This is a genomic window from Streptomyces albicerus, from assembly GCF_008905045.1.
GTDB classification, from domain to species: Bacteria; Actinomycetota; Actinomycetes; order Streptomycetales; family Streptomycetaceae; genus Streptomyces; species Streptomyces albicerus.
Map to the genome: position 1 here is coordinate 1 of NZ_VWMY01000040.1, position 57,318 is coordinate 57,318.

General features: G+C 70.8%; 49 protein-coding genes and 1 pseudogene (1 of these 50 only partly in view). 30 read left to right on the forward strand and 20 right to left on the reverse strand.

The genetic code is table 11. From position 1 onward, the window contains the following. Positions 1-182: 182 nt before the first annotated feature. Positions 183-2,444, forward strand: coding sequence for a molybdopterin oxidoreductase family protein (locus tag GAS53_RS32575; RefSeq protein ID WP_151481311.1), 2,262 nt, complete (start codon positions 183-185; stop codon positions 2,442-2,444). 92 nt (positions 2,445-2,536) lie between these two features. Here the strand turns inward: GAS53_RS32575 and GAS53_RS32580 are convergent, their stop codons facing one another. Continuing rightward, entirely contained in the window at positions 2,537-5,008 is a 2,472-nt protein-coding gene (locus GAS53_RS32580; RefSeq protein ID WP_151481420.1) for a CBM35 domain-containing protein, read from the reverse strand. 231 nt (positions 5,009-5,239) lie between these two features. On the opposite strand from GAS53_RS32580, the gene GAS53_RS32585 reads away from it, so the two are divergent. Continuing rightward, positions 5,240-6,274 (forward strand): LacI family DNA-binding transcriptional regulator, encoded by a 1,035-nt coding sequence (locus tag GAS53_RS32585; protein ID WP_225859231.1) that lies wholly within the window; start codon positions 5,240-5,242, stop codon positions 6,272-6,274. Then, entirely contained in the window at positions 6,271-8,388 is a 2,118-nt protein-coding gene (locus GAS53_RS32590) for a glycoside hydrolase family 36 protein (protein ID WP_151481312.1), read from the forward strand. Before GAS53_RS32585 ends, GAS53_RS32590 begins: the two co-directional genes overlap by 4 nt. 153 nt (positions 8,389-8,541) lie before the next feature. Here the strand turns inward: GAS53_RS32590 and GAS53_RS32595 are convergent, their stop codons facing one another. Both GAS53_RS32595 and cutA read right to left on the reverse strand, forming a co-directional pair. Continuing rightward, positions 8,542-8,949: a gamma-glutamylcyclotransferase family protein gene (locus GAS53_RS32595; protein ID WP_151481422.1), complete on the reverse strand. Its 408-nt coding sequence runs from the start codon at positions 8,947-8,949 to the stop codon at positions 8,542-8,544. Beyond that, positions 8,949-9,275 carry a divalent-cation tolerance protein CutA gene (gene cutA, locus GAS53_RS32600; RefSeq protein ID WP_151481313.1) on the reverse strand — a complete coding sequence of 109 codons (327 nt, stop codon included), beginning with the start codon at positions 9,273-9,275 and terminating at the stop codon, positions 8,949-8,951. Before cutA ends, GAS53_RS32595 begins: the two co-directional genes overlap by 1 nt. A 231-nt stretch (positions 9,276-9,506) precedes the next feature. On the opposite strand from cutA, the gene GAS53_RS32605 reads away from it, so the two are divergent. The 4 genes from GAS53_RS32605 (at position 9,507) to GAS53_RS32610 (ending at position 12,421) form a co-directional block, all read left to right on the forward strand. Then, positions 9,507-11,153, forward strand: a complete 1,647-nt coding sequence (locus tag GAS53_RS32605) for a M4 family metallopeptidase (RefSeq protein WP_151481314.1) — start codon at positions 9,507-9,509, stop codon at positions 11,151-11,153. A 119-nt stretch (positions 11,154-11,272) separates the two neighbouring features. Beyond that, the gene (locus tag GAS53_RS57720; RefSeq protein WP_263974182.1) at positions 11,273-11,401 is read left to right on the forward strand and encodes a hypothetical protein; all 129 of its coding nucleotides are present in this window, start codon (positions 11,273-11,275) and stop codon (positions 11,399-11,401) included. A 101-nt stretch (positions 11,402-11,502) separates the two neighbouring features. Next, positions 11,503-11,871 carry a phosphotransferase gene (locus GAS53_RS58090; protein WP_318723285.1) on the forward strand — a complete coding sequence of 123 codons (369 nt, stop codon included), beginning with the start codon at positions 11,503-11,505 and terminating at the stop codon, positions 11,869-11,871. Continuing rightward, positions 11,813-12,421 (forward strand): phosphotransferase, encoded by a 609-nt coding sequence (locus GAS53_RS32610; RefSeq protein ID WP_318723286.1) that lies wholly within the window; start codon positions 11,813-11,815, stop codon positions 12,419-12,421. Before GAS53_RS58090 ends, GAS53_RS32610 begins: the two co-directional genes overlap by 59 nt. A 149-nt stretch (positions 12,422-12,570) precedes the next feature. Here the strand turns inward: GAS53_RS32610 and GAS53_RS32615 are convergent, their stop codons facing one another. Next, positions 12,571-13,197, reverse strand: coding sequence for an NADPH-dependent FMN reductase (locus GAS53_RS32615; RefSeq protein WP_151481315.1), 627 nt, complete (start codon positions 13,195-13,197; stop codon positions 12,571-12,573). Positions 13,198-13,506: 309 nt separating this feature from the next. Here GAS53_RS32615 and GAS53_RS32620 point away from each other — a divergent pair, with 309 nt between their 5' ends. Beyond that, positions 13,507-14,064, forward strand: a complete 558-nt coding sequence (locus GAS53_RS32620; RefSeq protein ID WP_151481316.1) for a hypothetical protein — start codon at positions 13,507-13,509, stop codon at positions 14,062-14,064. 184 nt (positions 14,065-14,248) lie between these two features. Continuing rightward, positions 14,249-14,869: a class F sortase gene (locus GAS53_RS32625; RefSeq protein WP_151481317.1), complete on the forward strand. Its 621-nt coding sequence runs from the start codon at positions 14,249-14,251 to the stop codon at positions 14,867-14,869. 8 nt (positions 14,870-14,877) lie between these two features. Here GAS53_RS32625 and GAS53_RS32630 read toward each other — a convergent pair whose 3' ends face one another. The 4 genes from GAS53_RS32630 to GAS53_RS32645 form a co-directional block, all read right to left on the reverse strand. Then, positions 14,878-15,660, reverse strand: coding sequence for a sulfite exporter TauE/SafE family protein (locus GAS53_RS32630; protein ID WP_151481318.1), 783 nt, complete (start codon positions 15,658-15,660; stop codon positions 14,878-14,880). A gap of 120 nt (positions 15,661-15,780) precedes the next feature. Next, positions 15,781-16,431: a response regulator gene (locus GAS53_RS32635; RefSeq protein ID WP_151481319.1), complete on the reverse strand. Its 651-nt coding sequence runs from the start codon at positions 16,429-16,431 to the stop codon at positions 15,781-15,783. A 70-nt stretch (positions 16,432-16,501) separates the two neighbouring features. After that, positions 16,502-17,785, reverse strand: coding sequence for a sensor histidine kinase (locus GAS53_RS32640; RefSeq protein ID WP_151481320.1), 1,284 nt, complete (start codon positions 17,783-17,785; stop codon positions 16,502-16,504). A 9-nt stretch (positions 17,786-17,794) separates the two neighbouring features. After that, positions 17,795-18,292, reverse strand: a complete 498-nt coding sequence (locus GAS53_RS32645) for a hypothetical protein (RefSeq protein ID WP_151481321.1) — start codon at positions 18,290-18,292, stop codon at positions 17,795-17,797. Positions 18,293-18,603: 311 nt separating this feature from the next. On the opposite strand from GAS53_RS32645, the gene GAS53_RS32650 reads away from it, so the two are divergent. From GAS53_RS32650 to GAS53_RS32675, 6 genes are all read left to right on the forward strand, one after another. Further along, positions 18,604-19,854 (forward strand): NAD(P)/FAD-dependent oxidoreductase, encoded by a 1,251-nt coding sequence (locus GAS53_RS32650; RefSeq protein WP_151481322.1) that lies wholly within the window; start codon positions 18,604-18,606, stop codon positions 19,852-19,854. Beyond that, a complete protein-coding gene (gene nirB, locus GAS53_RS32655; RefSeq protein ID WP_151481323.1) occupies positions 19,854-22,448 on the forward strand; it encodes a nitrite reductase large subunit NirB in 2,595 nt (864 codons plus the stop codon). Before GAS53_RS32650 ends, nirB begins: the two co-directional genes overlap by 1 nt. Beyond that, the gene (nirD, locus tag GAS53_RS32660) at positions 22,445-22,795 is read left to right on the forward strand and encodes a nitrite reductase small subunit NirD (protein ID WP_151481324.1); all 351 of its coding nucleotides are present in this window, start codon (positions 22,445-22,447) and stop codon (positions 22,793-22,795) included. The genes nirB and nirD overlap by 4 nt, the downstream gene beginning before the upstream one ends. A 45-nt stretch (positions 22,796-22,840) precedes the next feature. Continuing rightward, entirely contained in the window at positions 22,841-23,425 is a 585-nt protein-coding gene (locus tag GAS53_RS32665) for a TetR/AcrR family transcriptional regulator (protein WP_151481325.1), read from the forward strand. Positions 23,426-23,552: 127 nt separating this feature from the next. Further along, positions 23,553-24,935, forward strand: coding sequence for an MFS transporter (locus GAS53_RS32670; RefSeq protein ID WP_151481326.1), 1,383 nt, complete (start codon positions 23,553-23,555; stop codon positions 24,933-24,935). Between the two features lie 74 nt (positions 24,936-25,009). After that, on the forward strand, positions 25,010-25,777 hold the full coding sequence (locus GAS53_RS32675) for an SDR family NAD(P)-dependent oxidoreductase (protein ID WP_151481328.1): 768 nt from the start codon (positions 25,010-25,012) through the stop codon (positions 25,775-25,777). Positions 25,778-25,855: 78 nt separating this feature from the next. Here the strand turns inward: GAS53_RS32675 and GAS53_RS32680 are convergent, their stop codons facing one another. The 3 genes and pseudogenes from GAS53_RS32680 to GAS53_RS56765 form a co-directional block, all read right to left on the reverse strand. After that, complete coding sequence (locus GAS53_RS32680; RefSeq protein ID WP_151481330.1) at positions 25,856-27,316, reverse strand: sensor histidine kinase; 1,461 nt, start codon at positions 27,314-27,316, stop codon at positions 25,856-25,858. Continuing rightward, positions 27,313-28,245 carry a winged helix-turn-helix domain-containing protein gene (locus GAS53_RS58505; RefSeq protein WP_404829361.1) on the reverse strand — a complete coding sequence of 311 codons (933 nt, stop codon included), beginning with the start codon at positions 28,243-28,245 and terminating at the stop codon, positions 27,313-27,315. The genes GAS53_RS32680 and GAS53_RS58505 overlap by 4 nt, the downstream gene beginning before the upstream one ends. 173 nt (positions 28,246-28,418) lie before the next feature. Beyond that, positions 28,419-28,776, reverse strand: a pseudogene (locus tag GAS53_RS56765) (response regulator transcription factor); the annotation flags it as partial. A gap of 285 nt (positions 28,777-29,061) precedes the next feature. Here GAS53_RS56765 and GAS53_RS32690 point away from each other — a divergent pair. The 5 genes from GAS53_RS32690 to GAS53_RS32710 all read left to right on the forward strand — a co-directional run bounded on the left by GAS53_RS32690 (position 29,062) and on the right by GAS53_RS32710 (position 34,644). Continuing rightward, positions 29,062-29,667 carry a carbonic anhydrase gene (locus GAS53_RS32690; protein WP_151481331.1) on the forward strand — a complete coding sequence of 202 codons (606 nt, stop codon included), beginning with the start codon at positions 29,062-29,064 and terminating at the stop codon, positions 29,665-29,667. Next, complete coding sequence (locus GAS53_RS32695) at positions 29,664-31,556, forward strand: SulP family inorganic anion transporter (RefSeq protein ID WP_225859233.1); 1,893 nt, start codon at positions 29,664-29,666, stop codon at positions 31,554-31,556. The genes GAS53_RS32690 and GAS53_RS32695 overlap by 4 nt, the downstream gene beginning before the upstream one ends. A gap of 180 nt (positions 31,557-31,736) precedes the next feature. Further along, on the forward strand, positions 31,737-32,669 hold the full coding sequence (locus tag GAS53_RS32700; protein ID WP_151481333.1) for an oxidoreductase: 933 nt from the start codon (positions 31,737-31,739) through the stop codon (positions 32,667-32,669). A gap of 199 nt (positions 32,670-32,868) precedes the next feature. Beyond that, entirely contained in the window at positions 32,869-34,029 is a 1,161-nt protein-coding gene (locus GAS53_RS32705; RefSeq protein ID WP_151481334.1) for an alkaline phosphatase PhoX, read from the forward strand. 183 nt (positions 34,030-34,212) lie between these two features. Further along, a complete protein-coding gene (locus GAS53_RS32710; RefSeq protein WP_151481335.1) occupies positions 34,213-34,644 on the forward strand; it encodes an LAETG motif-containing sortase-dependent surface protein in 432 nt (143 codons plus the stop codon). Positions 34,645-34,789: 145 nt separating this feature from the next. On the opposite strand, the gene ppdK is transcribed toward GAS53_RS32710, so the two are convergent. After that, on the reverse strand, positions 34,790-37,540 hold the full coding sequence (gene ppdK, locus GAS53_RS32715; RefSeq protein ID WP_151481337.1) for a pyruvate, phosphate dikinase: 2,751 nt from the start codon (positions 37,538-37,540) through the stop codon (positions 34,790-34,792). A gap of 406 nt (positions 37,541-37,946) precedes the next feature. Then, a complete protein-coding gene (locus GAS53_RS32720; protein WP_192583381.1) occupies positions 37,947-39,164 on the reverse strand; it encodes an ROK family protein in 1,218 nt (405 codons plus the stop codon). Between the two features lie 145 nt (positions 39,165-39,309). On the opposite strand from GAS53_RS32720, the gene GAS53_RS32725 reads away from it, so the two are divergent. Then, entirely contained in the window at positions 39,310-40,863 is a 1,554-nt protein-coding gene (locus GAS53_RS32725) for an MGH1-like glycoside hydrolase domain-containing protein (protein ID WP_404829357.1), read from the forward strand. After that, positions 40,860-42,794, forward strand: a complete 1,935-nt coding sequence (locus GAS53_RS32730) for an amylo-alpha-1,6-glucosidase (RefSeq protein ID WP_151481340.1) — start codon at positions 40,860-40,862, stop codon at positions 42,792-42,794. The genes GAS53_RS32725 and GAS53_RS32730 overlap by 4 nt, the downstream gene beginning before the upstream one ends. 176 nt (positions 42,795-42,970) lie before the next feature. On the opposite strand, the gene dusB is transcribed toward GAS53_RS32730, so the two are convergent. Beyond that, entirely contained in the window at positions 42,971-44,176 is a 1,206-nt protein-coding gene (dusB, locus tag GAS53_RS32735) for a tRNA dihydrouridine synthase DusB (protein ID WP_404829362.1), read from the reverse strand. 115 nt (positions 44,177-44,291) lie between these two features. Between dusB and GAS53_RS32740 the strand changes: the two genes are divergently transcribed. Then, on the forward strand, positions 44,292-45,734 hold the full coding sequence (locus GAS53_RS32740; RefSeq protein ID WP_151481341.1) for an MFS transporter: 1,443 nt from the start codon (positions 44,292-44,294) through the stop codon (positions 45,732-45,734). Between the two features lie 153 nt (positions 45,735-45,887). Here the strand turns inward: GAS53_RS32740 and GAS53_RS32745 are convergent, their stop codons facing one another. Continuing rightward, entirely contained in the window at positions 45,888-46,853 is a 966-nt protein-coding gene (locus tag GAS53_RS32745; protein ID WP_151481342.1) for a helix-turn-helix transcriptional regulator, read from the reverse strand. Between the two features lie 101 nt (positions 46,854-46,954). On the opposite strand from GAS53_RS32745, the gene GAS53_RS32750 reads away from it, so the two are divergent. Next, on the forward strand, positions 46,955-48,382 hold the full coding sequence (locus tag GAS53_RS32750) for an MFS transporter (RefSeq protein WP_151481343.1): 1,428 nt from the start codon (positions 46,955-46,957) through the stop codon (positions 48,380-48,382). 7 nt (positions 48,383-48,389) lie between these two features. Here GAS53_RS32750 and GAS53_RS32755 read toward each other — a convergent pair whose 3' ends face one another. Further along, positions 48,390-49,208 (reverse strand): hypothetical protein, encoded by an 819-nt coding sequence (locus GAS53_RS32755; RefSeq protein WP_151481345.1) that lies wholly within the window; start codon positions 49,206-49,208, stop codon positions 48,390-48,392. Positions 49,209-49,398: 190 nt separating this feature from the next. Here GAS53_RS32755 and GAS53_RS32760 point away from each other — a divergent pair, with 190 nt between their 5' ends. After that, entirely contained in the window at positions 49,399-49,614 is a 216-nt protein-coding gene (locus tag GAS53_RS32760; RefSeq protein WP_151481346.1) for a hypothetical protein, read from the forward strand. Between the two features lie 6 nt (positions 49,615-49,620). Here the strand turns inward: GAS53_RS32760 and GAS53_RS32765 are convergent, their stop codons facing one another. Together GAS53_RS32765 and GAS53_RS32770 are read right to left on the reverse strand one after the other, a co-directional pair. After that, entirely contained in the window at positions 49,621-50,217 is a 597-nt protein-coding gene (locus GAS53_RS32765; RefSeq protein WP_151481347.1) for a TetR family transcriptional regulator, read from the reverse strand. A gap of 26 nt (positions 50,218-50,243) precedes the next feature. Beyond that, positions 50,244-51,254, reverse strand: a complete 1,011-nt coding sequence (locus tag GAS53_RS32770; RefSeq protein ID WP_151481349.1) for an aldo/keto reductase — start codon at positions 51,252-51,254, stop codon at positions 50,244-50,246. A gap of 59 nt (positions 51,255-51,313) precedes the next feature. Between GAS53_RS32770 and GAS53_RS57725 the strand changes: the two genes are divergently transcribed. Beyond that, positions 51,314-51,445 carry a hypothetical protein gene (locus GAS53_RS57725; protein WP_263974183.1) on the forward strand — a complete coding sequence of 44 codons (132 nt, stop codon included), beginning with the start codon at positions 51,314-51,316 and terminating at the stop codon, positions 51,443-51,445. A gap of 49 nt (positions 51,446-51,494) precedes the next feature. After that, the gene (locus GAS53_RS32775; RefSeq protein ID WP_151481350.1) at positions 51,495-51,857 is read left to right on the forward strand and encodes an SH3 domain-containing protein; all 363 of its coding nucleotides are present in this window, start codon (positions 51,495-51,497) and stop codon (positions 51,855-51,857) included. 104 nt (positions 51,858-51,961) lie between these two features. Here GAS53_RS32775 and GAS53_RS32780 read toward each other — a convergent pair whose 3' ends face one another. Next, on the reverse strand, positions 51,962-52,882 hold the full coding sequence (locus GAS53_RS32780) for a DUF4394 domain-containing protein (protein ID WP_151481351.1): 921 nt from the start codon (positions 52,880-52,882) through the stop codon (positions 51,962-51,964). 279 nt (positions 52,883-53,161) lie between these two features. Next, on the reverse strand, positions 53,162-54,544 hold the full coding sequence (locus GAS53_RS32785) for a glycine--tRNA ligase (protein WP_151481353.1): 1,383 nt from the start codon (positions 54,542-54,544) through the stop codon (positions 53,162-53,164). 219 nt (positions 54,545-54,763) lie between these two features. Here GAS53_RS32785 and GAS53_RS32790 point away from each other — a divergent pair, with 219 nt between their 5' ends. The 3 genes in view from GAS53_RS32790 to GAS53_RS32800 are tightly spaced (at most 49 nt apart) and all read left to right on the forward strand, a layout consistent with a single transcriptional unit that may run on beyond the window. Next, the gene (locus GAS53_RS32790) at positions 54,764-55,741 is read left to right on the forward strand and encodes a metal ABC transporter substrate-binding protein (protein WP_151481354.1); all 978 of its coding nucleotides are present in this window, start codon (positions 54,764-54,766) and stop codon (positions 55,739-55,741) included. Between the two features lie 49 nt (positions 55,742-55,790). After that, on the forward strand, positions 55,791-56,573 hold the full coding sequence (locus GAS53_RS32795; protein ID WP_151481356.1) for a metal ABC transporter ATP-binding protein: 783 nt from the start codon (positions 55,791-55,793) through the stop codon (positions 56,571-56,573). Positions 56,574-56,584: 11 nt separating this feature from the next. Next, positions 56,585-57,318 carry the 5' portion of a metal ABC transporter permease gene (locus tag GAS53_RS32800; RefSeq protein WP_151481426.1) on the forward strand. It continues 175 nt past the right edge of the window, so the window shows 734 of its 909 coding nt (coding positions 1-734); it begins with the start codon at positions 56,585-56,587; its stop codon lies off the right edge, out of view.

The following is a 57,318-nucleotide window of genomic DNA, read 5'->3' on the forward strand; positions in this document are numbered from 1 at the left end:
AGCGGGGGTTCGGGGGCTGGCCCCCGACGGGGTCTGGGGCGGAGCCCCAGGGGATGGGACGGGTAGGGGCGGCGGGGGCGAAAAACCCTCACGCCCGCCCGGTCACCGCCGGGAGGCATCCGTGCCTGCCGCGTAACGGGGAGCGTTCCGGCGCGTAACACGGCCGACGCACGCTGAGTGGTATGCAGACCTCCGTGACGCCCACCCACTGCCCGTACTGCGCGCTGCAGTGCGGCATGAACCTGACGCCCGCATCGGACGGCAGCGGCAGTGTCGTCGACGTGACGGAGCGCTCGGACTTCCCGGTGAACCGGGGCGCGCTCTGCGGCAAGGGCCGCACCGCGCCGGCACTGCTCTCGTCCCAGGTACGGCTGACCTCCCCGCTCATCCGGTCGGACGGCGTCCTGCGCCCGGCCACCTGGGACGAGGCGCTCGACCGGATCGCCGAGGAGCTGTCCCGCACGCGTACGGAGCATGGCCCGGACGCGTGCGGGGTGTTCGGCGGAGGCGGGCTGACCAACGAGAAGGCGTACACGCTCGGGAAGTTCGCCCGGGTCGTGCTCGGCACCTCGCAGATCGATTACAACGGACGCTTCTGCATGTCGTCCGCGGCGGCCGGCGGAATCAAGGCCTTCGGCCTGGACCGGGGCCTGCCCTTCCCGCTGGAGGACATCCCGAAGACGGGCTGCGTGATCCTCGTCGGCTCGAACCTCGCCGAGACCATGCCCCCCGCTCTCCGCTACTTCACCGAACTCAAGGAGAACGGCGGCAAGTTGGTCGTCATCGACCCGCGCCGCACCCGCACCGCCGAACAGGCGGACCTGCACCTCGCACCCCGCCCCGGTACCGATCTCGCCCTGGCCCTCGGCCTGTTGCACCTGGTGGTGGCGGAGGGGCATACGGACGAGGCGTACATCCAGGAGCGTACGAGCGGCTGGGAGGAGGCGCGGGCCGCGGCGATGGCGCACTGGCCGGAGTACGTGGAGCGGATCACCGGTGTCTCCGTTCCTCAACTCCGCGAGACGGTACGGCTGTTCTGCGAGCCCGAGTCCGCGATGGTGCTCACCGCGCGCGGGCCCGAGCAGCACTCCAAGGGCACGGACACGGTCGGCGCGTGGATCAACCTCTGTCTGGCGACGGGGCGTCCGGGGCGGCCCTTCTCCGGGTACGGGTGTCTCACCGGGCAGGGCAACGGGCAGGGCGGACGTGAACACGGCCAGAAAGCCGACCAGTTGCCCGGTTACCGCAAGCTCGACGACCCGGCGGCCCGGCGTCACGTGGCCGAGGTCTGGGGCGTCGACCCCGACTCGCTGCCGGGGCCCGGCCGCAGCGCGTACGAGCTGCTGGACGCCATGGGTACGGACATCCGCGCGCTGCTGCTGATGGCCTCGAACCCGGTGGTGTCCGCGCCCCGGGCCGCCCACATCGAGGAGCGTCTGAAGTCGCTGGACTTCCTCGCCGTCGCCGACGTGGTGCTGTCCGAGACCGCCGAGCTCGCGGACGTCGTCCTCCCGGTCACCCAGTGGGCCGAGGAGAGCGGCACGACTACCAACCTCGAGGGCCGTGTGCTGCTGCGCAAGCAGGCGATCACTCCCCCGGAGGGCATCCGCAGCGACCTGCACGTCATGCATGAACTGGCCGCCCGCCTGGGCGTGGAGAAGGGCTTCCCCACGGACCCGGAGGAGGTCTTCGAGGAGCTGCGCCGGGCCAGCGCGGGCGGACCGGCCGACTACTCGGGCATCACGTACCGCCGCCTGGCGGAGGAGAACGGGGTGTTCTGGCCGTGCCCGGCGGACGACTCCGCGGACGGCTCCGCGGGCGGCTCCGCGGGCGGCTCCGCGGAGGACTGTGAGGACGCCACGTTCGACGGCCTCCCTGACGACCCGGCGGGCGACGCGGCAGACGACGTGGTCGCCGCGACGCCCGCCGGGCCCAGCCCCGCTCGTAACTCCGCTCCGGGTGGGGTTCAGGAGCCCGGAGCCCATCCCGGCACCCCGCGCCTCTTCCTCGACCGGTTCCACACTCCCGACGGCCGTGCCCGCTTCGTCGCCGTGAGCCATCGGCCGCTGGCGGAGGAGCCGGACGACGAGTATCCGGTGCTGCTGACCACCGGGCGGGTGGTCTCCCAGTACCAGTCCGGTGCGCAGACCCGTCGGGTGGACGAGTTGAACGCCGCCGCGCCCAGCTCCTTCGTGGAGCTGCACCCCCGGCTTGCCGAGCGGCTCGGGGCCGTCGAGGGGGAGCCCCTCGCCGTTGTGTCCCGGCGCGGGCGCGCGGTGGCGCCCGCGCGGATCACCACCTCCATTCGGCCCGACACCGTGTTCATGCCGTTCCACTGGCCGGGTGAGGGGCGGGCCAACACGTTGACCAATCCGGCCCTCGACCCGACCTCGCGGATGCCGGAGTTCAAGGCCTGTGCGGTTCGCTTGGAGCGGGTCGATTAGGTCGTGTTGAGGCCGCGGGCCGGTGGGGGCTGGTCGCGCCCACGCGGCGGAGCCGCAAATCGACACAGCCCCGCGCCCCTAGAGGGGCGCCCTCAGCCCTGCACCTTGGCCAGTTCGACCTTGTCTATGTTCGGCGCCCAGGCCGACGCATTGGCGAAGGTGATCGTGTTGGAGCCCCTTGCCAGCTCCACCGGCACTCCCAGCGTCCAGTAGTCGTCCCAGCTCCACGTGTTCTTGAAGGTCACCGTCTGGGACTCGGAGCCCACTGTGACCGTCGCCGTGCGGGACACGATGTCCGTGTTGTAGGCGTGGCCGTTGTCGCGGCGGTCGTTGTTGGCGTACGAGACGACGAGGACGTAACGGCCCGCCTTGGGGGCGTCGACCTTGAACTGGGCCGTGCTGGACGCCGAGTTGCCCAGCCATCCGATGTACGAGCCCGCCGACGCGTAGGGCGAGTCGACGAGTCGTGCTCCCCCGGCCAGTGTCGCCGCCGCGCCCTCGTACGGGAGCGTGCCGCGTGTCGAGCCGGAGCCGGTCACGTCGAGCGAGCGGAGTGAGACGCCCGCCGGGCCGCCCGAACCGGTTGCCGTCACACGGTTGTTGCCCGCCACGAGGTACAGCCGCAGTGGCTTGCCGGGGTGTGCGGTCACCGTCTCGCCGTGCAGCGACAGCCGGACGGGGGCCGACGCGCGCGGGGTCACCGTGAAGTACCCGTCGCGGGGCGCGTACACGTCGAAGACCGCCTTGTCGCCGGAGCCGAGCCGCAGCGCGCCCGTACCGGTGCCGGACGCGTCGCGGTAGTCGTACGCCGGGCTGCCGGAGATGTCCGCGAGCGTCGCCTCGTAGGAGGCCGACGGGGTGGTGTGCGCGGTCAGGTCGATGCGGTCGAGTGTCGCCTCGCCCGTGTCTCCCTTGGCGAGGGTCAGGGTGTGGCTGCCCGCCGTGAGGGAGACGGGGACCGTCTTACGCCCGCGGTAGGTCCAGTTCTCCGTCGAGGGGTACGCCACCGGCGTGGCCGCCGCGCCGTCCACGGACAGCAGTTGGGTGGACGGGGTACCGCTCTGGTTGCCGTACAGGATCGACAGATCGTACGTGCCCGTGCGCGGCACCGAGACGGCGAACTCCACCTTGCTGGTGGGCGAGTTGAGCGAGCCGACGTCCTTCGTGCCGGACGTGGCGTAGCCGTTGGCGTTCGAGACCGTGCCCTGGGTGTAGACGCGGCCGTCGGTGATCGTGGCGCTCTCGGCCTCGTACGACGCCGACCAGGGGACGTGGGCGGCCGCGGGGGTGCCGGAGCCGGCCGGGGTGAGGGCGACTCGGTAGGCCGACATCTGCCGCAGGCCGGTCAGCGGCACGGTCACGGTGCCGTCCGCCGCCACTCGCAGCTTCACGCGCTTCAGCACCTGCGGAGCAGCGTGCGCGCCCTCGTACCCGGACCAGGCCGCCTCCGCCACGGTCGCGGTGACCGAGCGGCCGAAGACCTTCCGGTCGACGTGCTGGACCACCACGTCCGTGTCGCCCGCGGCGCCGCCGAGCAGTACCTGTGCCTGCCTGCGCGACGTGTCGTAGGAGGCGAGGCCCTGGAGTGTGTCGACGGTGTTCGGCGACGGCGGGGTCACCTTCACCGTGTCGCCGGTCAGTCCCGCGTACCAACGGAAGAACCACCAGCCGCCGTTGGGGATGTTGGTGCGGACGACGTTGCCGGAGAGGTTGCCCGCGGCGTCCCAGTAGGCCTGGTTCGCGTAGACCTTGTTGCGTTCGAACATCGAGACCCACTGGGCGAGTTGGCCGGGTACGGAGAGGTCGCGGCGGTTGGCGTACTCGTCGATGTTGACCGGGAGCGGCTCGATGCCGAGGGACTTCTCGATCGAGCGGTAGTCGTCGTAGTGACCCTGGAAGTCGCGCAGGGAGTTCGGGCCGAGTTCGTGCCAGGTGGTGATCTGCGGCAGGACGTTCTCGCGCTTCGCGAAGGTGAGGAAGTCCGTCAACAGCCGTGTGTGGTAGCCCGATTCGTTCGGGCCGGCGATCCTGGCGTCCGGGTCGATCGCGCGGATGCGCTCGTAGACGGTCTTCCAGTCCTTGAGGAAGCGGTCGCGGTTCTTCTCGTACGTGGCCTGGTCGGAGACGCCGAGGTTGTACCAGATCTGGTCGGGTTCGTTGAACGGCACGTAGACGAAGCGCTCGCTGTGCGGGGCCCCGGCCAGATTCTTGGCGATCGCGTCGACCTTGGTGAGGTAGTCCTCGATACCGAGATCCTCGTACGGCCACTTCTGGTACATGTCCTGCATGAGCACGAGCACGTCGCCGCCGCCGTTGCGGAGGAACGACTTGGACACGGTGACGGCGTCGCCGTTCGGGTGCTGGAGGCCGCCCTCCGGCTTCTGGGAGACGCTCGTCACTTTGAGGGGGGCGAGGGCGGCGTCACTGGGGACTCCGTCGTCGCTCAGGCCGTACAGCGCGCCGTTCGCGCCCCGCATGACGGGGCCCTCCGACGCGGCGAGGTCGACGGTCAGGCGGGCGGCGGCGGCCGCCCGGTCCGTCCGCGCCTCGGCGGTCACGGACATCACTCCTCCCGAGAGCGCGAGGGTGAGCAGTGCTGCGGTCCATCGGGTGGTCCATCGTCTGGTGCGCGTTCGTCGAGTCATGTCGCGGCTCCTGGACTCCTGGGTGAACGACTCTTGTGTGAACGGTCACATTCAGCGCATGATTCTCCCGCCGACACCAGCCATGTCAACACCTGTCACACCCTCAACTCAGGCATATCCTCGGCTGCTCGGGGTACCAGGGAGGTTTGCGTGAGCGGTCACACAATTCGGGACGTCGCTCGCGCGGCCGGTGTCTCCTACCAGACCGTCTCGCGCGTCATCAACGGCAACGAACGCGTCGCCGACGCCACGCGTGAGCGGGTGATGACGGCGATCGGCGAGCTCGGCTACCGGCCCAACCAGGCCGCGCGCGAACTCGCGGGCAAGGCCGTGCGCTCGCTCACCGTGCTCACCTCCGACACCTCCCTGTACGGCAACGCGTCGGCGCTGCGCGGTATCGAGGAGGCGGCGCGCACGGCCGGGTTCGCGGTCTCGATCAGCGTGCTCGCACGGAACGCGGCACCGGACGCCGACGAGCTGCGGGCGCGGCTCGTACGGCCGGGCGAGCCGGTGATCGTGATCGCCTTCGACGCGGCGGGCGTACGGGCGCTGGAGCTGCTGCCTCCCGAGGTGCCGGTGGCGGCGGTGGTCGAGCGGCCGCCTGGCGTGGACCCCGGGCCCCGGCATGTGTGGCTCGACGACCGGCTCGCGGCCGCCCGCGCCACCCGCCATCTGCTGGGCCTCGGCCATCGGACCGTCCACCACCTCGCCCTCCCCTCGTCGACCGCGCGGACCGCGCAGCGCACCGAGGGCTGGCGGGACGCCCTGCGGGAGGCCGGTGTCGCGGAGCCGGAGCCGGTGGAGGGCGGGTGGACGCCCCGCTCGGGCCATCTGGCGGCGCGCTCGCTGCTGGAGCGCGCGGACGTCACCGCCGTGCTGTGCGGGAACGACGATGTGGCGCTCGGCGTGCTGCGCGCGGCACGGGAGACGGGGCGGGCCGTGCCCCGGGATCTGAGCGTCGTGGGCTTCGACGACATGCCGGCGTCGGCGTATCTGGCTCCGGCGCTGACGACCGTGCGGCTGGACTTCGAGGGACTCGGGCGTACGGCGTTCGGGCTGCTGCGGCGGCTGCTTGATCCGTCGGCCCCGGCACAGGAGCCTTGTGCGGAACCGGAGTTGATCGTACGAGAGAGCTCGGGACCGTGGCCTGGATCGGGCCCCGGACCGGCTGGGGGGACTTCATGACACGGGACCTGACGCGGCACTCGGCGCGGGACTATGGCTACCGCTGGGGCCATTCCGGGCTCACCGTCGACTTCGACTTCGGTTTCGACGGGGACACGCCCCGGCTGGTGCGCGTGACGAGGCCCGGCGACCCCGAGGCGGAGCGGGCCGCGGACGCCGCGCTGCCACTCGTCGAACTGACCCTGTTCGGCGAAGGCAGCGGCTGGTCGGGGCCGCGCTTCACGGGCACGGCGCTCGGTCAGCGCCTGAGGTACCGCGCGCATCACGCGACGTACGGCGAAGGGTGGCACCACCTGGTGGTCGAACTCCTGGACCCGGCACGCGGGTTGACCGTCTGCGCCGAGTACGCCTCCCCGGACGGCGTGCCCGTGCTGCGCTCCCGGGTCCGGCTGCGCAACGACGGCGGCGCACCGGTCACCGTGCGCTCGGTCGGCAGTCTGCTGCTCGGCGGGCTGCCCTCGCCCGACGAACTGCGCGTGTTCCGGGCGCGCAACGACTGGCTCGCCGAATGCCGCTGGTACGACGAGCCGTTGCGCGCCGCCGTCCCCGACATCGGCCGGGAGCTGCACGAGCACGACAGCGGGGCCGTGGTGCGGCTCGCCGGGCGCGGCAGCTGGCCCACCGACGGGCATCTGGCGATGGGCGCGTTCACGCACCGGACGGACGGACGCGGCTGGCTGTGGCAGATCGAGTCGGCGGCGAGCTGGCAGTGGCGGGCGGGCGAGGCGGGCCGGCACACGTACCTCGCGCTGAGCGGACCGGACGCCGACGAGCATCAGTGGCGCCAAGTGCTCGGTCCCGGTGAGGAGTTCACCGGCGAGTGGGCGGCGCTGGCGCTGGGCGCGGGCTTCGACGGGGCGCTGGCCGCGCTGACGTCGTACCGCCGGCTCGTCCGCCGCCCGCACCCGGACCACGAGCGGTTGCCCGTCGTCTTCAACGACTACATGAACACGCTGATGGGCGACCCGACCGCCGAGAAGCTGCTGCCGCTGATCGACGCGGCGGCGGAGGCGGGCGCGGAGTACTTCTGCGTCGACGCCGGCTGGTACGACGACGAGGCCGGCGACGAGGCCGGCGGCTGGTGGGACAGTGTCGGCGCGTGGCAGCCGTCCGAGCGGCGCTTCCCCGACGGCGGCCTCCGCGCGGTGCTCGACCACGTTCGCTCGCGCGGGATGGTGCCGGGGCTGTGGCTGGAGCCGGAGGTCGTCGGCGTCCGCAGTCCCGTGGCGCACGAGCTGCCCGACGAGGCGTTCCTGCGCCACGAGGGCGGTATCCGGGTCACCGAACAGGGCCGCCACCAGCTGGACCTGACCCATCCGGCGGCCCGCGCCCACCTCGACAAGACGGTCGACCGGCTGATCGGCGAGTTGGGCGTGGGGTATCTCAAGCTCGACTACAACATCACCACGTCCGCGCCGGGGCTGCTGGAGCACTCCCGGGCGTGGCTGGCCTGGCTGGCGTCCGTCCTGGACCGTCATCCCACGCTCGTGATCGAGAACTGCGCGTCCGGCGGCATGCGCATGGACGGAGCCTCCCTGGCCCTCGCCCAGCTGCAGTCCACCTCCGACCAGCAGGACCCACTGCGCTACCCGCCCATCGCGGCCGCCGCACCGACCGCCGTACCGCCGGAGCAGGGCGCCGTCTGGGCGTACCCTCAACCGGCCTTCTCCGACGCCGAGATCAACTTCACGCTCGGCTCGGCGCTGCTCGGGCGAGTCCATCTCTCCGGCCATCTCGACAAGATGACGGAGAGTCAGCTGGGGTTGGTGCGGGACGCGTTGACGACGTACAAGGCCATCCGCGGCGACCTGCGGACCGCGGTGCCGTTCTGGCCGCTCGGGCTGCCGGGGTGGTCGGACGAGTGGGTCGCGCTGGGGTTGCGGGCGCCGGTCGCGGGGCCCACGTATCTCTCGGTCTGGCGGCGAGGGGGCGACTCCGAACGGGTGCTGCCCGTACCGCACTTGGCCGGGCAGGGGGACGTACGGGTGGAGATCCTGCATCCGGCGCCGTCGCCGTCGCCGGCGGGGTTGGTGGAGTGGGACGGGGCGGGGTTGCGGGTGGAGCCGGCGGAGGCTCCTGGGGTGCTGTTGGTGCGGCTGACCTGCGAGGAGTGAATCGCGGGCTCGGCCCAGCCGATCGCACCGGTAGCGCTGGGGGCTCCTGCGGCAGGTGGGGGCCGTCCGGTGGCGAAGGAGCCGGGCCGCCCGGCGGCGAAGGGGCCCGGGCCGGACCCGCCGCGGGCCTCGGCCGCCGCCCCGCGCGCTCTCTCACCGCGCCCGCCAGTCGCCCCCTTCGATGAGCTTCCCCCGCGCCCGCAGATCCGCCGCGACGGCGGGCGCGGCCACGTACACCCAGGCCCGGACGCTCGTCCCGTCCTCGCGGGTCACGTCTCTGGCGAGGCGCTCGTACACGTTGCCGGGGTCGCCCGGTGCGTAGTCCTCCAACCGGTCGAGAGCGCCGAGGAGCCGGCCGTACTGGTCGGGGTCGGCGGTGACCAGTTCCCCGCACACCACGCCGCCGGGTTCCTCGACGGCGTACGGATAGCCGGGCCCGTCGTACAGCACGGCGCCGGTGAGCCGTCCCGGCACCTCGGAGACCGTACGGCCGCGCAGGAAGAGGTCGTGGTTGTGCTCGCCGGGGAGCAGCGTCCCGTAGACGAAGAAGGGCAGCCGCATCACCCCGCCGTCTCCCGTTCCAGCCATTTCAGGTACTCGGCGCTCCCCCGCACCACCGGCGTCGCGATGATCTCCGGGGTGTCGTAGTCGTGCGCCTCGCGCAGATACCCCTCCAGTTCCGCGTACCGCAGGTCCGTCGTCTTGAAGAGCACCTGCCACTCCCGAGCGGTCTCGATCTCGCCCTTCCAGCGGTGGACGGACGTGACCGGCCCGGCGATCTGCGCGCAGGCGGCGACGCGGGCCTCGACCGCGCCGCGGGCGAGCGTCTCCGCCTTCTCCTGGGCATCGGTCGTGGTCAGGACGGTGAGCCAGTCAGTCGCAGCCATAATCATCCTCTCATTCAGGCCTCGCCAGACCTTTGCAGAAACGATTCTCACCCCTCACACAACCCCCAGTCATCCGCTATGGACATGACACGGCCTGGCCACCTAGAACTGTGCGGACATCCGCGTCCCCCACTCCCCTCTCCGCCCCCCCCTTCCATCCCCTCCACCCCTCACGCCCCTTCCCCACTCCCCCCACCACCACGCCTTTCGCGTGTCTCCCCGAGGAGTTCGATGAGTCGTCGTAATCGGCACATCCGAGGTTCACGCCTCGCCACCGTCGGCATATCCGCGGCGGCCACCGCCCTGCTGGCGGGCGCACTGACCCCGCGCGCGGGGGCGGCAGACGGACCGACCCGGGACACCGTTCTGGGCAACGCGGCGGCGGTGATCGCCGACCAGGCGGCGCGGCTGGGTCTCACCTCCGCGCAGGGTGCCAAGGTCCGCGATGTGATCGTCGACGCGGACGGCATGCAGCACGTGCGCTACGACCGGACGTACCGCCAACTTCCCGTGCTGGGCGGCGACTTCGTGGTCCACATGACGTCCGCGGGTGACTACCGAAGCGCCGACCGGGCGACCACGCGCCCGCTCTCCCTCACGAGCGTCGAGCCGTCGGTGTCGGGCCCGAAGGCCGCCGACCTGGCCGCCGCGGCGCTGCGCCTCGCGAACGTCGGCGAGACGCTCCGCAAGGTGACCGCCAAGCCTCAGCTGGTGGTTGACGCCCTGCACGGCGCGCCCAAGCTGGCCTGGCGTACCGAGGCCGCGGGCAAGGACTCGCTCGGCAACCCGGTCGCCCGGGTCGTCCTCACCGACGCCGTGACGGGCAAGCAGATCGACGCCTGGGACAGCATCGAGACGGCGACCGGCGACGGCCGGTCGCTCTACAGCGGCACGGTCCCGCTGGAGACGACACAGTCCGGATCGACGTACCAGCTCACCGACCCCACTCGCGGCAACACATACACCGGCGACACCAAGAACAAGACAGACTCCTGCCTCCTCATCATCTGCTACGGGCGCGCCGCCGCGCCCGTCTTCACGGACGCCGACAACCACTGGGGAAGCGGGGCGACTTCGGACCGCGCCTCGGCGGCGGTCGACGCGCAGTACGGCACCAACACGACCTGGGACTACTACAAGAAGGTCCACGGGCGCAGCGGTATCGCGGGCGACGGCAAGGGTTCGTACAACCGTGTGCACTACGGAAGCGCCTACAACAACGCCTTCTGGGACGACAGTTGCTTCTGCATGACGTACGGGGACGGTGACGGAACGACCTTCGGACCGCTCGTCTCGCTGGACGTGGCGGGCCACGAGATGTCACACGGCGTGACATCGAAGACGGCGGCCCTGACGTACTCGGGCGAGCCCGGCGGCCTGAACGAGGCGACGTCGGACATCTTCGGCACCCTCGTCGAGTTCTACGCGAACAACCCCTCGGATCCCGGGGACTGGCTCATCGGCGAGAAGATCGTGAAGTCCAGCTTCGGCCGCTCCGCCCTCCGCTACATGGACCAGCCCTCCAAGGACGGCAACTCCGCCGACTGCTGGACCCCCACGGTCGGCAACCTCGACGTCCACTACTCCTCGGGCGTCGCCAACCACTTCGCGTACCTCCTCGCGGAGGGCAGCGGCCCGAAGACCATCGGCGGCGCCGCCCACAACGGCACGACCTGCAACGACGCGACGGTGACAGGCATCGGCAAGGCCAAGCTGGGCGCGATCTGGTACCGGGCGCTGACGGTCTACATGACGTCGTCGACGAAGTACGCGGGCGCTCGGACGGCCACACTGAACGCGGCGAAGGATCTGTACGGGGCGGACAGTGCGGAGTACCGGGCGGTGGGGGCGGCCTGGTCGGCGGTGTCGGTGAACTGACCGGCTGGTCTTGTGAGTTGACCTGACACGCGGCTGAGCGGCCGCCCGGGCGTTGAGACCTGGGCGGCCGCTCACGCGTCAGGTTCTCGCGGACGACCAGAACGAGCGTCGCCGCGAGTGTGCGGGAAGCACGGCGGCGGTACGCGGCCTATCTGGACGACGGGTTGGACAGCTACCTGCGCGGCTACCTGTTCTGGCTGATCGAGAAGCGGGAGCCGCGCACGGGTGAACCGCTTCCGACGCTCTGACCACGGGTGGTCGAAGTCGACAGACCGAAAAGTCGTGGCGATGAAGCAGCCCGCCTGGATACGCTCCGCCGTCCGACTCGTCCAACGATCTACGGAGGGCCATGACCGGCGCGAAGATGCACCCCGACGAACTCGACATCGACGCGGCGCTCGTCAGCCGACTGGTCGCGGAGCAGTTCCCCGAGTGGGCCGGGCTCCCAGTGAAGGAGGTCGTCTCCGCCGGGACCGACAACGCCATGTACCGGCTGGGCGACGACATGGTCGTACGGCTGCCTCGGCTGCCCGGCGGGGCCAAGACGGCGGACAGGGAGCAGCGGTATCTGCCGCGGCTCGCGCCGCATCTGCCACTGGACGTGCCGGTGCCGCTCGCCAAGGGGGCGCCCGGGCAGGGCTACGCGCTGCCGTGGGGGGGTGTTCCGCTGGCTGGACGGCGACAACATCTACGACGCACCTCTCACCGACCCCGCTGAACTCGCGCACGCAGCAGTCAAGTTGGGCCGTTTCGTCGCCGCGCTGCGGAAGGTCGACGCCAGCGGCGGGCCGCCGTCCTGGCGCGGCGGGCCGCTCACCGACGACGACGAAGAAGACGACGTCCGCGCCGCGATCCGTGACCTTGGCGCGGACGGCACGCTGGACGGGGACGTCGCGACCGCCGCCTGGGAGGAGGCCCTGCGCCTCCCCCAGTGGGACGGCGATCCCGTCTGGCTCCACGGCGACCTCCTGCCGGGCAACCTGCTGGCCCGGGGAGGCCGGCTCACCGCGGTCATCGACTTCGGCGGCCTCGGCATCGGCGACCCGGCAGCCGACGTACTCGCTGCCTGGGCCGTGTTCACCCCCGAGACCCGCACCCTGTTCCGCGAGGCAGCCGACGTCGACGACGCGACCTGGGCCCGGGGACGGGGCTGGGCCCTGTGCTTCGGGCTGGTGGCCGAGCACTACTACCGGGTCACGAATCCCGTACTCGCCGCCGTGGCGCATCGGACGGTGGCTGAGGCCTTGGCCGAGCACGGAGCCGGGTAACTCAAGTCGCCGTGCCGTGTCAGCCGCGGTGGGATCGGAAGATCTGGGACACGAATGATCCCGGCAAGGCCTGGTCATGGGGTGCCCGAGCCGTCCCAAATCTTCCAATCACTTCCCGGACCCGGCCTCGGCCGTCCGTATCGCGCGGGCTAACCCCCGTACGGCCGCGCCGACTTCGCCTCCCTCAGCGCCAGCGCCCACCACGCCAGCTGGTCGAGCATCGTCTTCGCCGCCGCGTCCGCCGCCGACGGGTCCTTGTGCCTGCCCTTGTCGTCGAAGGACGCGCCCGCGTTGTGGAAGGACACCGTGTCGCGGACCGTCACGGCGTGGAGTTCGGCGAAGACCTGGCGGAGCTGTTCGACGGCGCGCAGGCCGCCCGAGAGGCCGCCGTAGGAGACGAAGGCGACGGGCTTGGCGCGCCACTCGTGGAAGTGCCAGTCGATGAGGGTCTTGAGGGAGGCGGGGAAGGAGTGGTTGTACTCGGGGGTGAGGACGATGAAGGCATCGGCGTCGGCCAGCATCGGAGTGACCTTGCCGAGCTCGGCCCTCACCTCCTCGGAGGGTGAGTAGGACAGGGCCGTCGGCAGCCGTACGTCGGCGGTGTCGACGACGTTCACGGCGAGGTCGTCGCGCTCGCGGAGCCGGCCCAGGAGCCAGTCCGCGACCACCGGACCGAAGCGGCCCTCCCGGTTGCTGCCGACGATGACGGCGACCTTGAGGGGAGCGGGGAGGGAGACAGGGATGTCTTTGGTGGAGTTCATGGCGCCCAGCCTCATACCTGAACCAAACTTGAGGTCAAGTCGTCGCCGAAGGGAGCCGGTCAGAGCCGGTCACCCGTTCACACGCGCCGCCCGCTCCCTTCGCGTTCTTTTTGCCGACACGCCCGAGAGGTGCCGGTGACCTGCTGAAACCCGGCCGCCCCCGCCGCCCGCCACCCTCACCTGACACCCATTCACCTCACTTCTGACGCCCCATCAGGAGGCGTACACCCCCGACTGCCACTTACCTCGTTAAGGCAGGGGCATGATCGACGCAGCGGCACATGGGGGTGCCGCGGGTCGTGCCCTCTCGGAGGAGCAAGCACGATGCGCACAGCCCGTCTGCTGACCGGTACCGCGCTCGCCGTCGCCGCGGCCGGGCTCGCCGCGGCCCCCGCGTACGGGGCGGCCTCGGGGTACAGCTCGGCCTCGGCGTCTCCGGACCCGGGGTCCCTGGAGGTGTACCCCGCCACCGTCGCCCCCGGCGCCGAGGTCATCGTGAACACGGCGGCGTGCGGTGTGGAGGACACGGTGTCGGGTGACGCCGGTGCCGTCGGTGCGGGAGCGTTCACGTTGGTGCCCAGCGCGCACGAGGGCAACGCGGTCGGGCAGTTCAGGGTGCCGCCGTCCGCGCAACCGGGCACGTACGAGATCGTCGCGCGCTGCTCGAGCGGTACGCGGATGGCGGGCGACCTGGTGATCACGCTCACCTCCACCCGGGAGGGCAGGCAGCAGGTCCACCCGAGAGGAAGTGTGAAGACGGGGGTCGGCGGCGCACTCGGCCCCGACCCCGTGCAGACCGCGGCGGGAGTGGCGGCCCTGGCCGTCGCCGCCGCGGGCGGTACCTGGCTCCTGCATCGCCGGGCGAGAGGCGACGGGATCTGACGGACACCCTCCGCTGTCCACCGGTACCGCTTTCCCCTCCCCCTCCGGGCCCGACGCCCCTCGCGGCCCGGAGGGGGACGCGGGACCACAGCGTCATCCGAAGTCGCCGAACTCGCCGAAGTGCCGAGGCCGCCGAAGTCAGGGCCCCACGTCCGTCAACCGAAGAGCCGGAGAGGAGGCTTGCGTGCGCCGGTTCAGCAACATCTCCATAGCCGCCGTCACCGCCGTCGCCCTCCTCGGCGGCGCCTGGCTCCTGCGCAGCGGCGCCGAGACGCACGCCCCACCCCAGCCGTCGGCCGCGCAGGCCCGCGCGGGCGCCCATGTGGACCGACCCGCCGCCGCCCCGCTCCCGCCCTCCCCGCCCGACCGCGTCCGTATCCCCTCCATCCGGGTGGACGCCCCCCTCACCGGCCTCGGCCTCACCCCGCAGGGCAGCCTCGACGTGCCGCCGGCCGCGAGGAACAACCTCGCCGGCTGGTACGAGGCCGGCACCACGCCCGGCGAGAAGGGCACCGCGATCGTCGCCGGGCATGTCGACAACGCCGAAGGACCCGCCGTCTTCTACCGCCTCGGCGCCCTGAAGAAGGGCAGCACCATCGAGATCGAGCGCCTCGACGGCACGGTCGCCCTCTTCTCGGTCGACGCGATCGAGGTGTACGACGCCCGGGACTTCCCGGACGAGAAGGTGTACGGGGCCGCTCGGCGCCCGGAGCTGCGCGTGATCACCTGCGGAGGCGGCTACTCGGCGGCGACGGGCTACCAGGGCAACGTGGTCGTCTTCGCCCACCTCACGGGAAGTCGTTGAAACCGGGGTCAGAGCCAGAAGTCGTACGCCAGCTTCGCCACCAGCGCGAACACCACCGTCAGCAGAACGCCCCGTACGAACTCGCTGCCCTTCTTGAGCGCGGTGCGTGCCCCGACCGTCCCGCCGACGAGGTTGAAGACGGCCATCAGGGCGGCCAGCTGCCAGAACACCGTGCCCTTCCAGGCGAATGCGGCTAGGGCACCCGCGTTCGTGCAGCAATTGACGATCTTCGCAGTGGCCGAGGCGGTCACCAGGTCGAGATGCAGGAGCGCGGTGAGGGCGAGCACGAGGAACGTACCCGTGCCGGGGCCGATGAGCCCGTCGTAGAAGCCGATGCCGAGGCCCGCGAGCCCGATCGCGGCCAGGACGCGACGCGGGGAGACCGGGGCGGTCGAGGGCGCCGTACCGAAGGCCGGCCGCATGATCACGAAGGTGCCTACGCCGAGCAGCACGACCATGACCACCGGCTTCAGCACCTCGGTGCTCATCCCGGCGGCGACGAACGCCCCGCCCGTGGAACCGGCGAGCGCCGCGAGACCGATCCGTACGGCCGTGCCGACGTCCACGGGCGCCTTGCGCGCGTACGTCACCGCCGCGCCCGTCGTCCCGACGATCGCCACGGCCTTGTTGGTGCCGAGCGCGTACTGGGCCGCCGATCCCGAGTTCGGCAGCCCGAGCAGCAGCACGGGGAGCAGCAGGAGCCCGCCGCCGCCCACCACGGCGTCGATCCAGCCGGCCGCGAGAGCGGCGAGGCACAGGACAACGACCATGGTCAGCGATATGTCGGGCATGATCGCGACCCTATGGACGGGATAGATGTGCCGTCCATGAATCCTGTGAACCTTGAGGATCTTCTGAGGTTCAGGAGGAGGTCAGGAGAGCCACGGCAGAAAAGCGACGGAAGAAGGGCGTCAGCTCGCCGTTTCCAGGTAGCGCAGCACCGCCAGTACCCGCCGGTTCCCCGTGTCGGACGGGGGCAGGTCGAGCTTGGTGAAGATGTTGGCGATGTGCTTCTCGACGGCCCGCTCCGAGACGGTGAAGGACGCGGCGATCGCGTGGTTCGTACGGCCCTCCGCCATCAGCGCGAGCACCTCGCGTTCGCGGGGCGTGAGGGCGTCCAGGGCGGTGGCGCGGCGGCTCGCGCCGAAGAGCTGGGCGACGACCTCGGGGTCGAGGGCGGTGCCGCCCGCGGCGACCCGCTCCAGCGCGTCGACGAACTCGGCGATGTCGACGACCCGTTCCTTGAGGAGGTAGCCGACCCCGCCCGGGTTGGTGCCCAGGAGCTGCGCGGCGTACTTCGTCTCGACGTACTGGGAGAAGATCAGCACGCCCGTGCCGGGGTGGTCCGCGCGCAGCCGTACGGCCGCCCGGAGCCCCTCGTCGGTCTGGGTCGGCGGCAGCCGGATGTCGACGACGGCGGCGTCCGGATGGTGCTCGGCCACGGCTGCCAGCAGCGCTTCGGCGTCCCCGACGGCGGCCGCGACCTCCACACCCCGCAGCTGGAGGAGCTGGACCAGCCCGTCGCGCAGGAGGGCGGAGTCCTCGGCGATGACAACGCGCATATGCCCCTCGTGATCAGTAGGCCGGCTCGGCAAAGCACCTCGGCAAAGCACCTCAGTACGGCAGCTCAGCTCAGTACGGCAGCTCGACGGTGACCACCGTAGGGCCTCCCGGCGGGCTGTCGCAGGTGAGGGTGCCGTCGACGGTCCGTACGCGGGTCAGCAGACCGGTGAGTCCCGAGCCCGCGCCGATCGCCGCGCCCCCGCGTCCGTCGTCGCGGACGTCGAGCCGCAGCAGCCCGTCGTGGGCGGTCACCCGCACCGTGGCGCCGGACGCCCCGCTGTGTTTCGCCGCGTTGGCGAGGAGTTCCGCCGTGCAGAAGTAGGCGATGGACTCGACGGCGGGCGTGGGGCGGGCTCCGATGTCCGTGACGACCTCGACGGGCAGGGCGCTGTCCGCCGCGAGGGTGGCGAGGGCCGTGTCCAGGCCCTGGTCCAGTACGGGCGGGTGGATGCCCTTGACGAGGTGGCGCAGGTCGGCGATGGCCTGCTTGGCGTTGCCCTGCGCGGTGTCGACGACGGCGAGGAGGCGTTCGCGGTCGGCGTCCGCGCCGATCAGTTCGCGGATCATGGTGAGATGCATCGCGAGTCCGACGAGGCGGGCCTGCGTGCCGTCGTGCAGGTCGCGCTCGATACGGCGGAGGGTGGCCACCGCCTCGTCCACGGCCTGTGCGCGCGTCTCCTCCAGGGTGCGGATGCGGCGGTCCTCCTCGCTCGGTCCGAGCGTGGCGGTGAGCAGCATGCGGTGCGGGGCGAGGGCATGGCGCAGCAGCCAGGAGGCGGTGGCCAGCAGCAGGAGGCCCGCGCATACGGGGATCAACCAGCGCGGCCAGGAGTCGAGTTGAACGCCGAAGACCTCGAGCGACACACGGCGTACGGAGCCGTCGCCGTCGCCGTCGGAGACCGTGGTGTAGTTCACCTGCTTGAGCAGCGGGTGGAGGGCGGTCTGCAGGCCATAGACGTAGCCCACGGCGACGGCGGCGAACGCGAGGGCGGCGGTGAAGGGCGTGGTCAGCGCGCAGGCGACGGCCCGCCACCCGCCGGGGTCGCTCAGCAGAACGCGCCGCCAGCCCAGGATCCCGGCGCCCGCCCGATGCTCCGGCTCCTCGATCTCCAGACCCAACAGGCGCCGTGCGAGCCCGCGTTGGAGCCTGCCGAGACCGAGCGCTCCCCGTACGGTGACCGCGATCAGCCACAGCCCCAGCGTCGTCACCGACAGGGCGCCGCCGAGCAGCAGCCCCACGAGGGTCAGGACGCACCCCACCAGGGCCAGGGGGAGGGCGATCACCGCATAGAGGAGCGTCGCGAGGGCCCTGGGGCCGAAGGGGAAGGCCACGAGTGCGCGAAGCCGGTGCATGTCATCAACCTAGGAGAGCAGTGCCGTCGCGAGACGGACCTGGAGCGCGGCGAGGGCGCGGCCGAGCCACGGCATGAGCAGCAGGAAGCCCAGACCGCCCACCGCGGCGTGGAACGCCCACGCTCCGGCGAAGGTCGGCCCGCCCCAGGCCGTGGCCGGGTCGCCGCCGCGCAGCGGCCAGCCGAGGTTCATCGGGACGACCGACCAGCCGAACAGCGTGACGACCGCCACAGCGAGGTTCAGGGGCAGGGCGAGCAGCGCGTGGGCCACGCCTCGCGAGGAGCCGGGCAGCTCCACCCCCAGGAAGCGCCGGACGAGGCCCCGCTGCCAGCGCCCTGCCGGGCGGCCGCCGAGCAGCCCCACGGGCAGGCTGACCAGCGCGACCGGCACGGCCAGCAGCGCGTACGCGACCCGCCGCCAGGTCCGCGCGGTGAACGGTTCGCGTACGAGCTGCCAGGCCCGTACGGCGGCGGCGTCCCGGACGTACGGCTTCTGGACGGCGGCCATGCTTCACTCCCCTGTGTACGTGTGTATGCGCGTACGCGTGCATGCGTGGGCACGCGCTGTATGCGCAGGTGACCCGACACCTCAAGGTTTCCGGGACGAGGGCCCGTGATCGATGGTGCTCGCACGGAACCCGGGGGTTCGGGAAACCCCACCTCTCCCCGGGACCGCTTCGACCCGGCCCACCTCACCGCGCCCCTGCCCCGCCCGCCGAAAACCCTCACATCCCCGTCCCGGCTCCGCTGAGGGCAGCGTTCCCCGCGGGAAACAGTCGTGATGCGGCCGGGTAACACCGGCACCGCACGCTGCGATACATGACCTCGAATACGCGTGTGGTGGTGATCGGCGCCGGCCTCGCGGGCGTACGGCTCGCCCGCCGGCTCGGAGAGCTCGGCGTGCCCGCCGTGCTCGTCGGTGACGAGGAGCACACCCCGTACAACCGGGTCCTGCTCGCGGAGGTCCTGGCCGGGCGCTATGCGCCCGAGGTCATCGCACTCCCGACGCCCGAGCGGCTGACCCGCGGCCGCGCGGTGCACATCGACCGCGCGGAGCGGCAGGTCCACTTCGCCGACGGCTCGGTGATCGCATACGACACGCTGGTCCTGGCCACCGGTTCGAACCCGGTCCTTCCGCCCCTGCGGGGTCTGTTCACTCCGGACCGGCACGAACTGCCCGAAGGCGTCCACGCGTTCCGCACGATGGACGACTGCCTCGGCCTGTCCAAGGCCGTACGGCAGGACACCCGGGCCGTCGTCATCGGCGGCGGTCTGCTCGGCGTCTCGGCCGCCCGGGCGCTCGCCGAGCGCGGCGCGCAGGTGGTGCTCGCCCAGCAGTCCGAACGGCTGATGGAACGTCAACTCGACCCGTCCGCATCCAAGTTGGTGCTCCGGCACCTCAAGGACCTGGGCGTCGAGGTGCACACCGAGTGCCGGGTGCGCGGTGTGCGCTGCGCCGGCGGCGCGGTCCGCTCGGTCGAGATGGCCGACGGGTATGCGCTCGACGCCGACCTGGTGGTGCTGGCCTGTGGCGTGCACCCGCGGGTGGGCCTGGCCCAGGACGCGGGCCTCGCCGTGCACAAGGGCGTCATCGTCGACGACGAGCTGCGCACCTCCGACCCGCACATCCGGGCGATCGGCGACTGCGCGCAACACGACGGCAATGTCTACGGTCTCGCCGCGCCGGCGCTCGAACAGGCCGATGTCCTGGCCGAGTTGCTCGCGGGAACGGGATCGGGAGCGGGAGCGGAAACGGGAGAGGGCGCCACCGGGTACACCGGCACCCGTGCCCTGACCCGGCTGACCCTCGCCGCCTCCGGCACCCCCCTCGACCTCGCCGCCTTCGGGGAGCCCACCCCGCGCCCCGGCGACGACGTCATCCAGCTGGCCGACGCGACCCGCGGCACCTACCGCAAGGTCGTCGTCCGCGACGACCGCCTGGTGGGCGGGGTCCTCGTCGGCGAGCTCGGCACCGTCGGCGCGCTCGCCCGCGCCTGGGAGGGAGCAGAGCCGCTCCCCACGGACGGCGCACCGCTGCTCCACCTGCTTACCAACGATGGAGGCTCCTGATGACCGCCACCCTGGGGGCCACCCCCACGATCGTGCTCGTCGGCCATGGGATGGTCGGCCAGCGCTTCCTCGAAGCGCTCGCCGAGCGCGGCATGACCGCCACGCACCGCGTGGTCGTGCTGTGTGAGGAGCCGCGTCCCGCGTACGACCGCGTGGCGCTCACCTCGTACTTCTCGGGCAAGACGCCCGAGGACCTCTCGATGACCGACATGGCGTTCATCGAGGAGCACGGCATCGAGCTGTACGTCGGAGACCCGGCGGAGACGGTCGACCGCGAGGCGAAGAAGGTCACGGCCAGGTCCGGCCAGGTCTTCGAGTACGACACCCTCGTCCTCGCCACCGGCTCGTACCCCTTCGTGCCGCCGGTCCCGAACAAGGACGCCGAGGGCTGCTTCGTCTACCGCACGATCGAGGACCTCCTCGCCATCGAGGAGTACGCGAAGACCCGCACGACCGGCGCCGTGGTCGGCGGCGGCCTGCTCGGCCTGGAGGCCGCGGGCGCGCTGAAGGGCCTCGGGCTCACCAGCCACATCGTGGAGTTCGCGCCGCGCCTGATGCCGGTGCAGGTCGACGAGGGCGGCGGCGCCGCGCTCCTGCGGACCATCGAGGACATGGGCCTGTCCGTCCACACGGGTGTGGGCACGCAGGAGATCGTGGTCGACGAGGCCGGCGCCGTCACCGGCATGAAGCTGTCCGACGGATCCGAACTCGCCACCGACCTGGTGGTGTTCAGCGCCGGTGTCCGCCCCCGCGACCAGCTGGCCCGCGACTGCGGTCTGACGGTCGGCGAGCGCGGCGGCATCGCGGTCGACGAGCAGTGCCGCACGGTCTCCGACCCGCACGTGTTCGCCATCGGCGAGTGCGCGCTGGCGGCGGACGGCCGGGTGTACGGCCTGGTGGCCCCCGGTTACGAGCAGGCCGAGGCCGCGGCCGCGACGATCGCCCAGGACGAAGCGGAGTTCACCGGCGCCGACCTCTCCACCAAGCTCAAGCTGCTCGGCGTGGACGTGGCGTCCTTCGGCGACGCGCACGGCGCCGCCGAGGACTGCCTCGACGTCGTCTACTCCGACTCCCGCGCGGGCCTGTACAAGAAGCTGGTCATCGGCCGCGACGGCACGCTGCTCGGCGGCATCCTGGTCGGCGACGCGGAGGCGTACGGCACGCTGCGCGCCTTCACCGGCTCGGTCCCGCCGGTCTCACCCGAGTCGCTGGTCCTCCCCGCCGGCTCCGGCGCCCCGGTCCAGCTCGGCCCGACCGCGCTGCCGGACGACGCGATCATCTGCTCCTGCAACAACGTCACCAAGGGCACGATCCGCGGCGCGGTCACCGACCACCAGTGCACGACCGTGCCCGAGGTGAAGAAGTGCACCAAGGCCGGTACGACGTGCGGCAGTTGCGTCAAGGTCCTCGGCCAGCTGGTCACCGCCGAGCTGGAGGCGAGCGGCGTCCAGGTCGACAAGGGCCTGTGCGGCTGCTTCTCGCAGACCCGCGAGGAGCTGTACGAGATCGTCCTCGCCCTGCGCATCAACACCTACCAGGACCTCCTCGACCGCTACGGCCGCGAGAGCGCGCGCGGCGGCGACGGCTGCGAGGTCTGCAAGCCCACGGTCGGCTCGATCATCGCCTCGCTGGCGCCCACGATCGGCGCGGACGGCTATGTCCTGGACGGCGAGCAGGCCTCGCTCCAGGACACCAACGACCACTTCCTCGCCAACATGCAGAAGAACGGCTCGTACTCGATCGTGCCGCGCATCCCCGGCGGCGAGATCACCCCCGAGAAGCTCATCGTGATCGGCGAGGTGGCAAGGGACTTCGGCCTCTACACGAAGATCACGGGCGGTCAGCGGATCGACATGTTCGGCGCGCGCGTCGAGCAACTCCCCTTGATCTGGGCCCGGTTGGTGGACGCGGGCTTCGAGTCGGGCCACGCGTACGGAAAGGCGCTGCGGACGGTCAAGTCGTGCGTCGGGCAGACCTGGTGCCGTTACGGCGTCCAGGACTCGGTCCGCATGGCGATCGACCTGGAGCTGCGCTACCGCGGACTCAGGTCTCCCCACAAGCTCAAGTCGGCGGTCTCCGGGTGCGCCCGCGAGTGCGCCGAGGCCCAGTCGAAGGACTTCGGCGTGATCGCCACGGCCAACGGCTGGAACCTGTACGTGGCCGGCAACGGCGGCGCGACCCCGCGCCACGCGGACCTGCTCGCCCAGGACCTGTCCGACGCCGAACTGATCCGCCTGATCGACCGTTTCCTGATGTTCTACATCCGTACGGCCGACCGGCTCGAGCGCACCTCCACCTGGCTGGAGCGGATCGACGGCGGCCTGGACCACGTGCGCGACGTCGTCGTGAACGACTCGCTGGGCATCTGCGAGGAGCTGGAGTCCCTGATGACCGCGCACGTCGCGAACTACCGCGACGAGTGGTCCGAGACCATCAACGACCCGGAGAAGCTGTCCCGCTTCGTCTCCTTCGTGAACGCGCCGGACACCCCCGACCCGGTCGTCGGCTTCGTCCCCGAGCGCGACCAGATCAAGCCCGACCTGCCGCTGCTGACCATCGGCACGCGCCCCCTGGAAGGAAGCGCCCAGCGATGACGCTCGCACCCGAGACGACGACGATGACGGTCCAACTCCAGCTGGACGACGGCTGGTTCACCGTCTGCGACCTGTCCGTGCTGATGCCCGGCCGTGGCGTGGCCGCCCTGCTGCCGGACGGCCGTCAGGTGGCCCTCTTCCTGGACCGCGCGGGCCGGATGTACGCGATCGACAACCGCGACCCGTTCTCCGGCGCCGCCGTCCTCTCCCGCGGTCTGACCGGCACCCACCAGGGTCGGCCGTTCGTCGCCTCGCCGCTCCTGAAGCAGCGCTTCGACCTGGAGTCGGGGAAGTGCCTGGACGACGAGACGGTGACGGTGGCGACGTACGAGGTGCGGACGCACTGAAGTCCTGCTTGACCGATCGTTCCAGTAACACCTAGGCTGCTCTACGTGGCCAGGACCAAGGAGTTCGATCCGGACGCCGCGCTCCAGTCAGCTCTCGAGCTGTTCTGGCGGCGCGGCTACGAGGCGACGTCGATGGCGGATCTCGTCGAGCATCTCGGCGTCGGGCGCGCGAGCATCTACGCGACCTTCGGCAACAAGCACCAGCTGTATCTGAAGGCGCTGGACCGGTACGGGGAGTCGCGCGATCCGCAGATCCTGCGCGAGCTGTCGCAGCCGGGGCCCGCACTGCCGGCCGTGCGCGACCTTGTGCGGCGGTTCGCCGCGGAGGCCGCGGACGAGGCCGGCCGGTTGGCCGGCTGTTTCGTCACCAACACCGCGGCTGAGCTCGGGCCTCACGATGTGCCTGCGGCGCGTCGGGTTGAGCACAGCTGGGAGTATCTCGAGACGTTGTTGCACTCTGCGCTGGTGCGCGCACAGGCGCAGGGTGAGTTGTCCGAGGATCGTGATCCTCGGGCTCTGGCTCGTATGTTGCTGGTGTTGATGCAGGGGCTCCGCGTGGTGGGCAAGGCGTCCAGCGACCCTGCGCGGGTGCGGGATGCCGCCGAGCAGGCTTTGACCTTGCTGGACTGATCCAGTACCCCGCTTCATCGTCGCCCGCGGGTAGTCGTGGGCTGGTCGCGCAGTTCCCCGCGCCCCTGAAGGGGCGCGCTTGCCCTGCCCTCTTTTTGGAATGACTGGTCTAGTTCAGGGAGCTCTCATGGCCGTGACGGTAGCGGCGCCTCGCTCCACCCGAGGCCCGTTCGCGCTGCTAGGGACCCTGCAAGTCACCCTGATCTTCACGTTGGTGGCGGTGGCCGTGCCGTTGCCCGGGATCGGGGATGAATTCGGGGTGGGGCGAGAGGAGTTGATTCTGCTCAGTGCCGCGTACGGGCTGACGTTCGCCGGGCTGTTGCTGTTCGGTGGGCGGCTTGCCGATCGGCATGGGGGGCGTCGGACGCTCGTCGCGGGGCTGGTGGTGTTCGGGGTCGCGTCGGTCGCCGCTCCGCTGGCTCCCGGGTACGGTGCGCTGCTCGCGGCTCGTTTCGCGCAGGGTGCGGGTGCTGCGCTGATCGCCCCGGCCGCGATGGCGGTGCTGCGGACGGTGTTCCCCTCCCCCGCCGCGTACGGCGGGGTGATGGCCACCTGGGGTGGTCTGTCGGTCCTCGGCGCCACGGCGGGCAACCTGCTCTCCGGAGTCATCTCGGCGCTCCTGTCCTGGCGTTGGGCCTTCGCCGTACCGCTCGCCGTGACGGTGGCGGCGCTCGCGCTGGTGCCCCGGGTGCTGCCGGCGGACGACGACGTACACGGGTCCGCCCAGTTCCGAAGCTCCGCTCACGAACATCCCGCTCGCCCCCGTCTCGATCTGCCCGGTGCCCTGCTGGCCACGGGCGGTCTCGTCTCCGTCAGTTACGGGCTCGTCCTCACCGACGCGTGGTCCTGGACTTCGGGCCGGGTGCTGGGGCCGCTGGTCGCCGGGGTCGTGCTGCTGGCCGGCTTCGTCGGGGTCGAGCGGCGGGCGCGTGATCCGCTGCTGCCGCCCCGCTTCCTGCTCGACGGGCGGCGTACGCTCGGGCTTGCCGCCACCGCGCTGACCGCGGCCGGGACCTCGACCGTCTTCGTGCTGTTCTCGCTCCATCTGCAGGACGAGCGCGGCTGGTCGGCGCTGCGGACGTCGACCGCGTTCGTGCCGTTCGCCGTCGCGCTCATCGCGTCGAGCCGGGTGGCGGGGCGGCTCATCGTGCGGTACGGGGTAGCCGTCGTCACCTGCGGCGGGCTTGTCGGCGGTGCCGTGGGCCTCGGGCTCCTCGCGCTCCTCGGGCTCGGCGGCGGCATCCCGTACGCGTACGGACTCCTCCCCGGATTCGTCCTGCTGGCAGCCGGGGCCGCCGCCTCCTTCGCGGGGGCCGCGGTGCTGGCCACCGAACGGGTCCCCGCGGAGCGGACGGGGCTCGCGGGGGGAGTGCACAACACGGCGATGGAAACCGGGCCGACCGTCGTCTTCGCCCTGGTGCTCGCCGTCGGCGGCGACGCCGCGAGTCTCGCGGCGACCGCGGCCCTCTTCGGCGCCGCTGCCCTGGCCATGCGCCTCACGCGCCCTTGATCCCTCACACCCGCGTAACCCAACGTCCCATATCCGAAGTAGCCCAACGTCCCACGTTCGAAAGGGAATCACCCATGAACCGCACCCGTTTCTCGAACCGCACCGTCCTCGTGACCGGAGGCGGATCCGGGCTGGGGCGTGCCATCGCGCTCGCGTTCGCCGCCGAAGGGGCCTCCGTGGTCGTGGCGGGCCGCACCCGGGCCACGCTCGACGAGACCGTGGCCCTCGTCGAAGGCTCCGGCGGCACCGCGGTCGCGCAGGTCGCCGACGTGGCCCGGGCCGCGGACGTGGAGGCCCTCGTCCGGACGGCCGTCGGCCGCTTCGGCTCTCTCGACGTCGCAGTGAACAACGCGGGTGTCTTCCGGGGCGGGCAGCCCGTCGCCGACCTCCCCGAAGAAGACTGGCGGACCCTGCTGGACATCAACGTCACCGGGGTGCTCCTCGCCCTGCAGGCCGAGGTCCGGCAGATGCGGACCCAGCCGAACGGCGGCTCCGTCGTCAACGTCTCGTCCAACCTGGGCCCGCACAAGCAGGTGCCCACCACCACCGCGTACGCCGCCTCCAAGGCCGCCGTGTCCGCCCTCACGGCCGGTGCCGCCCTCGATCACATCGCCGACGGCGTCCGCATCAACGCGGTGAGCCCCGGCGCCTCCGCGACGACGATGTCGTTGCGGCCCGGCGAGAGCGAGGCGGACCGAGCCGCGCGGATGAAGGAGGAGTCGCCGCTGGGCCGCGTCTCGTCGACCGAGGAGGTCGCCGAGGCCGTGCTGTATCTGGCCTCCGACGCCGCGGCGTCCGTCGTCGGCACCGACCTGGTGATCGACGGCGGCGCCTCGCTGTAGGGCCTGATCTCGGAGCAGGCACGGCCTCGCTGTGGCCGGCACGCGGAGACCCGGGCGCCCGTCGGCGTCTCAGGGCACTCACTGAGCGAGGGTCTCCAGCGGTCTGTGGGGCGTGGCCGTGGTGCCGCCCGCGGGCGGTAGCCGGACCACCGCGTCGAGGCCGCCGCGGGCGGCGGGGCGCAGGGTGATGTCGCCGCCGCTCGCGTGGGTGAGGCGTTGGACGAGAGCCAGGCCCAGGCCCGTACCGCCCTTGGGGGCGCCGGGGGCGCGCCAGAAGCGGTCGAAGGCGCGGCGGCGCTGTTCCTCGGTCATGCCGGGGCCCTCGTCCATGACGTGGAGTTCGACGCGGGCCGGGCCCGCCGGGCGGTGGTGGAAGCGGCGTTCGTGGGTCGCCGGCCGGCGCAGGTCGATGGAGACGGTGGTGCGGCGGGGCGACACCCGCAGGGCGTTGGAGAGCAGGTTGTCCAGGATCTGCTCCACCGCGCCGGGCACGGCGAGGACCGGTCCGCCGTAGTCGCCGAGCAGGACGAGTTGTACGCCCTGCTGCTCGAACATCGGCGTCCAGGCGCGGAGCCGTTCCGCGCAGACCCGGTCCAGATCGACCGGCTCGCGCACCGCGGCGCTCTCGTCGAGCCGGGCCATCGCCAGCAGCCCCTCGACCATCCGGGCGAGCCGGTCGGTCTCGGTCATCGCGGCGGTCAGGTTGCCACGGGCGTGCAGCGCGATGTCGGACTCCAGGTTCTCCAGGCGCAGCCGCAACGCGGCGAGGGGCGTCTTGAGCTGGTGCGAGGCCTCGCCCGCGAAGGCGCGCTGGGAGGCCACTAGGTGTTCGAGGCGGGCGGCGGTGCGGTTGAAGGTGGCGGCGAGCCTGCGGATCTCCGGCGGTCCCTTCGTGATCGCCACCGGCGTGGAGGGGCCGCCGTCGGCCAACTCGTGGGTGGCGCGCTCCAGTTCACGGATGGGACGGCCGGTCCAGCGGGCGATGGCGAAGCCGATGACGGCGACGGTGGTGAGGGCCGCGAGACCGCCGAGGGCCAGCAGCAGCCAGACGTGGTGCACCCGGGCCTGCACCATCCGCGTGGGCAGTGTGATCCACACGGCGCCCTGTTCGAACGAGCCCTGTGTGATCGGGGTCGCGACGGACAGGTACTGGACGCCGCCGATGGTGGAGGTGCGGACGTCCTGCGTGGCGGCTCCCCGTAGCGCCGCCGCGATCCCGGGTCGGGTGGGCAGCCCACGGGTCTCCGCCGCCGACAGCGGGTGCGAGGCGGCGAGCAGGCCGCCCGTCCGGTCGACGATCACCACCTTGCCGCCGATGCGTTCCGCGCAGCGGGCCACCCGGCCGGGCAGGTCCCGCTCCGCGCCGCCCGTGGAGAGAGCCAGCGAGGCGTACGCGGAGACCGACTCCGCCTCGTCCTTCGCCAGGTTGGTGACCCGCTCGCGCTCGCCCCGGGAGTAGACGAAGCCCAGCGGGATCTCCAGGCAGAGCAGGAGCAGCGCGGCGAGGCTGAGGTAACTGAACAGGAGGCGACGCGTCATCGGAAGGCCGCCGGCCGCTCGGGCGCCTCGTACGATCCGCCGCCCGGCAGGTCCTCGTACGAGCCGTACGACCCGGACGCTCCGGACGCTCCGGACGGTCTGCCGGGCTGTTCCCCGTACGAGCCGCCCGTCGGCCCGCCTGTCGGCCCGCCCGCCGAGGGCGGCCGGTTCTGCACGGCCAGCCTGAAGCCGACCCCGCGCAGGGTCTGGATCCACGCCGGGTGCCCCAACTTCCGTCGCAGCGTTGCGACATGGACGTCCAGCGTCTTGGTCGGGCCCTGGTAGTGCGGGTCCCAGACCCGGTCGAGGATCTGCTGCCGCGAGTAGACCGCGCCGGGGTCCTCGGTGAGCAGCGCGAGCAGCTCGAACTCCTTCGGCGTCAGCGAGACGGAGGAGTCCCCCACCCAGACCTGCCGGGTGCGGCGGTCGACGACGAGGGGGCCAGGGGCGGGCGGGGGCGAGGTCTCGGAGGTCCGGTCCGACTCCGGGTCGAGGGGAGGTACGGGCTCGACGGACGACGGCGCGGGTTCGAAGTGCCGGGTGACATCGGCGGGTTCGTGCGAAAAGGGTGCGTGGGTGGTGCCGGACGGCGCGTACGGGTCGGACGCGCGGGCGGTGCCGGAGGGGTCGTACGAGGACGGCGCGCGGGTGACGCCGGACGGGTCGTACGAGGAGGGTGCGGGCGATGCGACGTCCGGCCCGACGGCGAACGACTCACCGGCAAACGGCTCGCCGCCGAACGACTCACCCCTGAAGGGCTCCTCGTCCCACGAGTTCACGTCGCGAGGCCGCGCGCCATGGGGGTCCCCCCGCTCGAGCGAATCCGAGTGTGGGAGAGGCCCGGCATCCGAAGCCCTCGAGTCGTACGCCCCCGCCCCGAACGCTCCAGCCGGATCCGGCGCAGCGCCCGACAGCGCGGCGCCGAGCATCCCCGCGGGGCCGGGCCCCGTGCCGAGCGCTCCGGTGAGGCGCACCCCCGCCCCGAGCGTCCCCGATCCGAGCGTTCCTCCTGCCAGCGGGTCGCGCGGGTCCACCACAGGTGTCCCCGCCGCGGGCGTCCCCCCGAACTCCCCGTCCCCCAGCCCCTGTTGCAGCCCCCGCCCGTACTGCGCACGTCGCGTGATCGCGCGTACCCGGGCCACCAGCTCGCGCAGGCTGAACGGTTTCGCCAGGTAGTCGTCGGCGCCGAGTTCGAGGCCCAGGACGCGGTCGGCCTCCTCGCCGCGCGCGCTGAGGATGATGATGGGCACGTCGGAGGCCTGCCGGATCCCGCGGCAGACGTCGATGCCGTCCATGTCGGGCAGGCCCAGGTCGAGCAGGACGACATCGCCGTAGGGCCCTCTCAGGCCGGCCGCCCCGGTGGAGACGCGGTCGACCGTGAGACCGAAGTGGCCCAGCCCTTCGGCGAGCGGTTCGGCGATCGTCTCGTCGTCCTCGATGAGCAGCACTCGTACGCCCATACGTCCTGTCTCCTCATGACTCCGGACAGCACGAATTCCGTGCCGTGGACTGGCCACGCTACAAGCGCGGTCAATGGCGCGTCGCGTAAACCCTGGGTAATGTGAGCAGACGCTCAAACCCCGCCCGGAGAGGGCGGGTTGACCGCGCCTTAAGGTGCCCGGACAAAATCTGGTCCATTCCTGGCCGCGCTCTAGTGTTCCCTTAACCTTCGCCTGGCAGTCACCCCTCTACGGTGGGGAGGACGACGGGAAAGACCTGGTCGAACCCCCTGCCGGGAGGAAACCGTGAAGGCACTGCTGGATCGCGCCCGCTCGTTCAAGCGACGCGTCGATTTCGAGAGCGGCGAATACCGGAAACTGGCCGAAGGCCAATATCCGGAGGCATTGTTCATTACCTGCTCGGACTCACGGGTCATACCCGCCCTGATCACGGGCGCACGGCCCGGAGAGATATTCGAGCTGCGGAACGCGGGCAATATCGTCCCGCCGCACGGACAGCGTGGCGCCTCCGGCGAGGCCGCCACCATCGAGTACGCACTGGAGGTGCTCGGCGTTCAGGACATCGTCGTGTGTGGCCATTCCCACTGCGGTGCGATGGGCGCCCTGAAGTCCGGCGACGACCTGTCCGCGCTGCCCGGGGTGGACGCCTGGCTGGACCTCGCCCGCCCGGAGCTGGCGCCGCTGCTCGACGGGGCCTCCGAGGACCCGTCGATGCCTGCCATGGCCCAGCTCAATGTCGTCAACCAGCTTGCCGTGCTGCGGAGTTACCCCGTCGCACGGCAGCGGCTCGACGCGGGACGCCTGCGGCTGCACGGCTGGTACTACGAGGTCGACACCGGCCAGGTGCACGAGCTGGACGAGGACGGCTGCTTCCGGGTGCATGCCGCATGAGCGGGCTGCACGCACGCGGGCGCGTACCGGCACACTCCAAGCCGCCCGGCCGGAAACCGACCAGGACATCGACCAGGACATCGACCAGGACACCCAACAGCGCGGCACCGGCCGCGAACCCGTCTCCGAACGCCCCCGACCCCGACCTCTCTTCCGGGACCTCAAGCCCCACGAACACCAGCAACGCCATCAAGGCCGCCACGGCCGCCAAGACGGCCAAGACCACCAAGGCCCCGAAAGCCGACCTCGCCACCGAGATCACCGCTTCCCTCGTCGTCTTCCTCGTCGCCCTCCCCCTGTGCATCGGTGTCGCCGTCGCCTCCGGCGTGCCCGCCGAGCTGGGCATCATCTCCGGTGTCATCGGCGGTCTGGTGGTCGGCGCGGCGCGCGGCAGCACGCTCCAAGTCAGCGGTCCCGCAGCCGGGTTGGCTGCGCTCGTCGCGGAGACCGTCCTCGAGTACGGCGTGGCCATGCTCGGTGTGATCGTCCTCGGCTCGGGCATCCTGCAGATCGTGCTGGGCCTGGTCCGCCTGGGCCGGATCTTCCAGGCGATCTCCCTGGCCGTCGTCCAGGGCATGCTCGCGGGCATCGGACTGCCGCTGATGTTCAGCCAGTTGTACCCGATGTCCGACTCCAAGGCCCCCGGCACCCCGATCGAGAACATGGCCGGCCTCCCCGGTCTTCTCGCCGACACCCTGGCGAACCCTCAGGCGCTGACCGCCGCCGGACTTGGCGTCGTCACCATCGTCCTCAGCTTCGTGTGGAAGAAGGTGCCGGGCCCGGTCAAGAAGATCCCGGCCGCGCTCGTCGCCGTCGGGATCGGCATCGGAGTCGCCTCCATGCCGGGCGTGGACGTGAAGACGCTCCAGGTGGGGAATCTGCTCGGGTCCGTCAACGTCCCCGGTCCGGAGGAGTTCGCGGGACTCGCCGACGCGGGGATCATCACCGCCATCCTCACCTTCACGGTGATCGCCTCGGCGGAGAGCCTCTTCACGGCCGCCGCCGTGGACCGGATGCACAGCGGCCCGCGCACCCGCTACAACCCCGAGCTCATCGCCCAGGGCGCCGGAAACACCGTGGCGGGCATCCTCGGCGCGCTCCCCATCACGGCGGTGGTGGCCCGCAGTTCCGCGAACGTCCAGGCGGGCGCGAAGACCCGTATCTCCCGCACCCTGCACGGCCTGTGGCTGCTGGCCTTCGCGCTGCTCCTGCCGCAGGTCCTGGCCCTGATTCCGATCTCGGTCCTCGCGGGTGTCCTCGTGCACAGCGGCTGGAAGCTCTTCGCGCCCGAGGAGTTCCCGAAGATGTGGCGGCAGGACCGGGGCGAGTTCGCGGTCATGACGATCACCACGCTGGTCATCGTGGCTACCGCGCTGCTCGAAGGCGTCCTCATCGGCCTCGCCGCCGGGATCGTGCTGGCCGCGCTGCGCATGTCGCAGACCGTCATCAAGCAGCACCTGGAGGAGGACACCGCCAAGGTCGTCATGGCGGGCAACGCCACCTTCCTGCGGCTGCCGCAGCTGATCGAGGCGCTGGAGAACGCCGCCGAGTCGGGCAAGCCGCGCATCCGGCTCGACCTGACCGGCGTGACCCATCTGGACCACGCCTGCCGCAACCAGGTCGAGGAGTTCGTCGCCCAGCAGCGCGGCCTGGGCCTGCGCGTGGAACTGCTGATGCCGGGCCCGGCGAAGCCGACACGCACGCCGACGCCTGTGGCGGACATGGCAGTCGGTGAGCAGGCCCAGCCGACCACCGGAACCCCGCTTCCCAGGCGCACGGCCACCGTCCCGGCACAGGGCCCGGGGCCCACCGCCGAGTGGTTCTACCTCGACACCCGCCCCATGCCCGAGGCGTACGGGCCCCGGCCAGAGGACTACGTTTCGCGCTGACCACCCGGCCGCGCCTAAGCGGGTCCGGTGAATTCCGCTGCGGTTCGGCGGCCCCGTAGGGGCGCGGGGAACTGCGCGACCCGCCACGACGGGCCCGCAGAAGACTGACGGCACATCGCGGCCCTCCCAGCGGAGCGCCTACGCTGAGAGCTCACCCGCACGCGGAGGGAGTCCAGGGCCATGACCGGCTGGAACGCGAACGACATCCCCGACCAGAGCGGCCGCACGGCCGTCGTCACCGGAGCGAACAGCGGGCTCGGTTTCGTCACCGCCCGCGAACTGGCCCGGCGCGGTGCCCGGGTCGTCCTCGCCTGTCGCAGCGAGGCCCGCGGCACCGAGGCCGGCGACCGGCTGGCCATCGAAGTACCGGACGCGGACGTGGAGTTCGTCCGGCTGGATCTCGGGGACCTGGAATCCGTACGGGAATTCGCGGCGGCGTACGGGCGGGGGCGCGACCGTCTCGACCTGCTCATCAACAACGCGGGCGTGATGGCGCTGCCGCCCGGGCGCACGACGGACGGCTTCGAGACGCAGTTCGGGGTCAACCACCTCGGGCACTTCGCACTCACCGGGCTCCTGCTGCCGACGCTGCTCGACACACCCGGCGCGCGCGTGGTGACCGTGTCCAGCACCATGCACGCGATGGCGAACATCGACATCAACGACCTCAACAGCGAGCGGAAGTACGGGCGTTGGACCGCGTACGCACGCTCCAAGACGGCCAACCTGCTGTTCACGCACGAGCTGGCGCGCCGGCTCGCCACCCTCGGCTCCGACGTCGTGGCGGCGGCCGCGCACCCCGGCTACGCCTCCACCAACCTCCAGACCACGGGCCCCAGGATGGAGGGCCGCAAGGCCTCCGAACGGTTCATGGAGATCGGCAACCGCTTCTTCGCCCAGTCCGCGGAGGCCGGCGCCCTCCCCACGCTCTATGCGGCGACGGCCCCCGAGATACGCCCGGACTCCTTCACCGGCCCCTCGATCCTCGGCTGGCGCGGCTCCCCCGCGCGCTCGTGGCGCGCCAAGTGGACCCTCAACGACGTGGCGGGGCAACGACTTTGGGAGGAGTCGGAACGGCTGACGGGCGTCACGTACGACGCCTTGAAGGTGTGACGGCGGAAGACATGCCGCACTGAAGGCATGAGAGCGGAAGGTATGACGTGCGGACGCACAGGGCACGAAGGATATGACGCGGACACGTCACCGCCTGTCCATGGAGCGTCAACCCCGCACTCCTAGGCTCGCGCGGTGCGCGACCCCCGTCGCCGACCGGCGGACGGGGCGGTCACGGCATACCCCCCTTGGAGCGAGAGTGGAACGTCGTACCCTCCTGCGTGCCGCCGTCCTCGGCGGCTCGTCCGCCGTCTTCGGCGGAACCCTCTGGCGCGGCGCCGCGTACGCCGCGCCCGCCCAGCCCGGCGCCGGCCCGTACGGGGCGCTCGGCTCGGCCGACGCCAACGGCATCAGACTGCCGAGCGGCTTCACCAGCCGGGTGATCGCCAGATCCGGCCAGACGGTCACCGGCACCTCGTACACCTGGCACAACGCCCCCGACGGCGGGGCCTGTTACACCGACGGCACCGGCTGGATCTATGTCTCCAACTCGGAGATCAACCCGTCGGGCGGCGCGAGCGCGGTGAAGTTCTCGTCGACGGGCGCGATCACCGGCGCGTACCGCATCCTGTCCGGCACCCGGCAGAACTGTGCGGGCGGCAAGACGCCGTGGAACACCTGGCTGTCCTGCGAGGAGGTGTCCCTCGGGTACGTCTACGAGACCGACCCGTGGGGTGTGAACGCCTCGGTGCGCCGCGACGCGATGGGCCGCTTCAAGCACGAGGCGGCCGCCGCCGACCCGGTGCGCAAGGTGGTGTACCTGACCGAGGACGAGAGCAACGGCTGCCTCTACCGCTTCGTCCCCACCACCTGGGGCAACCTGTCCTCCGGCACCCTCCAGGTCATGGTCGCCGGGACCGCCACCTCCGGCTCCTTCACCTGGGCGAACGTGCCCGACCCGGACGGCTCCCCCACCACGACCCGTACGCAGGTCTCCGGCTCGAAGAAGTTCAACGGCGGCGAGGGCTGCCACTACGCCGACGACACGGTCTGGTTCACCACCAAGGGCGACAACCGCGTCTGGCAGCTCAACCTCACCAACAACACGTATGAGTTGGCGTACGACGACTCGCTCGTCACCTCCGGCACGGCCCCGCTGACCGGCGTCGACAACGTCACCGGCGCCGCCTCCGGTGACCTGTTCGTCGCCGAGGACGGCGGCAACATGGAGATCTGCGTCATCACCCCCGACGACGTGATCGCCCCGTTCCTGCGCATCGACGGCCAGTCCGGCTCGGAGATCACCGGACCCGCCTTCTCGCCCGACGGCACCCGCCTCTACTTCTCCAGCCAGCGCGGCACCAGCGGCAGTTCGTCCGGCGGCATCACGTACGAGGTGAAGGGACCGTTCCGCGCGTAACCGGTTTACAAATGACGGGCCCATGAGCGGAGAGCTACCGTCCGGTCACGTCACGTTCGCATCACGGGTCCGTCATTTCGCCGCCGCACCACCAGCCCCCTAATACTTTCATCACCTCAAATCCGACCGATCGCCTCTCCGTGATCATGCGTACGGATATCGACATATTTCTGGGGGCTCTCCGTGAACGTGTTCCGCAAGCCTGCCGCCGTGGTCGTCGCCGCGCTGGCGCTGGCCGCCCTGCCGGCCACCGCCGAGGCCCATGGCAGTCACCCGTTCAAGAACTGCACCGAGGCGTACGAGAACGGGGAGGCCAACATCCCCAAGGGCGACGAGCACTACGGCAGCCACCTGGACCGTGACGGGGACGGCGTCGGCTGCGACAAACCGCCCGCGGACTTCGTCCCCGCGGACGACGAGGTCACGGAGGACGAGGGCACCGACGGCACCGAGGACTCCGGCACCGGGCAGGAGAGCACCGGGCAGGAGAACACCGACCTGGCGGAGACCGGAGGCAGCAGCGCCACCCCGTACATCGCGGGTGGCGGCGCGGCCGTCCTTCTGGCCGGGGGCGGCGTGCTGTTCACGGTCCGCAGGCGCCGCGACGCCCGCTGACACACCCCGCCGGCACACCGGCGGACATCGAAGGGGCGGCACCTCCGCACAAGGTGCCGCCCCTTCTTCTTTCGTACGCCGGAGCCGTGGTCCGCCGGTGAGGGTCGGATGACGGACGACGGCCCCGGAGTCCTGCGGGCCCGGCCTACCGGTGGTCGCTGCCCTTCGAAGTGGACGCCGCGCGCCCCGCCTCCAGGCGCGCCACCGGGATCCGGAACGGCGAGCAGGAGACGTAGTCGAGCCCCACCTCGTGGAAGAAGTGGACCGACTCCGGGTCACCGCCGTGTTCGCCGCAGACGCCGAGCTTCAGGTCGGGACGGGTGGCACGGCCGGCCTCGGCGGCGAGCTTCACCAGGGAGCCGACGCCGTCCTTGTCGATGGTCTCGAACGGGGAGACGCCGAAGATGCCCTTCTCCAAGTACGCGGTGAAGAACGACGCTTCGACGTCATCGCGCGAGAAGCCCCAGACGGTCTGCGTCAGATCGTTCGTGCCGAAACTGAAGAACTCGGCCGCCTCCGCGATCTGGCCCGCCGTCAGCGCGGCCCGCGGCAGTTCGATCATCGTGCCGATCGACAGCTTCAGTTCCGTGCCCGACGCCGCCTCGACCTCGGCGACGACCTGGTCGGCCTCCTCGCGGACGATCTCCAGCTCCTGGACCGTGCCGACCAGCGGGATCATGATCTCGGCGCGCGGGTCGCCCTTGGCGTTCTTGCGCTCCGCCGCGGCCTCGGCGATCGCCCGTACCTGCATCGTGAACAGGCCGGGGATGACCAGGCCGAGGCGTACGCCGCGCAGACCCAGCATCGGGTTCTGCTCGTGCAGGCGGTGCACCGCCTGGAGGAGGCGGAGCAGGTTCTCGTGCGGCTCCTGGCGGGCCTCCGCCAGGGCGACCCGGACCGAGAGCTCGGTGATGTCGGGCAGGAACTCGTGCAGCGGCGGGTCGAGGAGACGGACCGTCACCGGCAGGCCGTCCATCGCCGAGAACAGCTCCACGAAGTCCTGCTTCTGGAGCGGGAGCAGCTCCTTCAGCGACTCCTCGCGCTCTGCCTCCGTGTCGGCCAGGATGAGGCGCTCGACCAGCTCACGACGGTCACCGAGGAACATGTGCTCCGTGCGGCACAGGCCGATGCCCTGCGCGCCGAAACGACGGGCGCGCATCGCGTCCTCGGCGTTGTCTGCGTTGGCGCGCACCCGCAGGCGACGCTTGCGGTCGGCGAACGCCATGATCCGGTGCACTGCCTCGACCAGTTCGTCGGCGTCCTGGGCGCCCGCGTGCATCCGGCCCTCGAAGTACTCCACGACCGGGGACGGGACCACGGGCACCTCACCGAGGTACACCTTGCCGCTCGACCCGTCGATGGAGATGAGGTCGCCCTCCTCCACCACATGCCCGCCCGGCACCGTCATCCGGCGCCGCTTGGTGTCGACCTCGAGCTCCTCGGCACCGCACACACAGGTCTTGCCCATGCCACGCGCCACCACGGCGGCGTGCGAGGTCTTGCCGCCGCGCGAGGTCAGGATGCCCTCTGCCGCGATCATGCCGTCCAGGTCGTCCGGGTTCGTCTCGCGGCGGACCAGGATCACCTTCTCGCCCGAACGCGACCACTTCACCGCCGTGTACGAGTCGAAGACCGCCTTGCCCACCGCCGCACCCGGCGACGCCGCGATGCCCCGGCCGACCGTCTGGACCTTCGTGTCCTCGTCGAAGCGCGGGAACATCAGCTGGGCCAACTGAGCACCGGTGACGCGCTGGAGCGCCTCGGCCTCGTCGATGAGTCCCTGGTCCACGAGCTGCGTGGCGATACGGAAGGCGGCACCGGCCGTCCGCTTGCCGACGCGGGTCTGGAGCATCCACAGCTGCCCGCGCTCGATGGTGAACTCGATGTCGCAGAGATCCTTGTAGTGGTTCTCCAGGGTCTCCATGATCTGCATCAGCTGGTCGTACGACTTCTTGTCGATCTGCTCCAGCTCGGCGAGCGGGACGGTGTTGCGGATGCCCGCGACCACGTCCTCGCCCTGCGCGTTCTGCAGGTAGTCGCCGTACACGCCCTGGTGTCCGGAGGCCGGGTCACGGGTGAACGCGACGCCGGTGCCCGAGTCGGGGCCGAGGTTGCCGAAGACCATCGAGCAGACGTTGACGGCCGTGCCGAGGTCGTGCGGGATGCGCTCCTGGCGGCGGTAGAGCTTGGCCCGGTCGGTGTTCCAGGAGTCGAAGACCGCGTGGATGGCGAGGTCCATCTGCTCGCGCGGGTCCTGCGGGAAGTCCCGCCCGGCCTCGCTCTTGACGATCTTCTTGAACTTGGTGACGAGCTTCTTGAGGTCGGCCGCCTCGAGGTCCGTGTCGACCGCGACCTTCTTGGCGTGCTTCGCCGCCTCCAGCGCGTCCTCGAAGAGGTCGCCGTCGACGCCGAGGACCGTCTTGCCGAACATCTGGATGAGCCGGCGGTACGAGTCCCACGCGAAGCGCTCGTCGCCCGCCTGGTCGGCGAGGCCCTTCACGGACTTGTCGGAGAGGCCGATGTTCAGGACGGTGTCCATCATGCCGGGCATGGAGAACTTCGCCCCGGAACGGACCGATACGAGCAGAGGGTTGTCGGCCTGCCCGAGCTTCTTGCCCATCTTCTCTTCGAGGGCTTCGAGGTGTGCACTCACCTCGTCACGCAGTGCCGCCGGCTCCTCGCCACTGTCGAGGTAGGTCTTGCAGGCCTCGGTGGTGATGGTGAAGCCCGGAGGGACGGGAAGGCCCAGGTTGGTCATCTCGGCGAGGTTGGCGCCCTTGCCACCGAGGAGGTCCTTGAGGTCCTTGTTGCCTTCGGTGAAGTCGTAAACGAACTTCGCTCCGCCAACGCCACTGTCGCCGCTCTCGGCTACGTGGGGATCTTTGTTTTCCGACACGGGTCTCGACTCCTCGAGGACGCGGTGGCTGCCCTGACGACGGGGAACATACCCAGATCGAAGGCGCCTGGGTACGTCCACTTGTGCGTCATACGGCCGTAACCACTCGTCCGCCAGCAGATCGAAAGTCAAGGAAGAGTAAGCCGCAGGGGCGCATCGCGTTCACCTCTTGAAGGAGTCAACGCACGTAGACCGCCATTTTCGCTCATATGAGCAGTACTCAGCACGCCTGAGTTCACGCCGTAAATGATCAACGGGTGGCACTGAGTGCCATCCTTTGAGAAGTGCAGCCGCCCAAGATCCGCTCATCTGAGCGAAACCCCGATCAGGCGTGGCGAGAATCACGCAGCTTCGGCTGCCCGGATTTCACCATCCGGACCGGGTGACACGGACGGAAACCTGCCCGTCACACACCCATGGCGAGCAGCCGCTCCTCGACCCGCTCGGGCGCGTACAGGTGCTCCACGACGAGCGCACCCGCGCCGACCAGACCCGCACGTTCGCCGAGCCGTGAGGTGACCACGTCCAGGTGGGCGGTGGAGCGGGGCAGGGCTCGCTGGTAGAGCAGTTCGCGTACCCCGGTGAGGAACGCCGTTCCGGCCAGATCCCCGGCGATCATCAGTACGCCGGGATTGAGCAGCGTCACCACGGTCGCCAGTACGTCGCCGACGTGCCGCCCGGCCTCCCTCGCGAGGGCCGCCGCGCCGGGGTGCCCGGAGGTGAGCAGATCGCGCACATCCGATCCCGAGGCCGCCGGAACGCCCGTCTCCGCCAGCCGGCGCGCGACGGCACCACCGCTCGCGACGGCGGCGAGGCAGCCGTACGACCCGCACTTGCACAGCGCGTCGGCGCCCTCCGGGACCCGGATGTGCCCGATGTCCCCGGCGCCTCCGTCGATGCCCCGGTAGATCGTGCCGCCGACGACCACGCCCGCGCCGATACCGGTGGAGACCTTCACCAGGACGAAGGCCGAGCAGTCGGGGTGGCCGGTGCGCTGTTCCCCGTACGCCATGAGGTTGGCGTCGTTGTCCACGAGCACCGGGACGGCCTCGGCGCCCGTGTGCTCGGCGAAGGCGCGGGTGAGACGGCCTCTTATGTCGTAGCCGTCCCAGCCGGGCATGATCGGCGGCTGGACGACCCGGCCGGTGTCGCTGTCGACGGGCCCCGGCACGGCGAGCCCGATCCCGCACACCTCGTGCGCCCCGTGCCCGGCCTTCTCCAGCAGCTCGCCGAACCAGCGGCCCAGCTCACCGAGCACCACGTCAGGACCCTCCTCGATCAGCAGCGGCCCCTTGTGCTCGGCCAGCAGCTCACCGGTCAGGGACAGCACCGCGGCGCGCGCGTGCCGGGTGTCGAGGTCGGCGGCGAGGACGACGGCGTGGGCGTCGTCGAATTCCAGTCGGACCGAGGGGCGGCCGCCGAGCGGCGAGTCCACCGGGCCCGCGGCGCCCTCCCGCAGCCAGCCGGCCCGGAAGAGCCGGTCGAGACGCTGCCCGACCGTGGCCCGGGACAGCCCTGTGACCTGCTGCAACGCCCCGCGCGTGGTCGCGCGCCCGCTGCGCACCAGCTCCAGCAGATCGCCGGAGCTCGCCTGGCTACCGGTCTTCCCGGCCCTTGTCGCCATTCCGCTCCTCCCTGTGGTCCCGGTCATACGCACCCCTTGCGCTCACCAACTCTGCATTACATATTGAGTTTTGCGTGTTAAATAGACGTAACCCTACGGTAGCTACTGCCGAACTGGTCGGCCGCATGTCTTCGGGGAGACCTGAGTGGACCGCACAACCCAGCTCACCGCCCGCCGCACCGGGCGCCCGGATCCCGTACGCACCACATCCTCACCGCCATTTTCCGGCCAGAGTGAGATCGGGCGGACAGGGACGGCCGTATACGATCCGGTCCGCCCCGCGGGATCGCTGCATCTCAGAGCGGCCGAGGTGCTGCACGGCAACTGGACGGGCACGTCCACGGTGCCCTCGCGCGGCCTGTACCCCCACCAGTGGTCCTGGGACTCCGCGTTCATCGCGATCGGGCTGCGCCATCTGTCGCCGCTGCGAGCGCAGGTGGAGCTGGAGACGCTGCTCGACGCGCAGTGGGGCGACGGCCGGATCCCGCACATCGTGTTCAATCCCTCCGTCCCCCTCGACGCGTACTTCCCGAGCCCCGACTTCTGGCGCTCCTCGACCGCGGGGCACGCCGCGGGCGCCCCGCGCACCGTACAGACGTCCGGCATCGTGCAGCCACCGGTGCACGCGCTCGCCGCGTGGCTGGTGCATGTCGCCGATCCGGGTCTGTCCCGGGCGCGCTCCTTCCTGCCCCGGATCTACCCGCGCCTGGCGGCCTGGCACCGCTATCTGCTGCACCGCCGGGACCTGGGCGGCGGGGGCCTCGCCTCGGTGGTCCACCCGTGGGAGCAGGGCATGGACAACGCGCCCAGCTGGGACGCCCCGCTCTCCCGCGTGACGCCCGCCCCGGCCCGCTCCTTCCGCCGCGCGGACCTCGACCACGGCGCCGCCGAGGACCGTCCGACGGACCTGGACTACGGGCGATACGTGCGGCTGGCGACGGACTACCGCGACGGCGGCTACGCGGACGGCACAGACAAGGGGGTGGCCCGCAGGGCCTCGGTTGAGGGCGGTGGTGGGAGACGGGCGGGCGAGTTCGCTGTCGAGGACCCGGCCTTCAACGCCCTGCTGATCGCCTCCGAGCACGCCCTGGCCCGCATCGCACGCGAGCTGGGCGCGACGGGCACGGCACGGCACGCGCGCGCCGAGCGCCTGACGACGGCGCTGGTCGACCGGCTGTGGGACCCGGCGGAGGGCATGTTCTTCTGCCGGGACGTGCGCACGGGCGAGCTCATCCCCGAGCGCGGCGTCTCCGGCCTGGTCCCGCTGCTGCTCCCGACACTGCCCCGCGACACGGCCGCCGAGCTCGTACGGACCGTGTACGGGCCGCACTTCGGGCTCGGCGGCGAGACACGGCTCGTACCGAGTTACGACCTGACCGGGCACGCCTTCGACCCGCACCGGTACTGGCGTGGCCCGGCCTGGTTCAACACCAACTGGCTGCTGGAGCGCGGGCTCCGGCTGCACGGGGAGCACGCGCGCGCGGAGAAGCTGCGGGGCGCGCTGCTGGACACGGCGGACTCGTCCGGGTTCGCGGAGTACGTGGATCCGTACACCGGTGAGGCCTGCGGGGCGCTCGGCTTCAGCTGGACCGCCGCGCTGACGCTCGATCTGCTGCACGAGCCGTCCGACCCGGCGCACAGCGCAATCGAAGAGTTCGGCAAGGGTGCCAAGGGTGCCAAGGGAGGGGACCGGCGATGACGGACCGGCATCATCTGCTCGTGCACGGTGGGACGTTCGCGGCCGTGGGCGACGGCGGGGACATCAGCGGGGTACGCGGAGCCGCCTCACCCGACGGGCTGTTCGTACGCGACGCGCGGCATCTGAGCCGCTGGCAACTGACCGTCGACGGCGCCGTCCCGGAGGCGCTGTCGCCGGTCGCGGACGGCGACACGGCACGCTGTGTGCTCGTACCGCGCGGCGGCCGGCAGGAGCCGCCCGCCCACACGATCTTCCGTGAACAGGCCGTCACCGACGGCGCGTTCGTCGAGTCGCTGCGCGTCACCAGCAACCGCCCGGTGCCGACGACGGTCCGTATCGCGGTCACGGCGGACGCCGACTTCACGGACCAGTTCGAACTGCGCTCCGACCACCGCACGTACACGAAGATCGGCGCCCTGCGCTCGCGCCAAGTCCTCGACGACGGTGTGGAGTTCAGCTATCAGCGCGGTGAGTGGCGGTCCTGTACGACCGTCACCTCCGAGCCCGCGCCGGACGGCGTCGAGGAGACCGGCACGGGCGCGCGTCGCCTCGTGTGGAGCCTCGAACTCGAGCCGCACGGTTCGGCCGAGCTGGCCCTCCGGGTGGCGGCGCGCCCGCACGGTATGCCGCACCCGGAGGTGCCCCTCTCCCCGGCCGCCGCGAACGACCGACTCCTCGCGCTGGAAGGGGAGTTCGCGGAGGGCGTGCCCTTCCCGACCGGCTGGCCCGAGCTGGCCGCGGCCTGCGCGCGGGGCCTGTCCGACCTGGCCGTGCTCCAGGTACCCGCAACGGGCCCCGACGGAGAGGAACTTCGCGTACCGGCGGCCGGAGTCCCCTGGTTCTTAACACTCTTGGGCCGCGACGCGCTCCTCACCTCCCTCTTCGCGCTCCCCTACCGCCCCCAGCTCGCCGCCGCCACCCTGCCCGCGCTCGCCGCGGCCCAGGCGACCGAGGTCGGCACGGGCACGGTGGCCCAGCCCGGCAAGATCGTGCACGAGGTACGGCACGGGGAGCTGGCGCACTTCGGGCAGGTGCCGTACGGGCGGTACTACGGCTCGGTCGACGCGACGCCGCTGTTCCTGGTCCTGCTCGGCGCGTACGTCGAGCAGACGGGGGACGCGGCGCTGGCCCGCCGCCTCGAGCCCAACGCCCGCGCGGCGATCGGCTGGATGCTGGACCACGGCGGGCTGACCTCGCGCGGGTATCTCGTCTACCGCGCCGACGAGGGCGGCCTCGCCAACCAGAACTGGAAGGACTCACCCGGCGCCATCTGCTCCGGCGACGGAAGCCGGCCGACCGGTCCCGTGATGGCCGCGGGGGCGCAGGGTTACGCGTACGACGCGTTGCGCCGGACCGCGCACCTGGCTCGGACCGTGTGGGACGACGAGGTCTACGCGGCGCTGCTGGAGCAGGCCGCCGCGGACCTCCGTGACCGCTTCCAGCGCGACTTCTGGATGGCCGACCATGCCTTCCCCGCACTCGCCCTGGACGGCGCCGGGAACCACGTCGACGCGCTCGCCTCTGATGCCGGGCATCTGCTGTGGTCCGGGCTGCTGGACAAGGAGTACGGGGAGTTGGTGGGGAGGCGGTTGCTGGAGCCGGACTTCTTCTCCGGGTGGGGTGTTCGGACGGTCGCGGCCGGGCAGCCCGCGTACCATCCGCTCTCGTATCACCGCGGTTCGGTCTGGCCGCACGACAACGCGCTGATCACGTTGGGGCTGGCGCGGTACGGGCTCCACGACGAGGCTCGTACGGTGGCGCATGGGCTCGTGGACGCGGCGACGGCGGCGGGCCACCGCCTGCCGGAGGTTCTTGCCGGGTATGGGCGGGATACGCATGGGGAGCCGGTCCCGTATCCGCATGCGTGTGTACGGGAATCGCGGTCGGCTGCGGCTCCGTTGGCGTTGCTCACGGCGGTAGGGGGTGCGTGAGTTCCTCACGGCGGTGGGGGTGCCTGAGGTTCGGTGAGCGGGTGCGGGTTGTGTTGGGCTGGTCGCGCAGTTCCCCGCGCCCCTTAAAAGCAGGGGCTGCGCCCCACCGCCCAGGGGCGCGGGGAACTGCGCGCTCAGCCCGAACGAACCCGCACCCAGCACACCACCTCAAACGCTCAACCCCCGGACGTGTCCAGCTCCGCATCCTCGCCGAGCCCGGCACACTCGTACGGGTCCTTCAGCCAACCGTCCGGCAGGACAACCCTGTTGTTGCCGGACGTACGGCCGCGAGGCCCGTCGGCGCCGACCGGCCAGGTCTGGTCCAGGTCCAACTCCTCAAGCCCCTCGGAGAGTTCCGCCAGTGATGAGGTGATCGCGAGACGCTTCCGCATCTCGGAGCCGACGGCGAAACCCTTCAAGTACCAGGCCACGTGCTTACGGAAGTCGATGACGCCGCGCGCCTCGTCCCCGATCCACTCCCCGAGCAGGGTCGCGTGCCGGACCATCACGGCCGCCACCTCACGAAGAGTCGGACGGGCGCCGTATCCATCAGGGCCTCCGGCCGGGGCACCGGCAGGGCCCTCGAACGCCGCCACCAGGTCCGCGAACAACCACGGCCGCCCGAGGCAACCCCGGCCCACCACCACACCGTCACACCCAGTGCTGCGCACCATCCGCAGCGCGTCGTCCGCCGACCAGATGTCCCCGTTGCCGAGGACCGGAATCTCCGGCACGTGCTCCTTGAGCCGGGCGATGGCGTCCCAGTCGGCCGTGCCGCCGTAGTGCTGCGCGGCCGTCCGCCCGTGCAGCGCGATCGCCGTCACGCCCTCCTCGACGGCGATCCGCCCGGCGTCCAGGTACGTGATGTGGTCGTCGTCGATGCCCTTGCGCATCTTCATGGTGACCGGCAGGTCGCCCGCCCCGGACACCGCCTCGCGGAGGATCGCGCGCAGCAGGTTCCGCTTGTACGGGAGCGCCGAGCCGCCGCCCTTGCGGGTCACCTTCGGGACCGGGCAGCCGAAGTTCAGGTCGATGTGGTCGGCGAGGTCCTCCTCCGCGATCATGCGGACGGCTTTGCCGACGGTGGCGGGGTCGACGCCGTACAGCTGGATCGAGCGCGGGGTCTCCGACGCGTCGAAGTGGATCAGCTGCATCGTCTTCTCGTTGCGCTCGACCAGCGCCCGAGTGGTGATCATCTCGCTGACGAACAGGCCCTTGCCGCCGCTGAACTCCCTGCACAGGGTGCGGAACGGCGCGTTCGTGATCCCGGCCATGGGCGCGAGCACGACGGGCGGCCGGACCGCGTGGGGACCGATCTGCAGGGCGGACTTCACCGCGGAGTTCACCGTAGAGGTCATCGCGGAGTTCACCGTGGAGGTCATCGCGGAGTTCACCGTGGACGTGGGCGTGGACATTCCCCCATTGTCGCGTACGCGGGGCAGTGCGATGCAAGTCATTAGTTAGGCACACTACCGAAGTAGGCGTACCCTGGTTCGCATGCCCGAGCTCAGCCCCCGCCGCCGCATGCTGGTGCTCGCGATCTGCTGTATGAGCCTGCTGATCGTGAGCCTCGACAACACCGTCCTCAATGTCGCCCTGCCCTCCATGCAGAAGGATCTGCACGCGAGCCTGGCGGGCCTGCAATGGACGATCGACGCGTACACGCTGGTGCTCGCCGCCCTGCTGATGCTGGCGGGCTCGACCGCCGACCGCATCGGCCGCAGAAGGGTCTTCATGGCGGGCCTGGTCGTCTTCACGGTCGGCTCGGTCCTGTGCTCGCTCGCGCCCAACCTCGAATCGCTCGTCGTCTTCCGCATGGTCCAGGCGGTCGGCGGCTCGATGCTCAACCCGGTCGCGATGTCGATCATCACCAACACCTTCACGGACCCGCGCGAGCGCGCCCGCGCGATCGGCGTCTGGGGCGGCGTGGTCGGCATATCCATGGCCGCGGGCCCGCTGGTCGGCGGCCTCCTCGTGGACTCGGTCGGCTGGCGCTCGATCTTCTGGATCAACCTGCCGGTGGGCCTGGCCGCGCTCCTGCTCACCTTCCGGTACGTGCCCGAGTCCCGCGCCCCGAAGGCACGCCGCCCCGACCCGGTCGGCCAGCTCCTGGTGATCGCACTGCTCGGCTCCCTCACGTACGCGATCATCGAGGCGCCCAGCTCCGGCGCCGGCAAGACCCTCGTCTTCGGCGGTATCGCGCTCGCCGCGCTCGTCGCCCTTCTCCGGTACGAGCCCCGCCGCGACGAACCCCTCATCGACCTGCGCTTCTTCCGCTCGGTGCCCTTCAGCGGGGCCACGGTCGTGGCGATCAGCGCGTTCGCGGCGCTCGGCGGCTTCCTCTTCCTCTCGACGCTCTACCTCCAGAACGTACGCGGCCTCGACGCCCTCCACGCGGGCCTGTGGATGCTCCCCATGGCGGCCATGACGTTCGTCTGCGCACCCCTGTCGGGCCGGCTGGTCGGCAGCCGCGGCCCCCGCGTCTCCCTGCTCGTCGCCGGGACCGCGATGACCGCGAGCGGCGTACTCTTCGCCGCCTTCGAGGCCGAGACGACCAACGCGACGCTCGTGATCGGTTACGTCCTCTTCGGCCTCGGCTTCGGTTTCGTGAACGCCCCCATCACCAACACGGCCGTCTCCGGCATGCCACGCGCCCAGGCCGGCGTGGCCGCCGCCGTCGCCTCCACCAGCCGCCAGATCGGCCAGACACTGGGCGTCGCCGTGATCGGCGCGGTGCTCGCCTCCGGCGTCGGCGCGTCGTCCTACCGCGACTCCTTCGTCGCCGCGGCGCGGCCCGCGTGGTGGATCATCGCCGCCTGCGGTCTGGCCGTCCTGGTCCTGGGCGCCCTGTCGAGCGGCCGCTGGGCCCGCCGGACCGCCGAACGCGCGGCGGAGCGACTGGAGGCGGCGGAGATCAAGGAGGCGGCGGGGGTCGTCTGAACGTGCGGGTGGGTGGGGGCTGAGCTAGGCGGTTGGGCGCAGCCCCTGCTTTTAAGGGGCGCGGGGCTGTATCGACATGCGGCTCCGCCGCGTGGGCGCGACCAGCCCCCACCGGCCCGCAGGTACCGAACGGCCCGACCCGCGGAGCGACCGTCACCCTCGCTCCACAGCGATCGCGTGGAGCTTTTCCAACCGCTCCCGCGACTCGTCGTCCGCGGGCGCGTACGTGACCATGCGCGGCCCGTCCACCGGGCCCAGCCACAGGTCGGTGTGGACCAGGGTGAGCCGCCCTACATACCTGTTGTCGAAGAACTTGGTCTTGCTGCGCGAGCCGACCACCTCGTGCCGCTCCCAGACCTCACAGAACTCCTCGGACTCCGCGCGCAGCCGCTTGAGCAGCATCTTCCAGGCGGGATCGGCGAGATGCCCGGCCATCGAGGCACGGAACTTGGCGGCGATCAGCCGCACCGTCTCGTCGAGCAGCACGATCGAGGAACGCCACTGCTCGTTCGTGGTGATCAGGACCATGCAGTTGCGGTCCTCGGCCGGGACCTCGTCGAGGTCGCAGAGCAGACGGCCGTACGTGCGGTTGTACGCGAGGATGTCGTACCGGCTGTTCTGGATGCAGGCCGGCAGGGGCTCCAGCTGCTCCAGCGTCTGCAGCAGCGCCGGAGTGATCGTCGCGCAGCGCGAGGCCGGGGTCGGGTCGACGGCACCGGCGAGCTGGAAGAGGTGGGCACGCTCGTTCGGGTCGAGCATCAGGGTGCGGGCGAGTGCGTCGAGGACCTGCACGGAGACCTGGATGTCCCGGGCCTGTTCGAGCCACGTGTACCAGGTGACGCCGACCGCGGAGAGCTGCGCGACCTCCTCCCGGCGCAGGCCCGGCGTACGCCGACGGCGGCCACGGGGCAGGCCCACCTGCTCGGGGGTGATGTGCTCGCGCCGGTGCCGCAGAAAGGCCGCGAGCTCGTGCCGCCGGATGTCGGACTCACGCGAGCGAGGGTCGGCGGGCTCACGCGAAAACGGGCCGGGGGCCTCGCTCTCCCGTACCGCCGTCTCCGTATCCGTATCCCTCCCCGTCTCCGTCTCCGTATCCGTCTCCTCCGCCATGGTCGTCATGCTTCCAGCCTGCTGTCGCGCGGACCCTGTTTCCAGGTACTCCTTCTACCAGGATAAGAAGACTCTGGTACCAGCTTGAGAGTCGGAGCACGCTCGACACCGTGACCGAAACCCTCGCTTCCCGTGCCGCCCGTTCCGCCGCCGGCCCACCCGTACTCGGCGAACTCGGACTGTTCACCGTGCTGCTCGGCGCGGCCCTGCCCCTCATCGACTTCTTCATCGTGAACGTCGCCCTGCCCACGATCGGCCACGACCTGGCCGCGGGCGACGCCGTCCTGGAACTCGTCGTGGCCGGATACGGAGTCGCGTACGCCGTGCTCCTCGTCCTCGGCGGACGGCTGGGCGACATGTTCGGCCGACGCCGGCTCTTCCTCGGCGGGATGATCGCCTTCGGGCTCACCTCGCTGGCGTGCGGCCTCGCGCCGACCGCCTGGACCCTTGTCGCGGCACGCGTCGCCCAGGGCGCGGCGTCGGCGGCGATGCTCCCGCAGGTCCTCGCCACCATCCAGTCGGCGACCGAAGGCCCGCGCCGCGCCAGGGCGATGGGCCTGTACGGCGCCACGGCCGGGCTCTCCATGGTGGCCGGGCAGATCCTCGGCGGCGTCCTCGTCGCGGCGGACATCGCGGGCACCGGCTGGCGTGCGGTGTTCCTGGTGAACGTACCGGTCGTGCTGCTGGGCCTGGTCCTGGCCGCCCGAGTGGTCCCCGAGACCCGCTCGCAGCACCCGGAGCCGGTGGACGGTCCCGGCACGGCGCTGCTGGCGGTGGCCCTGGTGGCTCTGCTGGCCCCGCTGACGGAGGGCCGGGCGGCAGGCTGGCCGCTGTGGACGTGGCTGTCCCTGGCGGTGTTCCCGATCGCGGCGACGGCCTTCTACCTCGTCGAACGCCGGGCGGAACGCCAGGGCAGGACGCCCCTGGTCCCCCCGAGCCTGTTCTCGAACCTCCCCCTCCGCCGGGGCCTGGTGATGATTCTCCCCTTCTCCATCGGCTTCAGCGGATTCATGTTCGTCGTCGCGGTGGCACTGCAGCAGGGAGTGGACCTGAGCCCGGTCCGCGCGGGCCTCACCCTGGCCCCGATGGCGGTGTCCTTCTTCGTGGTCTCGCTCCTGGGCCCCCGGCTGGTCGTGCGCTGGGGCACGCGCGTCGTCACCGTGGGCGGCCTGGTCCAGGCGGTCGGCGTGACCGTCCTCGCCCTCACCGTGTGGGGCTCCTGGCCCCACCTCGGCGGCCTCGAACTCTGGCCCGGCGTGATCATCGCCGGCGCCGGCCAGGCCCTCCAACTCCCCATCCTCTTCCGCGTCATCCTCTCCGAGGTCCCCGCGTCCCGCGCCGGCGTCGGCAGCGGCGTCATGATCACCGCCCAGCAGTCCGCCCTCGCCCTCGGCGTCGCCACCCTGGGCACCCTCTTCCTCACCCTCACCCCGGCCCTGGGAATGCGAGACGCCCTGGTGACAACACTGCTCGTACAGCTCGCCGGGGTCGTACTGACGACGGGGCTGAGCCTGCGGCTACCGCGGATCATCGCCTGAGCCGGTGTTAGGCCAACTCGTCGATCCGCTCGGCACAACCCTTTTCGAGCCACTCGAACTTCTCCCGTACGCCGTGCCACGACGGCGCGTACTCGTCCGCCTCTTCGATCGCCGTCCGTAGCTCGTCCTCCAGGGTCACGCGGGCGGCCTTCGGCAGGATCTGCGTACCCAGGAACCGGTAGCCCGTGTTCAGCCGGGTGTCCAGCAGACGGCAAAGGTCGTCGGCCTTCTCTCGGCAGTGCTCGCGCAGTTCGAGGAGCCTCGGGTCAATCTTGTTCACCTGGTACACGGCGTGCAGGACGGTGAACGCTCGGCTGAGGGCATCGGTCCGTTTGATCACCTCGGTGCACAACTTGCGGGTCCTGGCCGTCGACTTGTTGACCGCGACGAGGGCACCGAGGACCAGCGTGAGGCTGATCGTCACCTTCTGCGCGTCCGAGAGCTTTTCGAGGGTTCCCAGTGCCACACCGTTCATCCCCAGGGCGACGCCCAGCAGAGCGAGGCTGTGGAAGAAGGTCTCGCTGCCGATGTGGGGGTCGAGATCATCCCACCCCCAGCCGTTGCCGCGCGGCGACAGCAGGCGCACACCCGCGGTCGCCACCAGGATGATCCCGCCCATGAGGAAGCTGCGGAAGGCCACATAGACCGCGGCGGACACGCCGACCACCGCCAACACGTACCGGAACGTGAGCAGCCGACGCTTGTTGACACCGCGCAGCTGGTTCCTCACACGTTCCCACGCGAGACTCCCCAGAGTCCGGACAACCGTCGTGATCGCGGTGGCGCCGGTGGCCGTCAGCAGGATCGTGTCGAAAATCGCGGCCATGCGGACCCCCCGGCCCCTGGGCCACCCCCGAAGCGACCCCCCGAGCGTCTCTCATACACCTCGGCGCTCCGGGCCGCACCCCTCAGTGCGCGGAATTCACACATAACTCACCACGAAGGAGCCCCTGTTGATGTTGTTCTTGCTGCACACTCCTTAGCGCGCAAGCGGAGCGCGACAACCAGGAGGCGTCATGCTGCAGATCAACACCAGCAAGGTGAGCCGCTGGGACCAGCACGGCCGCGAGCACATCGTCCGCGTCCAACGCGCGGGCGTGCAGCGGACGATCAGATGCGATACGTGCGGCTGGCGCAAGGGTGCCCAGTTCCTGCCGTGGCTGAAGGCCGAGGAACACCTCGCGGAGGCCCATCAGGCCACGGTGGACCCGACGGAGGGCTCCGCCGGCTAGGCGGTTTCAGGCCCGCAGCCCCCGCAGCACAAGGTCCACGACCGCGTTGAACTCGGCCTCGATGCCCGGCTGTTCCCACTCGCGGGCGTAAGACGGGTCGTGGAAGCGGTTCGTGGCGTCGAAGACCGCGCGGGCGGTCGACGCGGCGGTGCTGGGCTCCACGGCGGTGAAGTCACCCTCGCGCATGCCCTTCTTGACGATGAACACGAGCTGGTCGACCAGATCGGCGATGTGCTCCTCGACCACCGCGCTGCTCTCACCGAGCAGAACCTCGTACGTGGCGAACAGCTGCGGGTCGTCGCCCGCTTTGTGGCGCTTGGCGGTGAACAGCGCCCCCAGCCAGTGCGCCAGAGCTTGGGGAGGCGTCTCGTCCGACGCCTGGGCGATCTCCTTGAGTGTCCGCGTCGTACGGTCCAGCCAACGCTTGGTGACCGCCTCCCGCAGCGCCACCTTCGTACGGAAGTGCCGGTACACGCTGCCGTGGCTGACGCCGAGCGCGCGGGCCACGTCCACCACGGTCGCCTTAGCGGGGCCGTGGCGACGCAGCACCTCCTCGGTCGCCTCGAGGATGCGCTCGGCGGTCAGGGTCTCGGTGGTCGCCATGGGGATGACCGTACCTGGCGGTACTGTCAGCGCTCGCTGTCGAGGTGTGCCATCTGGGCGGACGGGTAGCGGTCGCCCGCCGCGGCGCCCGGCGGGACCGCGTCCTCGATCGCGGCGAGGTCGGCGGCGTCGAGGGTGACGTCGAGCGCTCCGAGCGCCTCCGCAAGACGGTCGCGGCTCCGCGCGCCGACGAGCGGCACGATGTCCTCGCCCCGGGCCAGCACCCAGGCGATCGCGATCTGCGCGACGGAGACGCCCTTCTGCTCGGCGATCTTGCGCAACGCCTCGACGAGGCCGAGGTTGTGCCGGAGGTTCTCGCCCTGGAAGCGGGGGCTGATCGCCCGGAAGTCGTTCGCGGCCAGCTGCCGGTCCCGGGTGAAGTGCCCGGAGATCAGCCCGCGCGACAGCACGCCGTACGCGGTGATGCCGATGCCCAGTTCACGGGTGGTCGGCAGGATCTCGTCCTCGATACCGCGCGAGATGAGGGAGTACTCGATCTGCAGGTCCGAGATCGGGGCGGTGGCCGCCGCCCGGCGCACGGTCTCCGCACCGGCCTCGCTCAGGCCGATGTGCCGTACGTACCCCTTCTCGACGAGCTCGGCGATCGCGCCGACGGTCTCCTCGATGGGGACGTCCGGGTCGACCCGCGCGATCCGGTACACGTCGATGTGGTCGACACCGAGCCGCTGCAGCGAGTACGCCGCGAAGTTCTTCACCGCGGCCGGCCGTCCGTCGTAACCGGACCAGCCGCCGTCCGGATCGCGCAGGGCACCGAACTTCACGCTGGTGAGCGCCTGTTCGCGCCGCGCGGCCGGGGCGCTCCGCAGCGCCTCACCGATCAGCATCTCGTTGTGCCCCATGGCATAGAAGTCACCGGTGTCGAGCAGCGTCACGCCCGCTTCGAGAGCGGCATGGATCGTCGCGACGGACTCGGCCCGGTCGGCGTCGCCGTACAGCGCGGACATACCCATGCAGCCGAGACCGAGGGCGGAGACCTGAGGGCCGGTGGATCCGAGGTGTCGGGTTTGCATCGTCATGCGACCACCATGACATAACAGATGACAGATTTCAATATCTGTCATCTGTTATCTGTCATTTGTCATCCGCTCCCGACGACACCGCGCAGCGGGAGGACGACACGGACGCGGGAGCGACCGCGGGCCACAGCGTCAACCTGGGAGTTCCGAGTACGCCCTCCCCCATGGACCTCGATACGTTGCGGTTCTGAACGCTCCTACGCATCGAGGGGCGTAGCCACTAGGGGGAAGGAAGCCGGGATGCGATACGGGAAGCACGCCCTGCGCGGACTTGTCGCCGCTGCCACGGCCCTGGGCGTGGTCGGCGTTGCCTCGTCGTCGGCGCAGGCGGCGGAGTTCGTGACCACGTACGAGGCGGTCAATGTACGGGAAGCGCCCACGACAAAGAGCGCGAAGATCGGTACCCATCCTGCCGGACACACCCTTCTCGGCGTCTGTTATCAGTTCGGGGAGACGATCCGGGACAACGGTGTGGTGAACGACATCTGGGTTGCCACTGGGAAGAAGGGTGGCAACGGCTGGGCCTTCATCAGCGCCGTGTACCTGAAGGGCGACAAGTACGGCGGGCTCGACCCTGTCCGCGACTGGTGCGGGCACGTGTAGGTCATGGGCGCAGCCCCGTACCCGTACCCAACTGGGTACGGGTACGGGGCCGGGCCGTGGGCCGACTGTCGGAGGTGCTGAGCGCAGACCTCCAGAAATCGAGCTCAGCCCTGGTTCAGCGGGATCGCCAGGTCCACCACCTGCCGCCCCTGCGGGAACGACCCCAGCGAACTCGCCTTCCCCGTCAGCAGGTTGACCCGGAACGCCTTGCCGCCGGTCACCGCGTACCCCGTGTTCGTCCCCTTGCGCGCCGAGCTGTAGATGTCGAATCCGGAGTTCAGCGGCACGTCCGCGCCGAGCTTCCCCGTCGGTGCGAGGTTGCCGGCGTTGGCGGGCGACTGGACCGAGACCTGGTCCAGCGTGGTGTCGAGGTCGAAGAGGGTGGTGGCCGTGGTCGCGTCGAGGTCGTTGTTCGTGTACGCGGCACCGGGCACGCCGAGCGCGGTGGCACCCGGGTTCGGCGGCACCGGCGGGTTGGTGAGGGTGCCGTCGACGGCCGTGGTGCCGGGGGCCGGGGCGCCCGCCGGGTCGTCGAGGTTGTGGCGGAGGTTCTGGCCGGTGTCGCTGATGACCCGCAGCCGGTTGGCGGCCGGGTTGAAGTCGACACCGAAGGCCCTGCCCTGCAGGGCGACGCTCAGCTGCGAGACCTTGGTGGCGCGGGCGCCCACCTCGCGGATCGTGTAGATGCCGCCCTGGTCGCCGACCGCGTACAGCTTCTTGTTCTGGACGCGGTAGTCGATCCCGACGAGCGTCTTGTCGCCCTTGAGCCCGCCGACCTTTCCGAGCGGCACCACGACACCGGGACGGTCGACCGGGAACGTCACCAGCCGCTGGTCCGCCGTCAGCCCGAGAGCCCGCAGCCCGCTCGGCGCGAGCGCGTCCGGCAGACCGCCCCCGGCCCCCTTGGCCTCGATCCCCGACCCCTGCTTCGACGACTCCCCGTCCAGCGCCCCGGCCCCAACAACCCCGACGACCCCGATCGCGACGGCCATCGTGAGTACGCCAATGACTGCTTGCTTGCGCATGTTGCCCCCGTGAGAGGTTCGGCGACCCACCCCCTGCGGGCCGCTCGACCTGACCTTCGGAGCGCTTTGTCCCCCGGATTGCGAAAACCCCGGTTCATTACATCCGTTACGGACGTGACAGAACCGGGGCATTTGAAAGGGGCTGCCCCGTCAGGGGCGGGGGCCGCGCCCCGTCAGGGGCGCAGCCCCTAGGGGCGCGGGGAACTGCGCGACCAGCCACAACGAATCCGCAGCCGGACAAACAACATCAGCCAGGCAGCCGCCCGACCCGCGGAGCGATCAGCAGCCGATCAGCCGGCTGGCCAGGTACCCCTCGATCTGGTCCAGCGAAACCCGCTCCTGCTTCATCGAGTCCCGCTCACGCACGGTCACCGCGTTGTCGTCGAGCGTGTCGAAGTCCACGGTCACGCAGAACGGCGTACCGATCTCGTCCTGGCGCCGGTAGCGGCGGCCGATGGCACCCGCGTCGTCGAAGTCGATGTTCCAGTGCTGACGGAGAGCCGAGGCGAGACCCTTGGCCTTCGGGGACAGCTCGGGGTTCCTCGACAGGGGCAGAACCGCGACCTTGACCGGCGACAGCCGCGGGTCGAGCCGCAGCACGGTCCGCTTCTCCATCTTGCCCTTGGCGTTGGGCGCCTCGTCCTCGACGTACGCGTCCAGGAGGAACGCGAGCATCGCGCGGCCGACACCGGCCGCCGGCTCGATGACGTACGGCGTCCAGCGCTCGCCGGCCTCCTGGTCGAAGTAGGAGAGGTCCTGGCCGGAGGCCTTGGAGTGGGCGTTGAGGTCGTAGTCGGTGCGGTTGGCGACGCCCTCCAGCTCACCCCATTCGTTGCCGCCGAACTGGAAGCGGTACTCGATGTCGGCGGTGCGCTTGGAGTAGTGGGAGAGCTTCTCGGCCGGGTGCTCGTACCAGCGCATGTTCTCCTCGCGCAGGCCCAGGCCGGTGTACCAGTTCCAGCGCTCCTGCATCCAGTACTCCTGCCACTTCTCGTCCTCGCCCGGCTTGACGAAGAACTCCATCTCCATCTGCTCGAACTCGCGGGTGCGGAAGATGAAGTTGCCGGGCGTGATCTCGTTGCGGAAGGACTTGCCCATCTGGCCGATGCCGAACGGCGGCTTGCGGCGGGAGGTCTGCTGGACCTGGGCGAAGTTGGTGAAGATGCCCTGCGCGGTCTCGGGGCGCAGGTAGGCGACGGATCCGCTGTCCTGGGTGGGGCCGAGGTGCGTGGCGAGCAGGCCGGAGAACTGCTTGGGCTCGGTGAACTGGCCCTTGTTGCCGCAGTGCGGGCAGTTGACGTCCGCGAGGCCGTTCTCGGGCGCCTTGCCGTGCTTGGCCTCGTACGCCTCTTCAAGGTGGTCGGCGCGGAACCGCTTGTGACAGGAGGTGCACTCGGTGAGCGGGTCGGTGAAGGTGGCGACGTGGCCGGAGGCCACCCAGACCTCCGTCGCCAGGATCACGGACGAGTCGATACCGACGACGTCCTCGCGCGACGTCACCATGTAGCGCCACCACTGGCGCTTGATGTTCTCCTTGAGCTCGACACCCAGCGGCCCGTAGTCCCAGGCGGCACGCTGTCCGCCGTAGATCTCACTGCACGGGTAGACGAAGCCACGGCGCTTGCTCAGGCTGACGATGGTGTCGATCTTGTCGGCGGCCACGGTGCTCTCTTCATTACGACGACGGGCGACGAAGCGGTTGCTTCACAGCGATTGCTTCAGAGCGAATGCTTCAGATTACCGGCGGTCCCGCCCCCCGGATCAAATCGGTTCGGGGTCCCGGCCGTGCACCGCTCCCCCACCTGTCCCATACCGGGATGAAGTCGAAATCACAAGACAGCTTGTTGACAATCGTTTCCAGACTTGTTGAAAATGAGTGTCATGAACGTACAGCGACGCCTCATATCCGGAACCGCAGTCGCGGCGGCCACCGCCCTCGGTATCGGAGTCCTCTCCGCCTGCTCGTCCGAGTCGGACGCAGCCGACAGCAAGAGCAGCGGGAAGCTCGACGTCGTGGCGTCGTTCTACCCCATGCAGTATCTCGCCGAACAGATCGGCGGGGACCACGTCAGCGTCTCCAACCTCACCGAGCCCGGCCAGGAGCCGCACGACCTGGAGATCAGCGCCAAGCAGACGGCCCAGCTCCAGGAGGCGGACGCGGTCCTCTACCTCAAGGACCTGCAGCCGGCCGTCGACGACGCCGTGGGGCAGTCCGAGATCAAGACCAAGATCGACGCGGCCACGCTGACCAGCCTCGAGGACCACGGCAGCACCGGCCACGCCCACGAGGGCGAAGAGGAGCCCGCCGAAGAGGAAGAGCACGCCGAGGAAGAGGGCGGCCTCGACCCGCACGTCTGGCTGGACCCCGTGAAGTACGCCGAGCTCGCCGAGGGCGTGGGCAAGGCCTTCGAGAAGGCCGACCCGGACAACGCGGCGGACTACAAGAAGAACACCGAAGCGCTGACGAAGAAGCTCGGCGACCTCGACACGGAGTTCAAGGACGGGCTGAAGAACACCGAGTCGAAGGTCTTCTTCACCAACCACTCGGCCTTCAGCTATCTCGCCGAGCGCTACGGCCTGACCCAGGAGGCCATCTCCGGTCTCGACCCCGAGAGCGAGCCCAGCCCGGCCCGGGTCAAGGAGCTCCAGGAGGAGGCCAAGGCCGACGGCGTCACGACCGTCTTCTACGAGACACTGGTCTCCGACAAGACCGCGAAGACCCTGGCGAAGGACGCCGGTCTCAAGACTGATGTACTCGACCCTCTTGAGGGCATCACCGACAAGTCCAAGGGCGACGACTACATCGCCGTCATGCAGTCGAACCTGGCGGCGCTGGAGAAGGCCCTCGGCGCGAAGTGAGGCATCGGAAGTCAAGCGGCGGCAGTGAGTGACGAGGAAGGCGCGAGCCATGAAGGCTGACCAGCTCGGGGAGCCGGTCATATCCCTGCGCGAAGTGACCGCTGAGCTCGGCTCGCGCCCCGTCCTGCGCGGCATCGACCTCACCGTCCACGGCGGTGAGGTCGTCGCGCTGCTCGGCGCCAACGGCTCCGGCAAGTCGACGGCGGTGCGCACGATCATCGGTCAAGTCCCGGTCACGGGTGGCGAGATCGAGCTCTTCGGCACCCCGCGGCGCCGGTTCCGCGACTGGGCGCGTGTGGGGTACGTACCGCAGCGCACGACCGCGGCGGGCGGGGTGCCCGCGACGGTGACCGAGGTGGTGTCCTCCGGGCGGCTGTCCCGCGCCCGCTTCGGGATCCTGCGCAGGGCCGACCGTCAAGCTGTCCACGAGGCGATCGAGCTGGTCGGCATGGCAGACCGCGCGAAGGACTCGGTGAACGCGCTCTCCGGCGGCCAGCACCAGCGCGTCCTGATAGCGCGCGCCCTGGCCTCCCGTCCCGAGCTGCTGATCATGGACGAGCCGATGGCGGGCGTCGACCTGGCCAGCCAGGAGGTGCTGGCGGCGACCCTGCGCGAGCAGGTTTCCCAGGGGACCTCCGTCCTGCTCGTCCTGCACGAACTGGGCCCGCTGGAGCCGCTGATCGACCGCGCGGTCGTCCTGCGTGACGGCTGCGTGCTGCACGACGGCCCGCCCCCGCAGGCGGTCGGCCAGCACGCGCTTCCCGGCCACGACCACGTACACCCGCACGCGGCTCACGACGCCGAACCGATCCGAACGGGACTGCTGAGCTGATCGCCATGAACCTGGAAATCCTCGACTACGCGTTCATGCAGCGGGCCCTGCTCGCCGCCGTCCTCGTCGGTATCACGGCGCCCGCCGTCGGCATCTACCTCGTGCAGCGCCGCCAGGCCCTGATGGGCGACGGAATCGGCCACGTGGCGATGACCGGCGTCGGCCTGGGCTTCCTGCTGTCCTGGTCCCCGGTGTGGATGGCGACGGCGGTGTCCGTGCTCGGCGCGGTGCTGATGGAGCTGATCCGCTGGTACGGGAAGACGCGCGGCGACATCGCGCTGGCGATGCTCTTCTACGGGGGCATGGCGGGCGGTGTGATGCTGATCAACCTCGCACCGGGCGGCTCCAACGCGAACCTGAGCTCGTATCTCTTCGGCTCGCTCTCGACGGTGTCGGAGAGTGACGTGACGGCGATCTGTCTGCTCGCCGCCTTCGTGCTCGTGGTCACTCTGGGCCTGCGCCGACAGCTGTTCGCGGTGAGTCAGGACGAGGAGTTCGCGCGGGTGACCGGGCTGCCGGTACGCGCCCTGAACCTGCTGACGGCCGTCACGGCCGCGGTCACGGTCACGGTCGCCATGCGGGTCGTGGGGCTGCTGCTGGTGAGCGCCTTGATGGTGGTCCCGGTGGCCGCCGCGCAGCAGCTCAGCCGCAGTTTCGCCGCGACCTTCGCCATCGCGGTGGCGATCGGGGTGAGCGTGACCCTCGGCGGGACGGTGACCTCGTACTACCAGGACGTGCCGCCCGG

Coding starts and splice junctions, on each gene's coding strand:
- GAS53_RS32640 (WP_151481320.1), bottom strand. CDS start 17,785: ATGCACCGGCTTCGCGCACTCGTGGCCTTCCCCTTCGGCCCCAGGGCC.
- GAS53_RS32740 (WP_151481341.1), top strand. CDS start 44,292: ATGCCCGAGCTCAGCCCCCGCCGCCGCATGCTGGTGCTCGCGATCTGC.
- GAS53_RS32670 (WP_151481326.1), top strand. CDS start 23,553: ATGGCCGTGACGGTAGCGGCGCCTCGCTCCACCCGAGGCCCGTTCGCG.
- GAS53_RS32695 (WP_225859233.1), top strand. CDS start 29,664: ATGAGCGGGCTGCACGCACGCGGGCGCGTACCGGCACACTCCAAGCCG.
- GAS53_RS32645 (WP_151481321.1), bottom strand. CDS start 18,292: ATGGCCGCCGTCCAGAAGCCGTACGTCCGGGACGCCGCCGCCGTACGG.
- cutA (WP_151481313.1), bottom strand. CDS start 9,275: ATGGCTGCGACTGACTGGCTCACCGTCCTGACCACGACCGATGCCCAG.
- GAS53_RS32575 (WP_151481311.1), top strand. CDS start 183: ATGCAGACCTCCGTGACGCCCACCCACTGCCCGTACTGCGCGCTGCAG.
- GAS53_RS32675 (WP_151481328.1), top strand. CDS start 25,010: ATGAACCGCACCCGTTTCTCGAACCGCACCGTCCTCGTGACCGGAGGC.
- GAS53_RS32680 (WP_151481330.1), bottom strand. CDS start 27,316: ATGACGCGTCGCCTCCTGTTCAGTTACCTCAGCCTCGCCGCGCTGCTC.
- nirB (WP_151481323.1), top strand. CDS start 19,854: ATGACCGCCACCCTGGGGGCCACCCCCACGATCGTGCTCGTCGGCCAT.
- GAS53_RS32620 (WP_151481316.1), top strand. CDS start 13,507: ATGCGCACAGCCCGTCTGCTGACCGGTACCGCGCTCGCCGTCGCCGCG.
- GAS53_RS32635 (WP_151481319.1), bottom strand. CDS start 16,431: ATGCGCGTTGTCATCGCCGAGGACTCCGCCCTCCTGCGCGACGGGCTG.
- GAS53_RS32780 (WP_151481351.1), bottom strand. CDS start 52,882: ATGCGCAAGCAAGCAGTCATTGGCGTACTCACGATGGCCGTCGCGATC.
- dusB (WP_404829362.1), bottom strand. CDS start 44,176: ATGACCTCCACGGTGAACTCCGCGATGACCTCTACGGTGAACTCCGCG.
- GAS53_RS32615 (WP_151481315.1), bottom strand. CDS start 13,197: ATGAGGCTGGGCGCCATGAACTCCACCAAAGACATCCCTGTCTCCCTC.
- GAS53_RS58505 (WP_404829361.1), bottom strand. CDS start 28,245: ATGCTCGGCGCCGCGCTGTCGGGCGCTGCGCCGGATCCGGCTGGAGCG.
- GAS53_RS32770 (WP_151481349.1), bottom strand. CDS start 51,254: ATGACGATGCAAACCCGACACCTCGGATCCACCGGCCCTCAGGTCTCC.
- GAS53_RS32630 (WP_151481318.1), bottom strand. CDS start 15,660: ATGCCCGACATATCGCTGACCATGGTCGTTGTCCTGTGCCTCGCCGCT.
- GAS53_RS32795 (WP_151481356.1), top strand. CDS start 55,791: ATGAAGGCTGACCAGCTCGGGGAGCCGGTCATATCCCTGCGCGAAGTG.
- GAS53_RS58090 (WP_318723285.1), top strand. CDS start 11,503: ATGACCGGCGCGAAGATGCACCCCGACGAACTCGACATCGACGCGGCG.
- GAS53_RS32580 (WP_151481420.1), bottom strand. CDS start 5,008: ATGTCCGTGACCGCCGAGGCGCGGACGGACCGGGCGGCCGCCGCCGCC.
- GAS53_RS32775 (WP_151481350.1), top strand. CDS start 51,495: ATGCGATACGGGAAGCACGCCCTGCGCGGACTTGTCGCCGCTGCCACG.
- GAS53_RS32745 (WP_151481342.1), bottom strand. CDS start 46,853: ATGACGACCATGGCGGAGGAGACGGATACGGAGACGGAGACGGGGAGG.
- GAS53_RS32730 (WP_151481340.1), top strand. CDS start 40,860: ATGACGGACCGGCATCATCTGCTCGTGCACGGTGGGACGTTCGCGGCC.
- GAS53_RS32755 (WP_151481345.1), bottom strand. CDS start 49,208: ATGGCCGCGATTTTCGACACGATCCTGCTGACGGCCACCGGCGCCACC.
- nirD (WP_151481324.1), top strand. CDS start 22,445: ATGACGCTCGCACCCGAGACGACGACGATGACGGTCCAACTCCAGCTG.
- GAS53_RS32650 (WP_151481322.1), top strand. CDS start 18,604: ATGACCTCGAATACGCGTGTGGTGGTGATCGGCGCCGGCCTCGCGGGC.
- GAS53_RS32595 (WP_151481422.1), bottom strand. CDS start 8,949: ATGCGGCTGCCCTTCTTCGTCTACGGGACGCTGCTCCCCGGCGAGCAC.
- GAS53_RS32765 (WP_151481347.1), bottom strand. CDS start 50,217: ATGGCGACCACCGAGACCCTGACCGCCGAGCGCATCCTCGAGGCGACC.
- GAS53_RS32590 (WP_151481312.1), top strand. CDS start 6,271: ATGACACGGGACCTGACGCGGCACTCGGCGCGGGACTATGGCTACCGC.
- GAS53_RS32700 (WP_151481333.1), top strand. CDS start 31,737: ATGACCGGCTGGAACGCGAACGACATCCCCGACCAGAGCGGCCGCACG.
- GAS53_RS32790 (WP_151481354.1), top strand. CDS start 54,764: ATGAACGTACAGCGACGCCTCATATCCGGAACCGCAGTCGCGGCGGCC.
- GAS53_RS32760 (WP_151481346.1), top strand. CDS start 49,399: ATGCTGCAGATCAACACCAGCAAGGTGAGCCGCTGGGACCAGCACGGC.
- GAS53_RS32720 (WP_192583381.1), bottom strand. CDS start 39,164: ATGGCGACAAGGGCCGGGAAGACCGGTAGCCAGGCGAGCTCCGGCGAT.
- GAS53_RS32605 (WP_151481314.1), top strand. CDS start 9,507: ATGAGTCGTCGTAATCGGCACATCCGAGGTTCACGCCTCGCCACCGTC.